We start from the raw sequence: 56,573 nt of genomic DNA, 5'->3' as shown, positions 1-56,573 counted from the left end.
CGTCAGGGTCAGATAGCTGATGAAGCCGATCCAGCCATAGTCGAGCGACGCCTTCAGCCAGATATTGTGCGTGTCTTCGCCGAAGATTGGGCCGAACTCGAGCGGACCGATGCCGAGCGGGCGATCGATCGACATCAACAGCCCATACCAATGGCGGGCAAAACGTCCGAACTGGGCCTCATCATAATCCTGGACCAGCTGCGCGCGCGCCGTGAAGAGTTCGGAGACACTTGGTATCTGCAGGGCGATGAGGACGGCCAGCAGAACGAAAACGACCGCAAGGCCGGCAAGGACGATGATCCGCAGGCGAAATTTGGGACTGGGGTTACGAATGAAGAGGACGAAGGCAACGCCCGCGATCATGAACACCGCCATGCCCCAAGCTGCGCGCGAGAAGGAAAGGAACACACCGAGCGTAATGATCAGAATCGGAACGAGCCTGACAGGCAGGGCGCGCAGATCACCGACCAGAACGCCGTGAACCAGCCAGGCAAGCGGCAGCATCAGGAACGGCCCGAAGACGTTGGGGTCCTGAAATGCGCCCATGGCGCGGCCGTAGCGGGTGAAAATATCCGCATCGGGAAATGCGTCGAAATAACCGAGAATGCCGAGCAGCGACGTGCATACCGCTGAAAGAATGTAGGCCTTGAACATCACCGACAGGATTCGTTCATTGGCATTGATGATGGCGGCGTAGAAAACGGCGGTGAGGCAAAGAAACAGCGACACGGCAATATACATTGGCGCTGTTTTCAGCTCGGGCATCTGGCCCATGGAAATCACGCCGCCGACATTGAATACGACAAGGATCGCCAGCAGCACGGCAACGGTGCGCGACAGCCGCAGGCCGAACAACGCCCAGATGCCGATAAGCCCGGCCATGTAAAGTTCATAGGGCGCCGGCTCGTCGATGACGAAGCCGCTGAAAAACACCCCAAGCCCCACAGCAAACGTCGAAATAAGCCCGATCAGGGCGCGATTCTTTAGCGCGTGCTTCGCCTTGTCCGCTTCACTCGTGGTTGTGATTGCGCTCAATAGGCGTTGTCCGTGTTGAGGAGGCGGATCGGCGTCAGGAACAGGATCTTGAGGTCGAACCAGAGCGACCAGTTTTCGATGTAGTAGAGGTCGAACTCGGTGCGCATCTTGATCTTTTCATCAGAATCGACCTCGCCGCGCCAGCCATTTATCTGGGCCCAGCCGGTGACGCCGGGCTTCACCCGGTGGCGGGCGAAGTAACCGTCGACGACTTCATGATAAAGAAGATTGCGGGTGTGGGCGTAAACGGCGTGGGGACGGGGGCCGACGAGCGAGAGCGTACCCATCAGCGAGTTGAAGAACTGCGGCAGTTCATCGATCGAGCTCTTGCGGATGAAACGGCCAACGCGGGTCACGCGCGGATCGTCCTTCACCACGGCGTTGCGGGCGGTCGGATCGCACATGTCGGTGAACATCGAACGGAATTTCCACACCTCTATCAACTCGTTGTTGAAGCCGTGGCGCTGCTGCTTGAAAATCACCGGGCCCTTGCTCTCGAGTTTGATGGCGATTGCCGTGCCAATGATGACCGGGCTGAAGATGATAAGTCCCAACAGGCTGAAGAAGATGTCGAAAGCACGTTTTGCCACCGAATCCCAATCATTGATCGGCTTGTCGAAAAGGTCGATCATCGCGACCGAGCCGATGTAGGAATAGGCGCGGGGCCGGAACTGCAGGTGATTATTGTGCGCGGAAAGCCGGATATCGACCGGGAGCACCCATAATTGCTTCAACAGGGAAAGCACGCGCGCCTCGGCCGTGATCGGCAGCGAAACAATGAGCATGTCGATATGGGCGATACGGGCGAACTCGATGAGCTCGGCAATATTGCCGAGCTTGGGATAGCCGGCGACGACGGCAGGCGAGCGCTTGGCGTCGCGATCGTCGAAGACCCCGCAGATGCGAATGTCATTGTACGGCTGCTGTTCGATCGACCGGATAAGCTCCTCGGCAGGCTTGCCGCCGCCGACGATCACCGCGCGGCGTTCCATCTTGCCGTTGCGGGCCCAGCGGCGGATCAACCTCGACATCACGAGGCGAAAACCGACAAAGGCGACGAGCGCGGTCACGTACCAGGCCCCGAACCAGAGGCGCGAGAAATCCTCGGAGACCTTGAGGAAGAAACCAGCCAGCGAGATCAGGGCAAAAGCACCGGAAATGCTCAAGACAAGGCGGCCGATCGTATGAAACGGATCGCGCATGACCGCAAGCTGATAGCTGTCCGCAAACTCGAGAAAGAGGATGCTTAGCGTTGCCGTTGCGAATATCGCCGCTGTGTAGTGCATCAAAGAATTCGCGGGCGAGCCGACATAGATGATGAAGACGGCAAAACCGACAAACGCAATGATTGCGAATTCGATCATGCGCATGACACCGCTGATCATGACGGGAGAATTGGTGTTGCGCGCATATTGGGAGGCAATGGCGTGAGCGATTGGGCTCAGTTTAGCCTTCTCCTCGACCGGCTTGGCGGGCCGCGAAGCAACGCTGCGCACAGCATCGCGCGAAAACCCGTGGTCGGCTTTTCTGTCTTTCATGATTGACCCTGAAGTTGTAGCGGCCCTCATTAGCACGGATCGCCCTGAAATACAGAAAAGAAACTAAGCTTGTGTTGCAAGCGCTGAGAAGTACTCGGCCTCCAGGCCTGCGGCCATGTTTGCTACGCCGAACTTCTCGCGAAGGGCGTGTATATCGGGAAGCAGCGCATTGAACGCAGCAAGATCGCCGATGGCGCGCGTCATGGTTTTCGCCAGCGCCTCGGCGTTCGGCTCGACGAGCGCGAGCGACGTTTCGCCAAGAATTTCAGGAATTCCGCCAACCCGGCTGGCGATGACAGGACGTCCGGCGGCAAGTGCTTCAAGCACAATATAAGGCAGCGCTTCGGCACGCGAGGGAATGACAACCACCTTGGCGAGCCTGAAAGCTTCGCGCGCCTTCATGGGCATGAGAAAGCGAATGTGCGGTGCCAAACCGTCCCTTTGCGCCTGCTCGATGATGGCGGCGCGATCTTTGCCGTCCCCGATCATCACGGCTTTCAACGTGTTCCCGGATGCGGCGCTCGCCTGCGCCAGCGCGCTTACAAAAATATCCGGTCCTTTTAGTTCGCGAATCTCGCCAATGAAGACGAAGTCCGCCGCATCGCCGTCCAAAGGGACTGGTTCGAACTCGCTGTCCTTGAGGCCATTATAGATCAGTGCATGTCGGCAGCGCGGGACACCGATCTTCTTGGAATAGACGCCTTGCTCATAGGCCGAAACGAATATGATCCGGTCAGTCATCCGTTCCAGCAGCCGCTCAACGCTAAAAATGACGCGCCCCTGCATGCTTGCGGGATCGAAATGAAGGCTGCCGCCGTGAGGCGAATAGAAGCGCGCGACCTTCGAGCCGGTGAACCGCAGCATCGATCCGAAAAGGCGCGCATAGGTGCCGCCTTTTGCGCCGTGGCCATGCAGGACGTCGGGGGCCATCCTGGCGATGATCTTGTAGGTGCGGAACGCCGCAATGGCATCGCCGGGACCGATCTGGCGTTGCATGGCGATCCGCTCGAGGCCAAGTTCGAGCTTGCCGTGCATCTCGTTGAGCAGCGTTTCCTCGAAGGCGCCGCCGGTGGACGCGTCACAGATCACGCCAACCTTGTGCCCCGCCGCCACCTGCGCATCGATGAGATCGCGCACATGACGGAATATTCCGCCGACGGGGGCGCGAAAGCAGTGGACAATCCGCAGCGATTTCTCGTTCGTCATGACAGGATCAGAAGAACCGTTCGCGCACGTAGAGCGTGTCGCCGGGCAGCACCTGTTCGGAAATGATGATGCGGCCGGTCAGGCTCTCGCCATTGATCTGACGGGTAATGTCGACATCGGCCTGGTTGGCGCGCGGCGTAAACCCGCCGGCAGCGGCAATCGCCTTTTGTGCGGTCATGCCGGGAACGTAGGAATATTGGCCCGCTGCGCCGACTTCGCCCATGATGAAGACAGGACGATATCGGTCGATTTCCACTGCCACGTCAGGATCGCGCAGGAAGCCTTTGCGAAGTTTGGCGGCAACCGCCGCCTCTATCTGTTGTATTGTCTTGCCGCGGGCAGGAACGCTGCCGACAAGCGGAACCGAAATATAGCCGGCCTGGTCTACGCTATAGGTATTGGTGATACCCTCCTGATCGAAGACGGTCAGACGTATGCGGTCGCCAGCATCCAAGAGGTACGGCTTGTTGATCGCTGCGTTGAAGGCAGGGGGAGCCGGCCGGTAACTGGCGCATCCACCGAGCGTCATCGATAGCACGCCAATGGCGACCATTAAGATCTGTTTGCTGGACACGGCCTGAACCCTAACGACAGTTGCAACGAGAATTCTCGATTCTTGCTGGGATTATCAATTCATTAGGGTTAATGGCTGGTAAAATATCGGCAAAAGCCGGCGCTTCATGTGCATATGAATAGCATGCCTCAATTTGATCATGCATTCGCAGCAGATATTCTTAACGCGCTGGTTACCATAGGCATTTACCATGTCGCCGATCGAAGTGGAGTTGCATGAATGGCCGGGGCGAGCACTGTCGGTAACGATGTAGACATTGATATAGGTGCCTTGTTCGCCAGCCTCTGGCGAAGCAAGTGGCGCATCCTGCTCGGCTCAATTCTGCTGACGGGGTTGGCATTTGCTGCCTTGTCGTCCGTTTCGCCAAAATATCGGGCGGAAACGCGGATACTCATCGAGACGCGCGAGTCCATATTCACCCGGCCGACGACGCAGCAGGCGGACGATCGGGCGGTCATCGATCAGGAGGGCATCAAGAGCCAGGTCGAGGTGATCAATTCCTCCGATCTCCTGAAGCGCGTCATCGTCAAGCTCGACCTCGGCAAGAATCCCGAACTTTCGGCTGGAGCCGAGCCATCGGCGATCGGACGCTTCTTCGGCGAGGTGGGTATCGGCAAGAACCCGGACGTAGAAACGCGGGACGACTATATTCTTCAGGGCGTGCGCGATCGGCTTGTCGTCTATGCCGTACAGAACTCACGTGTCATCGTCGTACAGTTTTCGTCGAAGGATCCGGCTCTCGCTGCCGCGGTCGCCAACGCCATTGCCGACGAATATATTGCCACGCAGCAGGCGTCGAAGTCGCAATCGAACGAAGACGCCACGGGCTGGCTGCAGCCCGAAATCGACGATCTCAGCAAGCGCGTTAAGGAAGCCGAGGCCAAAGTCGCAGCTTTCCGCAGTTCTTCCGATCTCCTCATCGGCCAGAACAATGCCGTGCTTGCAACCCAGCAATTATCCGAGCTTTCCTCCGAATTGTCGCGCGTCCGCGCTAACCGCGCCGCTACCGAAGCAAAGGCCGAAAGCGTGCGTACGGCGCTTGCCAATGGCGCAGCTGTCGAAACGCTGCCAGACGTGATGGCATCGCCGCTAATCCAGCGGCTGCGCGAGCGGCAGGTGCAACTCAACAATGACATCGCCGACCAGTCATCCACGCTTTTGAGCGGACATCCACGCATCAAGGCGTTGCGCTCGCAGCTTGCCGATCTCAATCAGCAGATCAGGCTCGAAGCCCGCAAGGTTCAAGGCTCGCTCGAAAGCGAGGCTGAGACGTCGCGCCTGCGCGAAGCCCAGCTGATCCGCTCGCTCGATGAATTGAAGGCGCAATCGTCGAGGGCCGGCGAAGAAGAGGTGGAGTTGCGCGCGCTTGAGCGCGAGGCCACAGCCCAGCGGCAATTGCTCGAATCCTATTTGACCCGCTACCGCGAGGCCTCGTCGCGGATCGACCGCAGCTCGATGCCCGCGGATGCCCGCATTTTTTCGCGGGCCGACCGGCCAATTGAGCCCTATTTTCCGAAGATTTTGCCGATGACCATTGCGGCATTCGTCGCCTCGCTGCTGTTGCTGAGCATTTTCACCCTGCTGCGTGCGCTGTTTACCGGAGCGGCCCTGCGCCCGGCGTACAATACACGGGAGGTCCTCGCGGAACCCGTGCCTCCCGCACTCCCGCTCAGTCCGGCGACGCTCGCGATTTCGGGCCCGGAAGAAACCCCGCGGCCAGCAATCGAAACTCCGGCGGAGGAGGCACTCACTATTCGGGTTCAACCGGACCATTCCGGAGTTGCCAATGTGGCCGACCGGCTGATGGCAAGTGGGGCGGCGCGAGCGGTCGTTGTTTCCCCGGAGGGTGATGAAGCTTCGGCCCTTACCATATTGCTGGTCCGCGAGCTTGCCGACCGCGGCGTGCGTGTCATCCTCATCGACATGACCGGTTCTGGCGAGATCGGCCGTTCCATGCTCGACGAAAAGAACCTTCCGGGCATCACCAATCTGCTCGTATCCGACAAGCATTTCAGCGATGTGATCCACCCTGATCACTATTCGCAGGCCGAGATCATTCCGCTCGGCAATCACGACCCGGCCAAGGCGATGCAATCGGTTGGCCGTCTGCCCATGATCCTCAATGCCTTGCAATCGGCTTATGACCTTGTCGTGATCGATGGTGGTGCGGCCACCGTCAAGGAGTTGAAACATATCATCGCCGATGGCACCGAGCTTATCCTCGGCGTCGTCGACCCCGATGATCCCGATGTAGTGGCGACAGCCAAGGCGGTGTTCGATGCCAAGCTCCTGCAGCCGGAACTTCTGACGGCATTCAACAAGGAACAGTTGCGTCTTGACGGCGGAAGGATTGTTCGCTCTGCCTAGCGCTCGGCCCTGCTAGGATTGGCCGCGGAGCTTCGCGCGTGCCGTCTTGACCATGGCCCAGACTTTTTCGTTCTGCTTGATCCGGCGCACCACTGAGCCGCGTGCGCCGAGATAGAGCGAGAACAAGCGTCCCTTGGCAGTCAGGCTGATGTCGTTGTCGTAGGTTGGCGTCTCGATTTCGCTCCAGCTGCGCTTGTACGGCTCGTCCCCGATGCCGAAACTGTAGATGGCGAGATCAGAGCCGCAGCTTTCCTCGATATCCTTGTAAAACAGAAATTCACCCGGGCTCGTATTGACGAGTTCGTCGTCGGCGATCCCGACGAAGTCGATGAAGGTCATGCCCTTGGCGTGGGATTTACCGAGAACCGCCCGATATTTGCCTTTGACTTCCAGAGCCCGCAACTGAAAACGCGGCGCGGCGGCATTTGTTTCGTCGGCAAACAAACGGTGGAAAAACTCCTTTACGCCCTTCGGCTCATAGGTGTTCGTGATGCCTGCCCGCGCCAGGCGATCAGACTTCCAGGCAAAATAATCGTCGAGCATGTTCCTGCTTTCGGCGGCGCTGGCAGCCGTGACGATCTTGAAACCGCCTGCGTCGTCATAGCGCCGGACCACGTGCCGATGCTTCTTCATCTTTCGCTTTGAATTGTGGCGGTTGAGAATGGTCTCGAAACTGCCATCAAGCCGGATGGCGAGGCTGACATTGGGGTTAGTGCGATGTGGCAACTGCATTAGTGGATTGGTAAGGCCGGCAAGCTCGGGGAGCTGGCGTGAGAGCGTAACGACGTCGATGTCGGGCCTTGACCTGTGCAATGCCTGAAAGAGACCAGTCAGATCGTCTTGCGCGATAGCGAGGGTCTGCAAAAGTGCGGGAAAATTGCAGTTGGCGTGGGGTCCGCCGACATAGCACGCAATGCGGAGGCTTCCTCTTCGCTCGACCTCCAGCGGCAAGAGGAGGACAGGGGCGCCGTCCATGAAAAGTGCCGCAACGAGACAATCGGAATTGGCGGATGATTGCCAGCAGGCGAACCAGTGTGCAGTCTGCGCAGCGCCCGCGAGAAACTCACCTGCAAAGGCATTCCATAAAGTCGTTGCTTCGCTGGCATCGACAACGATTCGAGGCACAAGCCGGGAAGGAGCCATATTGTTTTCCGTCGGGGAGAAAGTTAAAGAGGACTCATTGATCAGTATTTTTTAAACATTTAGGTTGCATGAATTCCTGAAAACAACCCTCCGATTATTCTTGATTAGCGTAAATTGGTGAAAGAATGGTCCACACGGCTGATTTATTACGCAAAGCCGTGATGCGACTGGCTTGGCATAGTGGTTTCGCGCAAGGCGCGCGCAATCGCTTTGGCGGGCTCGGTTCGATAATCATGCTGCACCGCGTCCGTCCCGACTGCATAAGTCCGCTCGGTGTTACGCGCTCGCTGTCCATCACCCCGAAATTTCTCGACGAGATTATTGTCTCGCTGAAAGCGGAGGGAACCGAGTTCGTGTCGATGGACCAGATGGCCGATCGCGTTGAGAACGGCGTTCGCAGCTATCGGCGTTTTGTCGCGGTAACGCTCGACGATGGCTACAACGACAATCTCAACCATGCATATCCCGTGTTCCAGAAGCATCACGTCCCATTCACGGTCTATGTGGCGCCGGGCTTTATCGAAGGCGCAGCGGTGCTCTGGTGGGAAGTCGTCGAAAAGCTGGTCGCGCAGACGCCATATATCAAGGTGCCGGGCGGGCCGGAGTGGCGCTGCTCGACTGTCCTCCAGAAACGCGCGGCTTTTCATGGCCTTATGCGGTATTTCTCATATACATTGACGGAACTGGAGCAATTGCCGGTCCTGCGCGAAATGTGCACCGAGGCCGGAATATTGTGCGGCGTTGCGGCAGATCAGGACGTCATGACTTGGAAGGAATTGCAGCAAATTTCGGCCGATCCCTTGTGTACGATCGGCGGCCACACGGTCCACCACTACAACCTCAAACGTCTGACCGCCGGCATGGTAGCCCAGGAAATGCGCCAATCGGCGGATATGATCGGTGATCATCTCGGCAAACGCCCCGTCCACTTTGCATTTCCCTACGGGTCCGCCAAGGCGGCCGGCAGGCGTGAAGCCGAGATAGCGAAAGATGAGGGCTTCGTTTCGGCGGTGACGACGCGCCATGGCACGATCCATGTCGAACACCGAACCAATCTGCATGCATTGCCACGCATATCGATCAACGGTCGCTTCCAGAAACTCGTCTATGCCCAGACGATGATGAGCGGGGTGACGACACCCATTGCCAATGCCGGCCGCAGAGTCGTGCAGGGCGATTAAGGACGTGCCAGGCTCAGGCCTTCTTCTTCGGCGCCTTTTCCATCCAGCTGATGATGAACATTGCCGGGACGACCCACAATATCCCTGTGCCGAAGAAATAGAGGAGATGGATCCAGGGGCTGGCATTGGCGAGGAGGGCAACCGCGAAGACCGTCGCGATGATGGCGTAGACACATACCAGCGCCACGAGCAGAAATGTACCAATGAGTTTCTTCAGCCGGACCGGCATCGCATTCTCCAAGTTCAGCGCTTCCTGTAGCGCCTAAAAACCCGATCGGAAAGCCAAAAAGCCCGCCATGCTGGAAAAACGCGACGGCGTGTCGCGCGAGCCCAGGTTGTCTTCGCCACCTTTATGCGGCACCTATCCGCAACCGACAGGAGTATACGATGACCGATCAGACAATCAGCGCCGGCGCGATCAGCCTTATTCAGGATCGCGAAGCTCGCAACCGCCAGTACGTGCGGATCTGGCTTTATCTGGTCCTTATTGTCCTTGCCACGATCGTCATCGTCGGTGGAGCCACGCGTATGACCGGCTCCGGTCTTTCGATTACCGAATGGAAGCCGATCCACGGCATCATTCCGCCCATCGGTCACGACCAGTGGATCGAGGAATTCGACAAGTATCGCCAGATTCCCCAGTACGAACGACTGAACAAGGGCATGAGCCTTGCCGAGTTTCAGCAGATCTTCTGGTGGGAATGGGCGCACCGCTTTCTTGCACGCAGCGTCGGCTTTCTCGTCGCCTTGCCGCTCGTCTTCTTCTGGCTCACCGGCCGTCTTGAGCGCCGCCTGAAGCCGCGCATGGTCGGCATCCTCGCGCTCGGCGCGCTGCAGGGTGCGGTTGGCTGGTGGATGGTGGCGTCCGGGCTCGTAGACCGCGTCGACGTTAGCCAATACCGTTTGGCCACCCACCTGACGCTCGCCTGCATCATCTTCGCGGCGGTAATGTACGTGGCGCGCGGTCTTGCCGTTTATTCCGAAGCCCCGGCCAGGCGCTCGATCCAGCGCTTTGCCGGCTGGTTTGTCGTATTGGTATTCATCCAGATCTACCTTGGTGCGCTCGTCGCGGGTCTCGACGCGGGACTATCCTACAACACTTGGCCGCTCATGGATGGCTCGGTGGTTCCGGGCGATCTTTTCCCGATCCAGCCGATCTGGCACAACTTCTTCGAGAATCCGAAGACGGTGCAGTTCGTGCATCGTTCCTTTGCTTATTTCGTCTTCGTCGTGGCGATCTGGCAGGCCGTCTCAGTCAGCCGCAATGCACCCGGCACGACCCATGCACGCCGCGCCGTGCTTCTCGCGGTGATTGTCGCGCTGCAGGCGGCGATCGGCATCACGACGCTCTTGATGATGGTGCCGATCGGCCTTGGCCTTCTTCATCAAGGCTTTGCAATCGTTCTGCTCGGATTTTCGGTTGCGCACTGGCGCGCCACAAAGGGCAGCTATCCACATGAGACTGAGGTGATCGCCGGAAGATAACTGATCATCGCGCCCAGAGTTGCGCGACTTCGCGGAATTCGTGGATGACGGCGTCGACGTGCAGCAGGATGAGTCCATCGGATTGGGCTTGTGCGACGAGCATGCGGTCAAACGGATCGGCATGGGCCCAATCAAGCCGGCCCCTCAATTCTGCGTGTGCCGTCGACATGGACAGGGGCAAAAAGCCGTTAGCTTCGATGGCGGCGTCGGCTGAGCCATTGAAGCGCAATTTACCCTTGGCGCTCTTGATTGCGATTTCCCAAACGGATGCTGCGCTTACATAGACTGTATTATCAGGGTTTGCGATGACCGCTCGCGCCGTTGCGCCCATCTCTGAGGCCCCGGCATCCCACCAGAGAAGCACGTGGGTATCGAGCAGAAGGTTCATGCGTTGCCGCCACTGAAGAGCTCGACAGTCTGATCATCCACAGCATCGAAATCCTCCGCGATATAGGATATTCCGAGCGCCTTTGCCGGGTGCCGTGACTGTTTCTGTTTCGGCAATGGTCCTAGTCTGGCCAAGGGCACGCCATTCTTGACGATCACCACTTCTTCACCGGCCGCCGCACGGTCGACAAGGTTGGAAAGATTGATTTTTGCGTCATACAGATTGACTTTGTTCATTGACGGCGTCCTGACCAACTTGACCAATGTAAGGCCCCCATAGGGCGCTCGGTCAAGTTGGTCAGGCACGAGATTTTGTACGGAACCGTTTTCCGCGAAGGGGACTCAGTGTAGTTCTTGGCTGCCGCTCGCAAGAAGCGGGACAACATGTGGAAACGAACAGAATGACCCTAAGTGCGAGACGCTCACTGGCCGCTGTCAGCGCTCTCGGCGTTTCGCAAATCATCAGCTACGGCACGCTCTATTACAGTTTCAGCATTCTGGCGCCGGCGATGGGCCAGGAGTTTGCGCGCTCGCGCGAATGGCTGTTCGCTGCATTTTCCGGGACGCTGCTCATCGGCGGCATCATTTCACCTTGGTCGGGGCGATGGGCAGATCGTTTCGGCGCGGGGCGGGTCATGACGCTTGGTTCGCTTGCTGCCGCAGTGTCGTTGCTGGTCTGCGCCTGGGCGCCGAACTGGAGCATCTTTGCTCCGGCGTTGGTGACGACGGGCATCGCCACGCCGTTCATCCTCTACAACACGGCCTTTGCGGTTCTGGTGCAGATCGATCCGCAAGCCGCACCTCGGCGAATTACCCTGCTGACGCTCATTGCCGGTTTTTCCTCGACGCTGTTCTGGCCCTTGGCGACAGGGCTCTTGAAATGGTTCACCTGGCGCGAAATCTTCCTGTTTTACGCCGGTCTCCAGCTCTGCATCTGTTTTCCGATCCATTTCTGGCTATCGCAGATGACCAGACGATCGCCGATGCTAAGACCGGACGTGTCATCTGATCCTGCAACCTTCGATGCCGGCTCCTTGCCCCTGGCAAGCCGCCGTTCTGCCCTCATTCTCATTGCCTGCGGCTTCTCGTTCGGAAGCTTTGCCCTTTCCGCGATGCTTGTGCACCTCGTTCCGGTTCTGGCGGCGGTGGGGCTCGGCACGTCAGCGGTGCTGGTCGGCACGATCTTCGGGCCGTCTCAATTTGCGAGCCGTCTCGTCAACATGGTACTCGGTCATCGGTTCTCGGCGCTCGCCGTTGCTATCCTCTCCACGGCCCTGATCCCGCTCGCATTCCTCATGCTGCTCCTGCCGCCGCCGGTGCCGCTGATTGCCGGCGCAATACTGTTCGCCATGCTGTTCGGCATGGGCTCGGGACTGAACAGCATTGTCCAGGGAACGCTCCCTCTCGCCCTGTTCGGGCATCGAGGTTACGGCGAAATTCTCGGCAAGATCACCGCTGCGCGCCTGACTGTGTCGTCAACGGCGCCCTTTATTTTCGCATTTATCCTTGAGCAGTTTGGTCCGCATGCGGCGCTCGCCATTGCCGCCTTTGTTGGCTGTTGCGGTGTCGTCACCTTCCTGATGGTCGCGCGCCTTGTACGCCGTTCATACCAGTGAAGCGAGCACGCTCCGTACCGCCCGCGCGACCGCCAGACTGCGCTCGGCCTCTGCGAAGTTTTGATCTTCCGTGTGCCAGGAGGCGGAGAGCGCCGCGTGGGCCATGGCATAACCGAGAATGGTGCGAATGTCGCGATCGAAGGCGCGCGAAAACGTCCGCGCCATGGTCGCGACGCGCGTCTCGCTCGCTCTCAGATCCTGACGATCCAGCGGGTTGTAGAACATGTTGGCCGCGTCATACATCGGATCGCCGAGAAGGCCTTTGGGATCGATGATCAGCCAGCCCCTGTCGCCGAAGAGAATGTTCTCGTGGTGGACATCGCCGTGCAGCGGCTGCACGTTCATTGGTTTGTTCATCAGTTCGTCTGCGATCCGTGCCGCCTCCACGAACAGGCTGTCGACGCCATTCCTGTAGTCGCTTTCCGCCTTTGCAAAGAGGCTCGCAAACTGCTGTTGGATCGGGATGAGGTCGGGCGCGAAAGCTCGGTCGTCGTGCTGCGTGTCCAGAAGTTTGCGCAACACCTCGACGGCGATCGCGGTTGCCGCTTCATCGCCAAATTCGTTGAGATGGTCGAGAAGGGTGCGCCGGCCGGCATATTCGAGCAGCAGCAGGTTGTCCTTGATCGCAAGGACCCGGATCGCGCCGCTGCCGTCATGCCAGTCGAGGTAATGAACGCCAGGCAGTTCGTCCTTCATGCCGATCGGCGTCAAAGCCTTGACGATGGCTGGCGTTCCATCGGGTAGCCGCACCTTGGTAATGCGGCTTGTGGGCGTTTCGGCGAGAAGTTCAGGGGAGGAGACGTTCCACTCGGCGGGAAACGTCTCATTCACCGTATCACCCATGGCCGATCATGAGATCGAGGTTCTGCACGGCCGCGCCGGACGCGCCCTTGCCGAGATTGTCGAGGAGCGCAACCAGATTGACCTGTCCCTGATCCTCCGAGCCGAAGACGAACAATTTCATGATGTCCGTGTCGCGCAGTTCTTCGGCGTCGAGCCGTGCAAGTTGCACGCTGTCGGCAAGCGGAACGACCTGGACGATATCCTGGCCTTCATAGTGGGCACTCAGCGCCGCGTGGATGTCGCCCAGCGAAGGTTGGCCATCGAGATCAGCCGTGAACAGCGGCACCTGCACAATCATGCCTTGTGGAAAGCGTCCGACGCTCGGTGAAAACAAAGGGCGGCGCTCGAGGCGGCCATGCATCTGCAGCTCCGGCACGTGCTTGTGCTTGAGCGGCATTGCGTAAAGGAAATTGTTGGCCGTGATATGGTCCGGGTTGGCTGCGTCCTCCATCTGCGCAATCATTTGCTTGCCGCCACCCGTGTAGCCGGAAACAGCGTTGACGGTGACCGGATAGTCGGCGGGTAGAATGCCGGCATCACGCAGCGGGCGCACCAGCGAGATCGCTCCGGTCGGATAGCAACCGGGATTGGCGACGAGCCGGGCGTCGACGATCTTCTGCCGCTGCGCGCGGTCGAGCTCGGCAAAACCGTAAGCCCAGTCGGGATGCACGCGATGTGCCGTCGAGGTATCGATGATCTTGGTCGAATTGTGCCCCTCGAGGATTGAGACGGCTTCCTTCGAGGCGTCGTCCGGCAGGCACAATATGGCGACGTCGGCTTCCTTCAAGAAATCGGCCCGCATATCGCGGTTACGACGCTCGGCTTCTGGAATCGAAAGCACGTCGAGATCGTCGCGGCCCGCAAGGCGCGTCCTGATTTGCAAACCTGTTGTGCCGTGTTCGCCGTCGATGAAGATCTTGGGTTTCATGTCGTTGCCCTTGGAAGCTTTGAATTCAGATAGTTGGGGAGAAAAGCGGATTCAATGTCTAAGCTGATCGCAATCAGCCTCGTCGCGCTTTTTTCTCCGCCAGCATACCAAGGTAATACATCGCGATTGTGGCACCTGCGATGGCCGTTACATCCGCATGGTCATAGGCAGGCGCGACTTCGACCACGTCGGCGCCGACGATATTGAGTTCCGTCAGATGCCGCAACACCGAGAGGATCTTTGCTGAAGATGGCCCGCCTGCAACGGGGGTTCCGGTGCCCGGTGCAAAGGCCGGGTCAAGGCAATCGATGTCGAAAGTGAGGTAGACCGGCTTGCCGGCGGTGCGCGCGATAATCGATTTGGCGATCTCCGCGGCCGAGAGTTCCTCGACCTCGTAGCCATAGACGATCTTCAGGCCGCAATCGTCCGGCGCATGGGTGCGAATGCCGACCTGGATCGAATGGGCGGCGTCGATCACGCCGTCGCGCGCGGCGCGGCCGACGAAAGAACCGTGATCGATGCGCTTGCCATCATCGTACCAGGTGTCCTGATGCGCATCGAACTGCACGAGCGCGACCGGCCCGTACTTCGCCGCATGGGCTTTCAGGATCGGCCAGGTGACGAAATGGTCGCCGCCGAGCGAAACGAGAAAGGCGCCAGACTTGATGAGCTTGGCGGCTTCGCGTTCGATGGTAGCGGGCGTCTTCTGGTGGTTGCCGTAGTCAAGCAGACAATCGCCATAGTCGATGACGGCAAGATCAGCGAAGAGATCGCGATGGAACGGATATTGCGGGTCATTGTCGAAAATCGCCGAAGCGCGACGGATCGCCTGCGGACCGAAGCGTGCGCCCGGCCGGTTGGAGACCGCCGAATCGAAGGGGATGCCCCACACCACCGCTTCCGCGCCCTTGAGGTTTTTCGTATAGCGCCGACGCATGAAGGAGAGGGCGCCGGCATGGGTCGGATCGCTCGCCGCGCCCGTCAATGCGCGCGCTGTGAAGGCGTGGTCGATGGATTTCGATGGCATTGAATTCTCCAGGCAGGGCAGAGGGGCTAAGCAAAGCTTTTACTCGATAACCGTCATATGCCTGCGACCGCAACAAAAAAGCGGACCCGAAGGCCCGCTTTCTGTTCTTGTCCAATTGAAGTGCTGAGATCAGCGCTTCGAGAACTGGAACGAACGACGGGCCTTGGCCTTGCCGTACTTCTTGCGTTCGACAACGCGGCTGTCGCGGGTCAGGAAGCCGCCCTTCTTCAGAACGCCGCGCAGAGCGGGCTCGAAGTAGGTGAGGGCCTTGGAAATGCCATGACGAACGGCACCGGCCTGACCGGAAAGACCGCCGCCGGCAACGGTGGCGATGATGTCGTACTGGCCGGCACGGTTGGCAGCAACGATCGGCTGCTGCAGGATCATCTGCAGAACCGGACGTGCGAAATACTTGCCGTATTCCTTGTCGTTGATGACGATCTTGCCGGAACCCGGCTTGATCCAGACGCGGGCAACCGCATCCTTGCGCTTGCCGGTCGCATAGGCGCGACCCTTTGCGTCAAGCTTCTGGACATGGACCGGCGCTGCGGCAGGCGTGCTGGCGGCAATGGTGCCGAGAGCTTCGAGCGAATTGAGCTCAGCCATTCTTATGCGCTCCTTTTGTTCTTGCTGTTCAGCGCGCCGACGTCGAGGACTTCGGGAGACTGAGCTTCGTGCGGGTGGTTGGAACCAGCGTAAACGCGCAGGTTCTTCATCTGGCGACGGCCGAGCGGTCCGCGGGGAACCATGCGCTCAACAGCCTTTTCAACGACGCGTTCCGGGAAACGGCCTTCGAGCAGCTGACGGGCAGTGCGTTCCTTGATGCCGCCGGGATGGCCCGTGTGCCAGTAGTAAACCTTGTCGGTCAACTTCTTGCCGGTGAAGACAACCTTGTCGGCATTGATGATGATGACATTGTCGCCATCGTCAACGTGCGGGGTGAAGGTTGCTTTATGCTTGCCGCGCAGGCGGTTGGCGACGAGAGTGGCGAGACGGCCGACGACGAGACCTTCGGCGTCAATCAGGATCCACTTTTTCGTCACTTCTGCCGGCTTCTGAGAGAAGGTAGCCATTGTGTTCGTCCTTGAGATCATCCTTCACGAAGGAAGGCTTTTCTTGTTGCTTGCGTTGCACGAAATTCGAAAATTCCGGCAACAATGAAAAGCGGCGGCAAAAGACCCACCGCAGTCGAGAGGTTCAATATAGGTCCGGGGCAAACACGTCAAGCACTAGATTTCGTCAAATCTAGCAAAACAGTGTTAAAAAACAATGTGTTAGAAAAAAGGTATTATATTACCGCATTATTTTTGCTCTCGCCGTGCCCGCCCCAAGCTGAAATGTAGCAACTAGCAAAAGCCTGACTCATTTGCCGGGAGAGTCTGACTCGTTCCGGCGAGAAGCCTGACTCAAGCGTCACTGTTTCGCCGCCAATTAACCGTTGCGTACTTCCCAAACCACCCATCGTACATGGTAAAACGCAATTTGTTGTTGCCAGCATAGCGAGACGCCTTGTCGGCGTCATAACGTGCACCGTTGGAGATATCTCATGCGAGTTCGGTTCCCTGCACTCGGCATTCTGCCACTCATGGTGTCTTCCGCTGCTGCGGTGGATTTCACACCCGACCAATTGCACCAGCGGACAGTCGAACGGCGGGCAATCGAGGCCGTGAACTGGGGGATACCCGTCGTCAATTTCGACCGGATGCTCCAGGCATTCACGGACAAGGGTGGCAACTTCAACCAGGTCGTCTATTGGTCGGGTCTTCCAGACTGGAAGAACCAGATGCTGACGCCGAACCCCGATACGATCTATCTGCTGCCGTTCTACGACACCAAGGCGGTTGGGCCAGTTGTCATCGAGATACCACCTGCCGGGACTGGGGGTTCTATTACCGGAACGCTGATGGATGTCTGGCAGGCGGCGCTGGAGGATGTAGGACCTGCAGGGGCCGACAAAGGCAAGGGTGGCAAGTTTTTGATCCTGCCACCGGGTTATAAAAAAGCCACGCCCAAGGGATACATTGTCCTGCCGTCCTCGACATACGAAGGCTACGGGCTGCTGCGCTCGATCGTGAAGGGGAGTGGTCCAGAAGCCATCAAAAAGGCTGTAGACTACGGTCGCAGGGTAAAACTCTATCCGCTGTCCAAGGCGGCCCGTCCAGACAAGACGGCGTTCGTCGACGTGCTGGGCGTCGAGTTCGACTCGACAATCAGGTACGACCTGAGCTTCTATCGGTCGCTCGATCGGGTGGTCCAATACGAGCCGTGGCTACCACGCGACAAGGTCATGGTCGACATGCTTCGCTCCATCGGCATTGAAAAAGGCAAGATGTTCAATCCGGATGAGAAGACTACTGCCATTCTCGAAGCAGCGGTAGCCGAGGCGCATGCCTGGATCGACAGCAGCTACGAAACGGCGTTCAAACCTTATTTCGATAATGCATATTGGGCGGTTCCTGCACCGTCGGACCTGGTAAAAACGGCGGCGACATTTTACGAAACGGCAGACACCTATCCAATCGATTCCAGGGGGTTGACCTACTTTTGGGGATTTTCCAGCGTGAAGCACCTTGGAACCGGTCAGTTCTATTTGATGTCGACGAAGGACAAGACGGGGCAGGCACTCGATGGCGGCAAGAGTTATAAACTGACTGTACCCGCTCATGTTCCCGTGAGCCAATATTGGTCGGCGGTCGTCTATGATAGGGCAACTCAGGCACTCGTCAGAGACGTCCTGTCTCCAAGCAAATCGTCCATGAGCAAGGGGCTAACCGTCAATGCGGACGGCACGGTCGATCTCTTCTTTGGTCCTATATCTCCCGCAGGCAAGGAAACGAACTGGACCCCGACCAAGCCCGGAGGTCGCTTCGAAGTGCTGTTCCGGCTTTATGGGCCGCAAAAGCCACTGTTTGAGAAGAGCTGGAGTCTTCCAGATATCGAGCCTGCTGACTAAGAGATGTGGTCTATTGAAAAATGCGCCAGGGTGGGTTCGTGTCTGCCAGCCCTTGCAGCAGGCACGCAACCCGCCAGTCAATGCTCGTTCGCGTGCGCGCCTTGCGCCTGGATTATCGCATCCGCTTCCTTGCCGTACATTTCCTCGAAATGGTCGAATGTCTTGGCGAATGTGCCTATGCCCTGCGTTGCCGAGCGTAGTGTGCGCGCAAGTTCATCGAGGGCGCTGCCCGGAATGAGGGCCCGGAATATATCCCAGCCCTTTGCCTTGTCGTCGCGGTCGAACCCGAGCACCTGTCCCTTGAACGACGATATGATCGGCACCAGACTTCCGGAATAGATCGAGGGGATCTTGATCTCGACGCGATAGATCGGCTGCATCAGCACGGACGAAGCCTGGGCGAGCGCATCGCGAACACCCATCTTCCCGGCCGCGCGAAAGGCGAATTCGGAACTGTCGACCGAATGGTGCTGGCCGTCAGTGAGCGTTACACCGACATCGATGACCCGCAGCCCCAGGGGGCCCTTGTCCATGGCTTCCCGCGCACCTGCCTCGACCGCCGGTATGAAGTTGCGTGGCACTGCGCCGCCCTTGACCGTTTCGGCGAAGCTGAAGCCTTCACCGCGCCCATTGGGCCTGACGCTCAACTTCACGTCGGCAAACTGTCCGGCGCCGCCCGTCTGCTTACGGTGCCGATAGTGGACATCCGATGATTTCGAGATCGTCTCGCGGTAGACCGGGCTCGGTGGCTTCTCGCTGACATCCACGTGGAAGACTTCGGCCAACGTCCGGCAAATGTCACGCAGATGTACGGGCCCTTGGGAACTGATCAATTGCGCACCGGTTCCTTCTTCCTGGGCAACCTTGATGCCGCGATCGGTTTCGGCCAATTTTGCCAGTGTTTCGGAAAGCTTGGTTTCATCGCGTTCGCTGCTTGGAACTAGTATGCGCTCCATCATCGGCGTGGGTGCATTGGTCCAGTTCGGGGCATCGACGGCTGCATCCGTGCCCAGCAGCGAGGGGACGGGCAGGTGATCCGACTTGACCGTCGCAAAGACATCACCCGCCGACGCGGCACCCGAGGCAATCGGCTTTCCGGTGCCCGGATCCTGCACCGGGCCGAGCCGTGCGCCCGCAAGCATGGTGCCCTGTTTCAAACCGTCCGTGAAAGCACGCACGAGAATGGTCTTGCCGACATTCTGGCGGTGGTAGGCGTGAAACCCGACGGCGACCAGAGCGCTTTCGGAAATGCTACCCGCAGCCGACAGCCGCTTGCGCAGCACGTCAGCCTGCGGCGCTTCATGGCGGAGCGCCTTCATCAGTCGCATGATGCCGTTGCTGTGGCTTGCGGCCCCGACGAGCACCGGAATGATCCGGTTTTCGCGCAAGACCCGTGACGAGATCGCATAGACCGCATTCGTTGCCGGTTCACGGTCTTCGATCAATTCCTCAAGCAGCCAGTCGTCAAATTCGGAGAGGTGTTCAAGCAGTTCGGCGCGCGCTTCATGTTCGCGCTCGATAAGGTCTGGAGGGATTTCGATCAACGAGGATGGCTGCCCCTCGCGGTAGCGCCATGCGCGCTCGGAAATCAGGTCGCAACTGCCGACGATCTTGTCGCCCTCGCGAATGGGAATCTGGCGAAGGATGAGTGTGTGATTTGAGTAATCCTGCAGTGCGGCGACAACGTCACGCAGTCGCCCGCGCGGTTCGTCCATCTTGTTGACGAAAAGGATGCAGGGCGTACCCGACGCTTCGATCGCGCGCAGGTATGGCGCAGCAAGGACGGCTTCGTCCGGGTTTGTTGAGACGCACAGGATGCAGGCATCGCTGGCGAGAAGGGCGTGGTGGGCATGAGCAATCGCTTCGCCTGATCCGGGCGTGTCCAGCGCGCACCACGCCTCGCCACCGAACTCGAATTCCGTCAGGCCAAGTCCATAAGGAGAAACAGATTTTCGTGGGGAACCTTCAAGTGAGCCGAGTTTGTCCACGAGCGTGGATTTTCCGGTTTGCGAAGGTCCGAGTACCGTAAAGCAGCGCATGGCGATCCTCCCTCTGCCAGCATCACAAAATCTCCGCTGGAAGGATGATGCCCTACACGGGCCAAAATCGCTAGGGACACGCGCTGATTTAGATCGTTGCCTTACCCGCCGGGAGGGTTCCTTGCTTGGTGGAGTATCCCGCCATCGAGAAACCGAACTGTTTCTATCTAAACAAGAGAAGCGCTCTAATATTTCGCCGGCACATAGAGTTCGGGCGGCAGGACCTTGCGCTCGTAATCCGGATTGAACACGCGCTCGGGAAGGGCGATGTCCTCGTGCGGCACCTCCTCGTACGGGATGCGGCTGAGGAGGTGATCGATGCAGTTGAGCCGTGCGCGCTTCTTGTCATTGCCTTCGACGATGTACCAAGGCGCTTCGGGAATATTGGTGCGAGCGAAAGTTTCTTCCTTGGCCTTGGTGTAGGATTCCCAGCGAACGCGCGACTGCAGGTCCATCGGCGAAAGTTTCCACTGTTTCAGCGGGTCGTGGATGCGCATAAGGAAACGCATCTGCTGTTCCTCATCGGTAATCGAGAACCAGTATTTCACCAGCCTGATCCCGGAGCGAACCAGCATGCGCTCGAACTCCGGCACGTCGTGGAAAAATTCCTGCACCTGATCTTCACCGGCAAATCCCATGACACGTTCGACCCCGGAGCGATTGTACCAGGAACGGTCGAAGAGCACGATCTCGCCGCCTGCCGGCAGGTGCGGCACGTAGCGTTGGAAATACCACTGGGTCTTTTCGCGATCCGACGGAGCAGGCAGCGCAACGACGCGGACGATACGTGGGTTGAGGCGCTGCGTAATGCGTTTGATGACGCCGCCCTTGCCAGCAGAATCGCGACCCTCGAAGATCACGACGACCTTTTCCTTGTGATAGGCAACCCAGTCCTGGAGTTTGATCAGTTCCGACTGCAGGGAGAGCAGGGCACGGAAGTAGTCGATGCGCGGAATTGAGGGCGGATGCGACTTGCGATAAATCTTGCGTATTTCCGCCGAAAGCGCCGGCTCGGAGAGTTCCAGCTCGTAATCCTCGTCAAGCGTGTCGGCAAGCTCGGCTTCGAGCCAGTCCTGTGCATCGGAATGTTCCTTGGAATTGTTCATATCGCCTCTCCGGGATTGGCCAACTGACGGCGGAGCACATTTTGCTACTGTGCCGTCGGTTATGCCACGCCCTCATGAAGGATTTTTGAAACAATTGTGAACCGGCGCGAGGCCCTGTCGCTCCTCTATGCGGGCGACAGCACGGCGGCCTTGTCGCGTTCCTTTAACCCAAAGACGTCGAATGGCCGCTCGAGGCCGCGCAGCCGATGCGAACCAAGACTTTCGAATTCTTCGCCGCAATCGGCCATCTCCACGAACGCCTTCGACAAAAGGACCGGACGCTTGATTTCCTTGGTCAGGCTCTCGAGGCGCGAGGCGATATTCACGGCCGGGCCGATCACCGTGAAGTCAAGCCGGCTGCGCGACCCTATATTGCCGTACATCACGTCGCCGACGTGGACGCCGATGCCATAGCCGAGCGGGTTGCGGCCCTTGCCAACGAGATCCTCGTTGAGCGCCGCAAGGGCGGTCTGGGCTTCGTTGATCGCCTGCAGCAAATTGCGGCAGGCCATGGGATCGCTCAGCGGGAAGATGGCAAGCAGCCCGTCGCCCATGAATTTCAATATTTCGCCGCCATGGCGGGCGATGGGCTCGGACATGGCGTCGAAGTAGCCGTTCAACAATTCGATAACGTCGTCGCGCGGCCAAAGATCGGATATTCCGGTAAAATCGCGCAGATCGCAGATCAATATGGCGGCGCCCACCGTCACGCCGCTGCCGCGCGTTGTCGCGCCAGCTAGGATCTGTTCGCTCGCGTGCGGGCCGACATAAGTTTCAAGCAGCGTCCGGGCGAGGCGATTTTTCAACCGAATTTCGCTGACGAGTGCGAGGGCGGGCAAAAGGTCGGTGAGGTAGGCCACGTGTTCATCGCTGAAACCGCCAGGCGCGTCGGCGGCAAAGGTGACGACATGTTCCTTGCCGAGGGTGTGGTAAAGCGGCCAGGCGATATAGTCGGTGAGGCCTTCTGACCGCAACTCGTTATAGAGCGGATAGGTTTCCCCGCTATTTTCTTCGAGCCGCCACCTGATTTCGCGCACGCCACTCCTGATCTGGTCGATCGGGCTGTTGCGATACCGTTCGGTTTCCTCGATGCCGTAGCCGAACGTCTGGATATCAGCCTTGTCCAAGCCCGTCTTCCAGAGAATCCGCGCGCCGAGCCACTGGGGATGATGGGTTCTGAGATGCAGCGTCGAGCGGGCGACCGGCACGCCGTCTTCCATAAGGCGATTGCACAGCTCGACGAAAATATTGTCGATGAAGCGTTCTTCACGGGTTGCATGCACGAGCCAGTCGAGCACCTTGCGCCGTTTGGCGGGCCAGGCCAGGTCACCAACGAGCGGAGGAACAGTGGATAGGGCTTGCATTGTGAATTTCTCCGTCATCGTTAGTCCAGGCTACACCCTTAAATAGAGCGCGGACCGATGGATTAAAGCAGAGCTGGTAAATATTAGCACTCGGCCTTGTTCCTGGCAGGCCGGCTTCGCGCTCACCCATTTGAGCGTAATGGCCTCTGCCTCCTACCTGCGATAAGATGCGAGAAGGAGTGACATTGTGCTCCGGGGAAAAACGGTGAAATGGAACGTCACCTAGCTGCCGTGCTCATCGCCGACGTTGCCGGCTATGGCCACTTGAGCCAGATCGATGAGGAAGGAACCCGCGCAAGGTTCCAGAGCGATCTGTACGAAGTCTTTGAACCCAAGATTGCCAAGCACCACGGCCGTCTGGTCAAGACCATGGGCGACGGGGTGCTGGTCGAATTCCACAGCGTCGTCGATGCCTTGCGCTGTGCGGTGGAGATCCAGCAGGAGAAAGCAAAGAGAAACGCAGGAGAACCCGCCGGTCATCGCCTCGATTTTCGCATCGGCGTCAATCTTGGCGATATTATCGTCGAGGGTGACGATATTCACGGCGACGGCGTCAACATCGCCGATCGCATTCAGGCACTTGCCGAGCCTGGCGGCATCGCCATCTCCGGAACCACTTACGATCACGTCAAATCGCGACTGCCCGTCGGCTATGTGTCTCTTGGCGAACAGAAGGTAAAGAGCATTGCCGAACCGGTACGCGTTTATCGCGTCGTGCTCGATCCATCCGCTGCGGGCAAGACGCTTGGAGCGCCTAAAAAGAAGCTCAACTGGCGGGTGCCTGCCGCGGCCGCGCTCCTCGTGCTCGTCCTTGCCGGGGGAGCGCTATGGTTCAAGCCCTGGACCCTGATATGGCCGGCGACGCCGGTGCAGCGTTTTGCCTATCCCTTGCCCGACAAACCGTCGGTGGCCGTGCTGCCGTTCATCAATGTCAGCGGAGACACTGAACATGATCATCTTGCCGAAGGCCTGACGGATGATCTCATCACCGAACTTTCGAAAGTATCCGGCCTCTTCGTCATCGCGCGCCATTCCGTATTCGCCGTCAGCACCTCGGCAAACAAGATACAGGACGTCGCTTCGGAACTCGGCGTGCACTATATTCTTGAAGGCACCCTGCAACGGGCGGACACCCGCCTGCGCATCAACGTCAAGCTCATCGATGCGGTAACGGGACTTTCCCTTTGGGCCGAGCGCTACGACCGGCAATATGCCGATCTCTTCGCCGTACAGGACGATGTGATCGGCAAGATCATATCCGCGCTCGAAGTGAAGCTCAGCGAGGGCGAGCGGGACCAACTCGCGCGCATCCCCACCGACAATCTCGAAGCGTACGACTATTACATGCGGGCCGAGCAGGAGGGATTTTTCTATGCGGATGTCGAGACTTATCGGCGAACCCTGTCATATTATCAAAAGGCGATCGATCTCGATCCACGCTTTGCCAATGCCCATGCGGGCATAGCGCGCGTCGCCGTCGACGTATGGCGCAACGACTACAATTTCCTCTGGTCGGCTGCGGTTGCCCGCAAGATTGCCTATGATGCGGCAGGCGAGGCACTGAAGATCGATCCCAATAATGCCCGGGCCCATACCGTGCTTGCGCTGCTGCAACTCGTCGATGGCCGTGAAGTGGAGGCGCGGGAATCCGCCAACCGGGCCGTCGCAACCCAGCCCAATGACCCCGAAGCTGTGGCAAACCTTGCTCTCATTCTTGCGCAAACCGGCAGCCGCGGGCAGGCGGTGACGGAAATGGACCGCGCGCTGCGGCTCGACCCGTCGCCGGAACCCAGCTTCAAACTGCTTGCAGGGATTGTCTACTACACCTCGCGCGAGAACGAGCGCGCGATCCCCTTGCTTGAGGCGGCGCGCGATTCTCTTCCCCGGGCGGAGCCGGCGCGCGAGTATCTCGCCGCCGCCTACGTCGATGAGGGGAAGCTGACGCCGGCGGCCGAAGAAAAGGCGAAGTTGATGGCGCTCTTCCCGGACGCCAACCTGACCTATTACAGCTATCTCTATGATTACTGGCAGAAGGAGGATCTGGACTACCATCTTGCCGGCTTGAAGGCCGCGCGGGTGCCGCAATGGCCCTTCGATTTCCAGGGAAATCAGGCCGACCAATTGAGCGAATCCCAGTTGAACGACCTGGTCAACAACAAGAAATGGGCAGGCAAGCACCGGAACGGTACGCAGTTCGTCCAGTTTTTCGACAGTGCAGGCAATACCGCCTATCGGAGCGCCAATACCAACATCACGGGCGCAGTTGAAATCCAGGGCAACCGGCTTTGCGAAAAATACCCGGGGTATTTTCGCGACCGCACTGTCTGCGGTTATGTCTACCGCAATACGACAACGGACGAGCGCGACTTGGATTATATCCAGGTCACGCCGCAATCCTTGAAGTATTTTTCCGTGGCGCCCTTATAGCCAAGGCTCTAGTTGGCTGGAGCTTCCCAATTCTTGTCCTGCTTTTCAGAGACAAGTGTCTGCTCGACCTCCGACCAGTGCTTTTGCGAGTCGGTAAGCTTGGTCGGGCTTTTCTCGAAACCCTCTGCCGTACCGGGGTCGTAGCTGATGTAAAGCTTGCCCTCGATTATGCGCCATGCCTTCGGATCGATGTTGGTCGTTACCGTGCCGAAGGAAACGCCGTCAGCGCAATAGCCGCCATACTGCGGGGCGTATTTGCCGGGATCCGCCTTGAACAGATCGCGGTTTTCGGCGTTGGCAAATTGCCAGGTCGCGCCCAGCCAATGGTATGAATATTGCGGGTTGCCTTGCACGGCGTCATGCTGGGTGAAATAGGCGACCGGGTCGTACCCTTTTATCGCCACGTCTCCGAAATATCCGGTATTGACGAATTCCTCGGCCACAACGGGCTGTGCGAACGAAAGCATGCCAATGGCCGCTGCCAACGCGATCGCGTATCTCCGCCTGTGATGTGACATTCCAATCCTCCAATTCATGAATCTGGACGGCCCGCAACGTCGCCGCGCTATTTGCGCTTGGTGCATTCGTCGTAAAGCCGCTCGCCGACAAGGTCGGCCTTCTGGCAGACAGCACCCGCCTTGATCAAAAGGTCGGCTGCATCCCAATGCTCACGCCAGCCCGCCTGGCTTAGAGGCGTGTAGCCATTCCGTTCCGTTGCCTCGACCTCGGCTTTGTTCGCCAGGAGAAATGCAACGATATCTGCATGGCCCTCCTCGGAGGCGGCATGCAGGGGCGACATGTGATAAAAGTTCTTCTGGTCGTTGACTGCAGCGCCCTTCGAAACGAGCAATTCCACCACGTCGAGATGGCCGCCATAGGCAGCAGCGTGCAAAGCGGTCAGGCCGCCCTTGTTACGGATCTCGATATCGGAACCACGTTCCAACAATAGCACGACCACATCCTTGCGACCATTCAATGCGGCAATGAGCAATGGCGGTTCGCCCGTTTCATCGGGTTCGCCCACCTTTGCGCCCTGGTCGATCAGTTGTTTCGCGCGAGCGACATCCCCGTCCCTGGCAGCATCATGCAGCGGACCCGCCCATGCGGCCGTGATCCCAAGCAGGATACCTAGAACGGAACCATAAAGAATCTTCATCCCACATCCTCCGCCCTATCTCGAATTCTCTTGAGCGGAATGACGATAAATTATCACGGCGATACCCACCGGACAAGGATTAGGCTTTTGCTTCACCCGAAAGGCGCTGCTCCTATTGTAACAGTAACGTACTTCCAGTTGTGCCGGGCGCGAGCGTTTATGAGTGAAAGTTACCTGTTGCCGGGAGGGGTCGCCGTGGGAAATTTCACAAAATCGGGATGGGTTCGCGTTCCTGGGCTCGCCAGGGTTTGGGCAATTCTTTTCGTCTTTGTGCTCCTCAACGCGGGTTCAGCGCTTGCACAATCCGACCCCCTGCCGTCGTGGAACGATGGGCCGAACCGCACAGCCATCGTCGATTTCGTCAAGCGCGTCACGACCGATGGTTCGGCCGATTTCGTGGCACCCGTCGACCGTATCGCCGTCTTCGACAATGACGGCACGCTATGGGCAGAAAAGCCTGTGCCTTTTGAACTTTTCTTTGCCTTGGACGAAGTCAAGCGTCTTGCGCCGGAGCATCCCGAGTGGAAGGACACGGAGCCCTTTAAGTCCGTGCTTGCCAACGATCTCGCCGGGGTCGAGGCCTCCGGCATGAAAGGCATGCTCGAAATCATGGCGGCGACCCACGCCGGTATGAGTACAGAGGCATTTTCAAAGACGGTCGCCGACTGGTTTGCTACGGCAAAACATCCGGTCCGTCAAAAGCCCTACGGTGAACTCGTCTACCAGCCGCAACTCGAATTGCTCGCCTATCTGCGTGACAATGGTTTCCGCACCTTCATCGTGTCGGGCGGAGGGGTGGAGTTCATGCGCGTCTTTGCCGACAAGATCTACGGCGTGCCGCCTGAGCAGGTGATCGGTTCTTCCGGTGTCGTCAAATATCAGCTTGGGGCCGACGGGAAGCCTGAGCTGATGAAGGAACCAAAGGTCGAATTCATCGATGACGGTCCCGGCAAGCCCGTGGGGATCAATCGCTTCATCGGACGCTGGCCAATCATGGCCATCGGCAACTCCGACGGCGACCGGGAAATGCTTGAATATACGACCGCAGGGAGCGGTGCGAGGCTGGCGGTCTATATCCATCATGACGACGCCGAGCGCGAATATGCCTATGACCGCACCGACAAGTTGGCGAAGTTCGACAAAGGCTGGGATGAAGCAGTCGCAAAGGGCTGGCAGGTCGTGAGCATGAAGAACGACTGGAAGGTTATTTTCCCGCCGTCAAAGTGATGCAAGGCGGCGACGCCCTGCCTGGTACCAGCGAGGGACGAGCGATGTCAGGCCTGAACAGGCGCGAGCGATCTCAGGGTGTTGCAACGACCATTGCTTCAGCGCTCGTGAGGCCGGGCTGCGTTCAAATGAATAGTGCCGGGATCTGTCATCGATCGGTATGCCGAATTCCCTGGCAAGCAGCTCCACATCCTCATCGAGGAAGAGGGGAAGCGATATGAGCGGTTCGGAATTTCTGCAGATGGCGTAGTAGCGCCTGCCGGGGACCTTCGACAGCACCAGATGCGAGCGCAGCGGGGCGCCATAACCAAAGGTGCGGCTCTCGAGCAGTTTGAGGTATGGACCGTCAGCGTGGACGGTACCGGTGAATGTGCGACCGCAAATCTCGATACGATAGAATTCGTGTCTGTCCGGCATGCAGTTCTCCTGACATTCAACCGAGGGTCTGACGCAGGGCACGCATAATGAGTAAGACGAATCATTGGCTTGCGGATGGATACTGATCGAACCGCTGGTTCGCCGCATCACCCGTGAGGGTGAACCACGGTAGTTTTCACAGCGGTTTCCCTGCCATTGCATGCTATGCTGGCGGTTAAAACGTGCATGACTTTCCCTTACCTCTCTTGGAGGCGATGATGGACGTAAAATCTAAACCGACGTGCCGGCTGGTCAAACCGCATCACACCTACGGCGGCAAGCAGGGACTGAATTACTTTGAAGGAATAGCCGCCGAGACGGTCGGATCGACGGGGATTTGCATGCATATATTGACAATCCCTCCTGGCGCGAGGGCCAAGGCGCACATGCACGAGTCCCACGAAACGGCAATCTATATGCTGTCGGGCGAGGCGCATACCTGGTACGGCGAAGGGCTCAAGGAACACATTATCGTCCATGCGGGCGAGCTTTTCTATATTCCTCCAGGCGTGCCGCATCTGCCGGCCAATCTCAGCAACACGCCTTGCACGGCAATTATTGCGCGCACGGATCCAAACGAGCAGGAAAGCGTTGTCCTTTTGCCGGAACTCGATGCGGTAGTGCCCTAGCAGCATACGCGTGAGCTGGCGCTAATGTATTTTTGCCTGTTGGATTAATTGGTTTCGGCAATGCGCTGCGCTATCTTGGCTGCCATGGCGTGACAGAATCGGAGTGCGGTATGAGCGTCTCAAAGGAAGTGGTGATGGAAGTCTCAGCTCCGGTAAAGCGGCAGAGCGCGTTCCTCGCCGCCTGCATGTTGACGGGTTGCACTATATTGCCGCTGGGACCTGCGTTGGCGGCAGATTGCGGTTCCACCGCGGCGCCGGGTTTGGACTGGACCGATTGCACCAAGCGCAACATCATGATTCCCGGCAGCGAACTCGAAGGTGCCAAGCTCTTCAGCACCGATTTTGCCTCTACCGACCTCAGCAACTCCAACCTCAAATCGGCAAACCTGGAAAAGGCGACACTGGTGCGGGCTTCGCTGGCCGGTGCCGCAGCCGAGAAGGCCAACTTCTCCAAGGTCGAGGCCTACCGCAGCAATTTTACCGGCATATCCGCTGAAGGCGCCAACTTCGCCAGTGCGGAACTGCAACGATCCGGGTTTGCAAAGGCCAAGCTGACGGGAGCGAATTTCGAAAAAGCCGAGCTTGGACGCGCCGATTTCGATGACGCCGTCCTGACCGGCGTACGTTTCTCGCTAGCCAATCTGTCCCGGGCAGACCTCAGTCATGCGACATTTGAAGGGCCGATCATCTTCGACCATGCCTTCATGTATCTGACGCGGATCGAGGGGCTCGATCTCTCGGCGGCGCAGGGGCTGGAACAGGGACAGATCGAACTCGCCTGCGGTGACGCCAAAACCACATTGCCTGCCGGCCTCAACCCGCCGTCGGGATGGCCGTGCCCGCCCGACGATCGCGACAACTGAGAAATCGCCTCAACTATGGCGTACTTTCCAGGCGAGCTGCGCCAGCGCCCCGCCGACGCTGATCAACTGGATGCCGAGTAGCAAACCGATGAGCCAGAGCGCTGTAACCGGCAGGCTTATCAGCAGGAACAGCGACAGAAGAATGCCGATGATGCCGCTGACGAGAACCCAACCCCAATGCGGGAACGGCCGGATCGTCAGGGAGAAGACAACCTTCGATATGCCTTCGATCATGAAGAAGACGATAAGCAGCAGCGTCACGGTGACGAGACCTTGCGCCGGATCGCGCAGGAACAGGAAACCGATCAGCACGGCAAGGAAGACGGAAATGAGTTGCAGCCAGAAATTCGGGACATGGCGGGCATAGAACAGCCCTATGCATTGCAGGATGCCGCTGAAAATAAGCAGCCAGCCAAGCAACAGAATAACCGCGACGGATGAGAACACCGGATAGATGATCGCCAGAACGCCCGCAACGACGAGCAATATTCCTTCGATCAGATACCACAGGGAGTACCGCTTGACGGTCGCCCGCATGGCTTCCCGATAGACTTCGGCTGCTTGATCCAATGACATCGACATCGTTGTTCTCCAGATGGAAATTGATCGACTGAAATGTGGCGACTTTCACCAGGTTACGCTGTCGGAACAAGTACGTAACAGTAACGGTGCGTGCGGGGCGCGATCATCGGGATCTAATCTAGAGGAAACTGCCGCCTGACCCATTCGCTTTTCGGCACGAGGCCACCCATCGCATAGCTGAACGCGACCACCTTCGTTCCGTCATTATCGACTTTGCAATGGAAGTCGAACTCGTACCAGTTCGAACCGTTGCGGAACGCACCACCGATGGCATCGAGTGTCGTGGTCGTATAGCTGCTTCCGCTCCCGCCGAACGGAACAAGTATGTCCGATCCGGGCCTCTGCCGGCGGATTTGTTCCATCGCCTCATACATGCACACCTGCTTCATGCGCTGCCGCGGCGGTAACCGTCCGAGCGCTTGCATGACGCGCGGGTTGAACAGCGCCCCGGCGGAGTAGAGTTCGCGCGCCACCACAAGTTTGCCGCGCCGCGATGCGGGCTTGGCCACAGCCGGTTTCTTGCTTTCATCCGGTTTTGAGACGGTAGACGCAGTTGGAGCCGGAGCTGGATTCGGCGCGGCAGCAGCATTCGCCTCGGCTGCCTTGGCATCGGCGGCAGCAAGTCCGTCCGGGCTTGTCCGGTCCGGTGCGCTCGGCGCGGCCTCAGTCGGCTTTCCACCCGCAGCGGCCTTGTTTTCCGGTTCCGCAGGCTTGTCAGTCGGGTCTTCGACAGGATCGCTCGGCGCTGACGGCGCCGGCTGCGGTTCCTTCACGTTCTGGTCCTTCTTTGCGGCAGCAGATTCGAACACCTGGACCAGTTTGGCGGGTTTGGCCATTTCAGGAGGCTTCTCCTGGGGCTTGGGGGGCGGCGGTGCCGGTGGCGGCGGAGGCGGCACAAGTGTCACGTCTACCTCCTGCGGGGGCGTTGTGACCGGCGAAGGCATAGGGAATCCCAGCACCAGCAACAGGATCACACCTATATGCACGATCGCGGAAAGGGGGGCGCCCCATCCCACTCTTCTTGATGATTTTTCCGCGAACTCGTGCATCGACTGTTTCCCGATCATCGGATCCTAAAAGTTCAGCATGAGCGGCGCAACTTCCACGCGCTACGAACGTTTAGCCCCGGATCAGGCCGGACAAACGAGCAAGGCTGCAGGCAGATTGATCCCGCCCTGGACGCAGCACTCTCACGATGGCGTGAGGTGATGACATCGCGTGGCGCAGGCGAAAAAAATCATGTTATGCCTTTAGCTCCACGAAGACACCAACTCAAGCAAGCACAAGCGTTGCAAGCCAGATGCGGAGTTCGACCATGATTACCTTCAAGCTAAATGGACAGGAACGGACTTTCGACGGGGATCCCGATACCCCGCTGCTCTGGGTCCTGCGCGATTTCGAAAAACTGACAGGCACAAAATACGGTTGTGGCATCGCCCAGTGCGGCGCTTGCACAGTCCATCTCGACGGATCGACCCGGCGCAGCTGCATTACGCCGATCTCGACGGTCGATGGATCGGAGGTCATCACCATCGAAGGCATCGAGGGCAAGGAAGCGGAGGCGGTTCGCAAGGCATGGATAGCGATAGACGTTCCCCAATGCGGCTATTGCCAGTCAGGCCAGATCATGTCGGCCGTGTCGCTCTTGCAGTTGACGCCGAAGCCCACTGACGAGGATATCGACGGTGCGATGGCCGGCAACATCTGCCGCTGTGCCACCTATCACCGCATCAGGCAGGCCATCCACAACGCCGCCGACACGATGGAGGGCTGAGCCATGACCTTCAATGCTCTCACAACGACGCGCCGTTCCTTTCTCGCCGGCGCTGGCCTCGTCATCGGATTCACACTCGCGCCGAAAGTCTTCAGCGCCTCCGCGCTAGAGGGCGTACAGGCGGGAGGCGACAAGAGCATTTCCCAGATCAACGCCTTCATAAAGATCGGCACCGACGACACCGTTACCGTGCTCTCCAAACACATCGAGTTCGGTCAGGGACCTTTTACCGGGCTTTCGACCATCGTCGCCGAGGAGCTCGATGCGGCCTGGAGCCAGATGCGCGCGGTTCATTCACCGGCCGACGACAAGATCTACGGCAATCTGGCATTTGGCCTGCAGGGCACAGGCGGCTCGACGTCGATCGCCAATTCCTATGACCAATTGCGCAAGGCGGGCGCAACGGCGCGTGCCATGCTGGTTGCGGCGGCGGCTGCCGAGTGGGGTGTTCCCGCAGTCGAGATCACGGTTGAAAAGGGCCGCATCAAACATGCGGGGTCCGGCAAGGAAAGCGGCTTTGGCGCATTTGCCGACAAGGCTGCCACGCAGACCCCTCCCGCTGAGCCGAAACTGAAGGACCCCAAGGACTTCGTGCTTATCGGCCAGGAATTGCCGAAGCTCGACACGGTAAGCAAAACCAATGGCACGGCTGTGTTCACCCTCGATATTACCGCCGACAACATGCTCTATGCTGTCGTCGCCCATCCGGACCATTTCGGTGCGACCGTCAAGTCGGTGGATGACGCGGCAGCGCGCAAGATCCCTGGCGTCCTTGACGTCAAGACGATCCCGCAGGGCGTCGCGGTCTATGCCGAGAACACATTTTCCGCCCTGAAGGGCCGCGACGCGCTCACGGTCGAGTGGGACCTGTCGAAGGCCGAAACGCGTTCAAGCGACCAGCTCGCCGCCGATTTCGCCAAGCTGTTCGGTACCGATGGGCATGAAGCCGCCAACACCGGTGACGTTGAAAAGTCGTTCAGCGGCAATGGCGTGCAGACGCTTGAAGCCGATATTGTCTTTCCATTCCTCGCGCACGCGCCGATGGAACCGCTCGATGCGGTATTCATCAAGGCGGCAGATGGATCGGTCGATGTCTTTAACGGCGCGCAGTTCCCCACAATGGACAAGAAGGTCACCGCGCAGGTGCTCGGCCTCGATCCTGAGAAGGTGCGGGTCAACACGCAACTCGCCGGCGGAAGCTTCGGTCGCAAGGCGCAATTTGGTTCGCCCTATATCGCCGAAGCGGCGGCGGTCTTCGCGGCGACCGACGGCAAGCGGCCGATGAAACATATGTGGACGCGCGAAGACGATATTCGCGGCGGGTTCTATCGGCCGATGTACATGCACAGGATGCGCGGAGCGATCGACGCGAACGGCAATGTTGTCGGTTGGGATCAGACAATCGTCGGCCAATCCATAATGGCCAAGGCCGACCTCGACGAAACCTCCGTGGAAGGAGCGGCCAACCTGCCCTATGTCATACCGAACCTGCGCGTCATCTCGCACAATGTGTCCCTTGCCGTGCCGCCGCTTTGGTGGCGGTCGGTCGGTCATACGCACACGGGCTTTGCGGTCGAAACCTTCATGGACGAGCTACTGCAGAAGGTGGGCAAGGATCCGGTCGAGGGACGGCTGGCGCTCCTGAGCAAGGAGCCGCGCCATATGGAGACCTTGAAGAAGGTTGCCGAAATGGCCGACTGGGGTTCCGCCGTGCCTGATGGGCGCCAGCGCGGTGTTGCGGTGGTCAAGAGCTTCGGCACCTATGTCGCGCAGATCGTCGAAGTGTCGACCGGCGATGATGGCGCGCCGCGGGTTCACAAGGTCTGGTGCGCCGTCGATTGCGGTGTGGCAATCAATCCCAACGTCATCAAGGCGCAGATGGAGGGCGGCATCGGCTATGGCGTCGGCGCGGTTCTTTTCGACGCCGTCACACTCGGCCAAGGCGGGAAGATCGTGCAGTCCAACTTCCACGATTACCGTTCATTGCGCATCAACGAGATGCCCGCGGTGGAGGTTGCGATCATATCTTCAAGCGAAAAACCGACTGGCGTTGGCGAACCCGGGGTTCCGCCTGTTGGGCCGGCCATCGCCAACGCTTGGCGCCGCCTCGGCCATGGCGCCGTGCGTCGGCTGCCGATCGTCAGTATCGGCTCGGTTTGAGGGGGGCGCCATGAACAGGAACCTCGCTTACGTCTCCGTGGCGGTTGCCATCAATGCCGCCCTTGCCGTCTCGAACATCTCGATGGCGCAGGATAATCCGGTGAACGCCCTGAAACCGGCATCTGCCTTTCAGGCTATTGCTGATGAAAATCAGCGCTCGGTGGCGCTCTTCGAAGAGGCCGGCAAGGTGATCCAGCATCCGCGCTGCGTGAACTGCCATCCGGCGACCGACAGGCCGCTGCAGTCGATGTCGATGCATGTGCACCAGCCGCCGGTCACGCGCGGCGAGGCGGGCATGGGCGTCCCCGGCATGATGTGCAGCACCTGCCATGGCCCGGAAAACGTCAAGGTTGTAGGGCAGGCCGAAACCATCAAGAGCATCCCCGGTAATGGCAACTGGCACCTGGCGCCCATCGAAATGGCCTGGGAGGGCAAGTCGCTCGGTCAAATTTGCAGCCAGATCAAGGATCCGCAGCGCAATGGCGGCAAGACTCTCGATCAGATCGTCGAGCATATGGCCCATGACGATCTTGTCGGATGGGGCTGGCAACCAGGCGAGGGACGCGAGCCTGTGCCGGGGACGCAGGCCGAATTCGGCGAGTTGATCCGCGCCTGGGTCGAGACGGGCGCTGCTTGCCCGTCGTAGGCATGCGCCAATCCGTTATTCAGGTGGAATAGAATAGGTCGATGTGGCGTGGGCGACGAGTTCGCCGCTCACTGCGCTTGTCATGGAGATATCGACGACAGCTAGACGTTTGCCAAGCTTCAGCACGCGTGCCGTGGCGTCGATTGCGCCAAGTTCCGGCTTGCGCAGGAAATTGATGTTGAGATTGATCGTGACAGCGAGCGCTACCGGACCGATCTGCGCGAGGATCGCTACATAGGCCGTAAGATCGGCGAGGGCGAAAAGTGTCGGCCCCGACACCGTTCCGCCGGGCCGCAGATGGCGGTCCTTCGGATCGAGGCGCATCGAGGCGAAGCCCTCACCTGCGTCGGTAACGATGAATGTCATACCGTCGGCATTTACCTGCGGAAATTCACGTTCCAGAAACGATGTCAGCGCTTCGACGTCCATCAACGGTGCCACAATAGCCCTCCCGATTGTTTTCTTTAGCATTTCGCTGCTATTTTCAAACTAAGCAACTGCATCGTCTTGACAAGGATGAGCGCATGAAACCGCCGGGATTAGTTGTTGCATCGTGCATCGCCGCACTCGTCTATGTCGGGGTGATCGCTACTCAAACACCGCCGCCGCCCATGCAGGCGATCGAGCCTTTCAGCCTGCCGGAGCGTCCCGTTGCGCTGACGGAAGACATAATCACGCGCTTTCTTTATGGTTTCGCGCCGGTTGCCGCCCGCGCGAGGGAGGTAAACGGGCAGGGTGAGGCGGCCCAGCGCCAGGCGGCGCTAGATGAAACAGCGGCCGAATTCGGCTTCACCAACTTTACCGACTGGGTAAACACCACCAACACGATCATGGTGACCTATCATTGGGCGACCAATCCCGATCCGCGCCTTGAAGTTGAAAAGGCGATTGACGCCATTCCTGCCATGACCAATCTTAACGATCAGGAAAAGGCTGATATGATCAACGGCTTGAAGGCGGGTCTTGCGCGCGTGGAAAGCGCGATGCCCACGCCGGAGAACCTTGCAATCGTCCAGCGCCATCTGCGAACGCTGAAGCCGTTCTATGATCTTTGGGCACCGCCCGGCCAATAATCCAAGAGGAGTTCGATGGGAGAAATTCACGCTATCCGCAAGGAAGAGCCCATGATCGCGTCGGAACTGTCGGACGGCATTCTGCAGCTGACTTTGCAAAATCCTCCGGCAAACGGGCTTTCGCTTGCCATGATGCAGATGTTGCTGGACCTGTTGCGATCTGCGCGCGAGGACGATCGTGTGCGTGTGATCATCCTCCGGTCCGGCCTCAAGCTTTTTTCCGCCGGGCACGATCTAAAGGAAATGACCGCGCATCGGAGTGACGAAGATCGCGGCCGCGCCTTCTTTGACGCCACGATGCGCCTCTGTGCAGAACTGATGCAGGAAATCGTCCGTCATCCGCGCCCGGTCATCGCGTCTGTCGATGGGCTTGCGACCGCGGCGGGGTGCCAACTCGTCGCATCGTGCGATCTGGCGATCTGTTCCGACAAATCGACATTCTGCACTCCAGGCGTCAATATCGGGCTCTTCTGTTCCACGCCCATGGTCGCCCTCTCACGCAATGTCTCACGCAAGCAGGCGATGGAAATGTTGCTCACAGGTGAAACCATCGATGCGTCGACGGCGCGCGAGTTCGGCGTCGTCAATCGCGTCGTGCCGCAGGAGTACCTCAATCAGATTGTCAGAAAATATGCGCAAAGTATTGCAGCAAAATCGCCTTTGACCGTGAAGATCGGCAAGGAGGCATTTTACCGTCAGCTCGAAATGGGGCTGACCGAAGCCTATGACTATGCGGCAGCTATCATGGTGGAGAATATGCTGGCGCGAGGCGCAGAAGAGGGTATCAATGCTTTTATCGAGAAGCGTTCGCCCGAGTGGAAAGGTGAGTAACCCTCATGGACCACAACCACTATTCCGACAGTTTCATTCGCCGCATCCTGACTTCGGTCAAGACCATAGCCCTTGTTGGCGCGTCTCCAAATGAGTCGCGCCCCAGCAACACCGTGATGCAATTCCTCCTTGCCAAGGGTTACAAGGTGTTTCCGGTCAATCCCGGGCACAAGGGCAAGCAGATTCATGGCCAAACCGTCTACGCCCGCCTTGCCGATATTCCCGAGCCATTCGACATGGTCGATGTGTTCCGCAATTCGGCGGCGCTCCCCGCTCTCGTCGATGAGGTCCTGGCGCTGAAGCAGCGCCCGAGAATCTTCTGGGCGCAGGTTGGGGTGCGCGACGAGGGTGCGGCGCGCAAGGCCGAAACGGCTGGTCTGACTGTGGTAATGGATCGCTGCCCGGCCATAGAGTATGCATTGCTCGGCCTCGATCAGGGGTGAGCCGCCGGTTCGATTTCACCGAAACCATTGTCCAAGGCATTGGAATCTCAAGCTTGGGCTGAAATTGGTCGGTGTTGCTTTGCAAATATGCGCTGTAGGCTCCAGCGTCGTCATTCCATAATTTGCCCGATTATCCCGACAGGAGGAATACCATGGCGCATCGCGCACCCGGAATAGAAACACTTGCCGTTCACGCTGGCGCCAAGCCCGATCCTGCGACGGGCGCACGCGCGACGCCGATCTATCAGACGACCGCGTTCGTCTTCGAGGATGCTGACCATGCAGCGTCGCTGTTCGGGCTGAAGGCTTTCGGAAATATCTACTCGCGCATCACCAACCCGACCAATGCGGTGCTGGAAGAACGGGTCGCAGCGCTTGAGGGTGGCACCGCCGCGCTGAGCGTCGCCTCCGGTCATGCGGCGCAGCTTCTAGTCTTCCATACTCTTCTTCAGCCGGGCGACAATTTCGTTGCCTCGAACAAGCTTTATGGCGGCTCGATCAACCAGTTCGGCCAGTCTTTCAAATCATTTGGCTGGCAGGTGCGCTGGGCGGAGGGCGACGATCCCGCCTCGTTCGAAGCGCAGATCGATGATCGTACACGGGCGGTGTTCATCGAAAGCATCGCCAATCCGGGCGGGATTATTACGGATATTGCGGCCATCGCCGAGATAGCCCATCGCCGCGGCATCCCGCTCATCGTCGACAACACGCTCGCGTCGCCCTATCTCATCCGGCCGATCGAGCATGGCGCCGATATCATTGTTCATTCCGCCACCAAGTTTCTCGGCGGCCATGGCAATTCCATGGGTGGGATCATCGTCGATTGCGGCACCTTCGACTGGTCGAAATCCGGCAATTATCCCCTGCTGTCGGAGCCACGACCTGAATATAACGGCGCCGTCCTCCACGAAACCTTCGGCAATTTTGCCTTCGCCATTGCTTGCCGCGTTCTTGGCCTGCGCGACCTCGGACCGGCTCTTTCGCCGTTCAATGCGTTCCAGATTCTCACCGGCATTGAGACCTTGCCGCTGCGCATGCAGCGCCATGCCGAAAATGCCCTGACGGTCGCCACATGGTTGCAAAGGCAGGAGGGGGTTGCGTGGGTCAGCTATGCGGGCCTGCCCGAGGATGCCTATCACGCATTGCAACAGAAATATGCGCCTAAAGGCGCGGGTTCCGTTTTTACCTTCGGCCTGCGCGGCGGTTACGATGCCGGCGTGAAATTCGTCGAGGCGCTGCAACTCTTCTCGCACCTTGCCAATATTGGCGATACGCGATCGCTGGTCATCCATCCCGCGTCCACCACCCACCGCCAGCTCAGCGACGAACAGAAAGTCGCGGCAGGGGCTGGGCCTGACGTGGTGCGGCTTTCCATCGGCATTGAAAGCGTTGAAGATATCATCACCGATCTCGAACAGGCATTGAGCAAGGCAGGCTGATGGGGCACTTCGTTAAAATAGGCATTGACGGAAGCGAGCCGGAACTTGGCGCCCCTGCGGCGGACCGGGTCGTTTCGGGTAACCCGCAATTCCGCACCTGGAACGCCGAGGAGGCGGATGGCGGCCTCTATGCCGGCATCTGGGAGGCAACGCCGGGCAAATGGCAGATCGTCTATGACGAGTGGGAGTTTTGCCACATCCTTTCAGGCCGCTCCATTGTCACCGAGGAAGGTGGCGACCCGCATCACCTCGGTGCCGGAGATAGCTTCGTGCTGCGCCCAGGATTTCGCGGAACGTGGGAAGTCCTGGAGACGACGCGCAAGGAATATGTGATCAGGCTTTGATTACCAGGAGACGTCGAGCCGTTCGAGGCCGTGAAAATGGTAGGTGTTGCGATAGCGCGGCACGTCGCAAAGCTTCAGATTGGGTAGCCGGTCGAAGAGCACCTTGAGCGCCACCTGCAGTTCAAGCCGCGCCAGCGGCGTGCCGATGCAGAAGTGAATGCCTGCGCCAAACGAGAGATTTTTCTGGTCCGTGCGGTCGGGCCGGAAAATCTCGGGCGATTGAAAGACCAGCGGGTCGCGATTGGCAGCGCCGAGCATCAATCCGATCTGGTCGCCGGGCTCGAGCTTGATGCCATCCCCGAGATCGATCGCCTCATAGGCATAGCGGGTAAACATGTGGAGCGGTGCGTCATACCTGATGCATTCCTCCACGGTTTTGGCCGTGGTATCCGCATCGGCCAGAAGGCTTGCGGGATTTGTACCGCTTTCAAGGATGGTCTTAACCGCATTACCGGTCTGGTGCACTGTTGCCTCATGGCCGGCGTTGAGAAGCAGGATGGCCGTTGTGATGAGTTCGTCTTCCGTCAGCTTTGCGCCGTCTGCCTCCGCGGCAAGCAAGAGGCTCAACAGGTCGTCGGCGGGTTCTGACCGGCGCTTGTCGGCATAGTCGCGCAGAAATTGCGAGAATTCCGCCGCGGCGGCGTTCGCGCTTTCTTCCGACTGACGGGTTCGGCCATGCATGTACATCGCAACGATGCGGTGTGACCAATCCAGAAGTTGCGGCGCGGCTTGCGTCGGCACGCCAAGCATTTCCGCGATAACAGTCACGGGAATAGGCGTGGCAAATTCCGCGATCAGGTCGGCTTGGCCTCTTGGCTCGAACTTGTCGATCAGATCGTTTGCCAGCGCTTCGATGCGCGGGCGCAGCCGCTCGACCTGGCGCGAAACGAAAGCGCGATTGACCAGCGTGCGCAACCGCGTATGGACCGGCGGCTCGAGTTCAAGCATCGAGAACTTCTCGATGTGATCGAAATCAATCAGATGCGAGCGGTCGCCGGCTCTGCCTTGCGAATCGGCATCGCTGTGCCGCTTTTCCCGGCCGAAACGCCGATCACGCAACAGCCGGTTGACGGCGTCGTAGCCGATGAAGCACCAGAATCCGTAGTTTTCCCAGAAGAAACTGGAACCTGTCGCATGGAGGTGTGCATAGGTCGGGTAGGGGTCCTGAAAGAAGCTCGCGTCCAGCGGATCGAGCTGCAGATGGCGGCGTTCGGAATCGTGGCGAAACGATGCGGGGAGGCTCATTGGCATTTTCCATGCGTGATCAGGGGTTGAGCATTCACTACATATCGTTTCATATTTCAGCCCCCAAGACTGATACAGGAATCCCACCATGAAAATCACCATTGTCGGCGCTGGCATCGCCGGATTGTCGACGGCTTGGTCCCTGACCAAGGCCGGCCATCTGGTCACGCTCCTTGAACAGGGCCCGATCCCCAATCCGCTCGCCGCCTCGGGCGATCACCACCGCATCATACGCCGCGCCTATGGCAAGGCCGGCGGATATGCCGACGCCATCTCCGAAGCCTACGAGGCCTGGGACGAGCTTTGGCACGACATTGGAATGAGCCACCTTGATCCGCGCGGTTTCATTTGCGTATCGCGGGAGGCAGGCGACGACACGGATGAATATCGTGAAGGGCTTGAGCATGGAGGCTATCCGCTCGAAATCTATGAGCCCAGGGATGCCGTTGAGCGCTACGCCTATCTTGAGGAAGGCACGTTCCGCTACGCGTTCTTCTCGCCGGAGGGCGGCGCGCTTCATTGCCGAAAAATCGCAAAGGATGTGGCACATTGGCTGCGCGAAAAAGGCGCAAGGGTCGTGGAAAACGCCCGGGTCGTTTCGGTCGACACGGATTTGGCCACAGTCCGCCTCGCCGATGGCACAGTCATCGAAGCGGATCGCGTCATCGTCACCGCAGGCGCCTGGGTCACCAAACTCTTCCCCGAGCTTGCAACAAACCTGACAACCTATCGCACCGCCGTTGTCTATCTCGACCCACCTGCGGACTTGCGAGCTGCATGGGAGAATTCGCCCGTGGTCCTCGACGTCGGCGGGGGTACTGACGGCTACATCATACCCGCCAGCGGCGGTGGTGGTCTCAAATTCGGGACCGGGCTTCACAAGCGCAAGAGTCCCGACGCTGATCTCGACCGCGTGGCGGCTGAGGGCGAGGGCGAGGCCATACGCGCTCATTTCGCGCCGCCGATGAAGCGGCTTTCGGAGTACAGGGTGGTGGATGTGGTTACCTGCGCTTATACATTTACCGCCGATGAGCGCTTCTTCGCTTCGGAAATCGGAAAATGCCTTGTCGTTTCAGCCTGTTCCGGCCATGGCTACAAGTTTGGTGCGGCTGTCGGCAGGCGCGTCGCCCGCTCGCTCGACGATGGCAGCCTGCCCTTGCTGCAACGCTGGCTGCGCGCGGAAGCGGCATGATGGCCGGCGCCCCGCCCGGCATGGTCATGCGAGGATCTTGCGGAAACGGGTTGCGAAGCCCTATGTATCGAAAGTGTCATCCACGAATCTGGGGCATGCCCCATTATTCTCAAAACGCTGAGGCCCACCGATGAGAGATCCAATCGAAACAGCTATGAACCTCGTGCCTATGGTCGTCGAACAGACCAATCGGGGCGAGCGGGCCTATGATATTTTCTCGCGCCTGCTGAAAGAACGCATTATTTTCATTACCGGACCCATCGAGGACGGCATGGCGACGCTGATCTGCGCGCAGCTGCTTTTCCTTGAATCGGAAAATCCGAAAAAAGAAATCAACATGTACATCAACTCCCCGGGCGGCGTCGTCACCTCCGGCATGGCGATCTATGACACGATGCAGTTCATTCGCCCCGCCGTGGCAACGCTCTGTTTCGGTCAGGCCGCGTCGATGGGCTCGCTCCTGCTGACGGCAGGCGCAAAGGACATGCGCTTTGCCTTGCCGAATGCCCGCATCATGTTGCACCAGCCTTCGGGCGGTTTCCAGGGACAGGCCTCCGACATCGAGCGCCATGCCCAGGACATCATCAAGCTGAAGCGCCGCCTCAATGAAATCTACGTGAAGCACACGGGCCGCGATTATGAGACGATCGAGCGCACGCTCGACCGCGACCATTTTATGACGGCTCAGGAATCACTTGAATTCGGCTTGATCGACAAGGTGCTTGAGTCCCGCGAACTTCTGGAAGGCGAGATAAAGTAACCGGCTAAATCCCGCATCGGGGTCTGAAATGAACATTTTTTGACACCGATGCGGACTTTCTGCCACACAACCGGCTTGCATAGAGGCCAACAGACGTTACGTTAAGCCATTGTGAGTTAGGAAGCCCGATCTGCATACGTCTATTCACTTCCGTCGGTTGGAAGTGACGGTCCTGAGAGAGCGGGGCCGATACTGAAAGGAAACTGCAATGAGCAAAGTCAGCAACGGCGGCGGCGATTCCAAGAATACGCTTTATTGCTCGTTTTGCGGAAAGAGCCAGCACGAAGTTCGCAAGCTGATTGCGGGCCCGACTGTATTCATCTGCGATGAATGCGTCGAATTGTGCATGGACATCATCCGCGAGGAAAACAAATCCTCGATGGTGAAATCCCGCGAAGGCGTCCCGACGCCGCAGGAAATCATGGCTGTTCTCGATGATTATGTCATCGGCCAGAGCCATGCCAAGCGTGTTCTCTCTGTCGCTGTGCACAACCATTACAAGCGGTTGGCGCACGCATCGAAAAACAATGAAGTCGAACTGGCGAAGTCCAACATCCTCCTGGTTGGCCCGACCGGTTGCGGCAAGACCTACCTGGCTCAATCGCTTGCACGCATCATCGACGTGCCATTCACCATGGCGGACGCGACGACGCTGACGGAAGCGGGCTATGTCGGCGAGGATGTCGAGAACATCATCCTCAAGCTGCTGCAATCTGCCGACTATAATGTCGAGCGGGCGCAGCGCGGCATCGTCTATATCGACGAGGTCGACAAGATCAGCCGCAAGTCCGACAATCCGTCGATAACCCGCGACGTGTCGGGCGAGGGTGTGCAGCAAGCCTTGCTGAAGATCATGGAAGGTACGGTTGCTTCCGTCCCGCCGCAGGGCGGCCGCAAGCATCCGCAGCAGGAATTCCTGCAGGTCGACACGACGAACATTCTGTTCATCTGCGGCGGCGCCTTTGCTGGTCTCGACAAGATCATTTCGGCTCGCGGCGAAAAGACCTCCATCGGCTTCAGTGCCTCGGTCAAGGCTCCGGACGATCGTCGCGTCGGCGCGATTTTCCGCGAACTCGAGCCGGAGGACCTGTTGAAGTTTGGCCTCATTCCGGAATTCGTGGGCCGCTTGCCGGTCATCGCTACCCTCGAGGACCTTGATGAAGTCGCTCTGGTGCAGATTTTGTCTGAACCGAAGAACGCCCTGGTCAAGCAGTATCAGCGCCTGTTCGACATGGAAAACGTCGAACTGACGTTCCACGAGGACGCGTTGAAGGCGATTGCCAAGAAGGCGATTGCCCGCAAGACCGGCGCACGCGGCCTGCGTTCGATCATGGAGAAGATCCTGCTCGACACGATGTACGAATTGCCGACGCTCGACGGTGTCCAGGAAGTCGTCATCTCCGGCGATGTGGTGGAGGGCAATTCGCGCCCGCTCTACATCTATGCCGAACGCAAGGAAGAGAAAGGCAATGTTTCCGCCTGATCGCGGAGAGATTGGCCTCCAAATGCGAAAGGCTCCGCACACCTGCGGAGCTTTTCTGTTTTATATGTCGGCTGAATTGCGCTAAAGGTTGCATGAGGTTTGGTTGACACCATCGAGCGCTGTTCGAAAGGCAATGAAGAACAGACGGCGTATATGGATGATTTCCACGATAATCACACCGTCGCACCCTAATTGTTGCCTTGCGGAAGATTGCGCTCCGAAATTTGCAGGAGCAGGATAGATTACGATTCTGTGACTGTGCTTGGGGCCGGGATGCTTGAAACAGGCGGGCCGCCACTCCAAGTAATGAGGTAAGCCGCACAACCGGTAGTACGCCGCTCATGCTGATCCCCGAAAGTGGACGCTTTTTGGAATGATCATGCAACCCATGGGTACCCGGGCGTGGCGATCTGGCCAGATGGCCTGAGAAAGGACATGAAATGACGGTTGCAAGCAAGAAGACACCAGCGGGTGGCCAGAGCGGGCTTTATGCCGTTCTGCCGTTGCGCGATATCGTTGTCTTCCCCCACATGATCGTTCCACTCTTCGTCGGCCGCGAAAAATCCATTCGTGCGCTCGAGGAAGTCATGGGCGTCGACAAGCAAATCCTGCTTGCCACACAGAAGAACGCTGCGGATGATGATCCGCAGGCAGACGCGATCTACACGGTTGGCACGATTGCCAACGTGCTGCAGCTTCTGAAACTGCCGGATGGCACGGTCAAGGTGCTCGTCGAGGGTATCGCCCGCGCCGAAATCACCGGTTTCAGCGATCGCGAGGAATATCACGAAGCCACTGCCGTAACGCTCGCCGAACCCGAGGAAGATCCTGTCGAGATCGAAGCGCTCGCGCGCTCGGTCGTCTCGGATTTCGAGAATTACGTCAAGCTCAACAAGAAGATTTCGCCGGAAGTCGTCGGCGCCGCCGGACAGATCGAGGATTACTCGAAGCTTGCCGATACGGTCGCGTCGCATCTGGCGATCAAGATTCCCGAAAAGCAGGACATGCTTTCCATTCTTTCGGTGCGCGCACGGCTTGAGAAAGCCATGTCGTTCATGGAATCGGAAATCTCCGTCCTGCAGGTGGAAAAGCGCATCCGCTCGCGCGTCAAGCGCCAGATGGAGAAGACCCAGCGCGAATACTATCTCAATGAACAGATGAAGGCGATCCAGAAGGAACTCGGCGACGGCGAAGACGGCCGCGACGAGGCAGCCGAACTGGAAGACCGGATCAAGAAGACCAAGCTTTCGAAGGAAGCGCGCGAGAAGGCCAATGCCGAGCTGAAGAAGCTGCGGCAGATGAGCCCGATGTCCGCCGAGGCGACCGTCGTTCGCAACTATCTCGACTGGCTGCTGTCCATTCCGTGGGGCAAGAAGTCGAAGATCAAGAACGATCTCAACCTCGCCGACGAGATCCTCGATGCCGAGCATTATGGGCTCGACAAGGTCAAGGACCGTATCGTGGAGTACCTCGCCGTGCAGGCGCGCTCGACCAAGATCAAAGGTCCGATCCTCTGCCTCGTCGGTCCTCCCGGCGTCGGCAAGACCTCGCTTGCCCGCTCGATCGCCAAGGCGACGGGGCGTGAATATATCCGTATGTCGCTCGGCGGCGTGAGGGACGAGGCCGAGATCCGCGGTCACCGCCGTACCTATATCGGTTCGATGCCCGGCAAGGTCATCCAGTCGATGAAGAAGGCCAAGAAGTCCAATCCGCTCTTCCTGCTCGACGAGATCGACAAGATGGGCCAGGACTTCCGCGGCGATCCGTCCTCTGCGCTGCTCGAGGTGCTCGATCCGGAACAGAACTCGACGTTCATGGATCATTATCTCGAGGTCGAGTACGACCTGTCGAATGTGATGTTCGTGACGACGGCCAATACGCTGAATATTCCAGGCCCCTTGATGGACCGCATGGAGATCATCCGTATTGCCGGCTACACGGAAGATGAGAAGCTGGAAATCGCCAAGCGGCACCTGTTGCCCAAGGCTATCCGCGATCATGCATTGCAGCCGAAGGAGTTCTCGGTTTCGGAGGGTGCGATCCGCGCCATCATCCGCAACTATACGCGGGAAGCCGGTGTGCGCAGTCTCGAACGTGAACTGATGAAGCTCGCCCGCAAGGCCGTCACCGAAATTCTAAAGACCAAGAAGAAGGCGGTGAAGGTTACGGAAAGCAACATCGACGAGTATCTCGGCGTCGAGAAGTTCCGTTTCGGCCAGATCGACGGCGAAGACCAGGTCGGTGTCGTAACAGGTCTTGCCTGGACTGAGGTGGGCGGCGAATTGCTGACCATCGAAGGTGTCATGATGCCCGGCAAGGGCCGCATGACAGTGACGGGCAACCTGCGCGATGTGATGAAGGAATCGATTTCCGCAGCGGCTTCCTATGTCCGCTCGCGTGCAATTGATTTCGGCGTCGAGCCGCCGCTCTTCGATCGCCGCGACATCCACGTGCACGTGCCGGAAGGCGCAACGCCGAAGGATGGACCCTCGGCAGGCATCGCGATGGTTACGGCCATCGTATCGATACTGACGGGCATTCCGGTTCGCAAGGATATCGCCATGACCGGCGAGATCACGCTGCGGGGCAGGGTCCTGCCGATCGGCGGCCTCAAGGAGAAGCTGCTTGCCGCGCTGCGCGGTGGCATAAAGACTGTTCTGATCCCGCAGGATAACGCCAAGGACCTGGTGGAGATACCTGACAATGTGAAGAACGGCCTGGAGATCATCCCGGTCTCGCATGCCAACGAGGTGATCAAGCACGCGCTGATCCGTCAGCCGGAGCGGATCGAGTGGACCGAGCCTGCACATGTGCCGGCCGCGCCTGTCGAGGACGAAACGGCAGCGCAGGTCGCTCACTAAGCGAACGTATAAAACAAAAGGCCGGGCAAGCAATTGCCCGGCCTTTTTGATTCGGCGTTTGAATTCAGATAGCTCCGCTGAGAATGCCGAAGCCCGTCGCTGCGGCTACCGCTCCGGCGATGCGCATCAGATTAGGACCGAAGCGCTCGCCAAGTTTGGCGACCCCGAGACCCATGGTGATGCCTGCAAGGTGAAGAATGGCGGTGGCGGCGATGAACCCGGCGCCGTAGGCGTACCCGGCAACATTCATCGGCATCTCCGCGCCATGCGCATGGCCGTGGAAGGTGGCAAACAGCCCTGCGAAGGCAACGGCAGCGGCGACCGGCGGCTTGACCTCAAACGCAACAGCGGCGCCGAGCACGATTACCGATGCTGCGATGCCGACCTCGACGAACGGCATGCCAACGCCGGCAAAGCCCAGCGCAGCGCCGGCGCTCATCATGCCGATAAAGGCAAGGGGCAGGAGCCACAACGCCCGCCCGCCCATCTGGACGGCGAGGATGCCGACGAGCACCATGGCGAGGATATGGTCGAGCCCGGTTAAAGGATGGGCGAATCCGTGCGTAAATCCGCCTGTACCGCCGAGGCCCACATGGGCATGGGCAAGGGACGGTAACAGGCTGGCGGCGAAGGCAACGGCGATTCTGAAGGTGCGAAGGGCTGGCATGTTCTGTTCCCGTGTTTCAGCGTTCTTGGAAGGAGGTTGAAGCCATTGTTGCCGCAGATGGGCCGCGAGAGAAAGAGGAAATGCTGGCAGCGGCATAAAATCAGCCGCCATCGCTGTCGCGATCGCCTGTCTCTCAGATACGCTTTGGGAGATGGAATGGTGGGCGATGAGAGACTCGAACTCCCGACATCTTCGGTGTAAACGAAGCGCTCTACCAACTGAGCTAATCGCCCTACGCACAGGGTATGGACGGAGCGTTTATGCGTTTAGCGCGATATTGGCAAGAGGGTTGCGACACTTTTATGATTTCCGCGAAGAGTTTTTCACATTCGCATTTTTCCTGTCCGGTTGTGCTTGACACACCCCCGCGAACCCCTTAAACGACCGCTCACGCCGGACGAAATGTTCGGCACGAAAGTGCGCGGGTGTAGCTCAGTTGGTTAGAGTGCCGGCCTGTCACGCCGGAGGTCGCGGGTTCGAGCCCCGTCACTCGCGCCACTTTTCTCAATAAAATCAAGAGCGCTGTTTTCCCTCTAGGGAAATACGAACGGCCCACCGGCCGTTCGGAAAAGTTAAGCTCGGAACGTGAGCAACGAGCCATTATCCCATATTCTATTAGCTGGCGTTGGAGTAGCCGGGCTGACGCACAGGCTTCGAGCTTCTCGATTCACCGAACTGGGAAAGCTTGCCAACAACCGCGTGCAACTCCGCTTCTACCGGCGCAAGCGGTTGTTCATCATCGTTACAAGCGCGCCCATAGCCCCGCAGATAGATGCTTCAAGTGGAAACTTCTTCGTTCTCTGATTCCCTTGTTGAAACGGTGTCTCACACCTCTTACAGAAGAGCAGGATCGCGGAGAGCACGCCGCGAGCATTGAGCTGCCCGAAGCCACACAATCAGTGAAGCTGCGTACAGAATGCGTCGCGGCGTGTGACTGGGGATGGTCTTACTGGTCGCTTATCGATGCCCAATAGAGTATCGATAAGATCGGTCACGGCTTCTCGGCAACTACAAGAAATTGCTTTCCAAAGAAACGCCAGAAGAAAGGCATACGCAGGTATGCTTTTATAAGCAGGTCGTGCGTAGGCTGCTTATTTGCCATAGTGAAGGGCAGAAAGCGATCTGTTACCGAAACGATCTTGTAACCGTTCATCGCGAGGCCTTCCGCTAGGGACACGTCGGAGAGAGGCAGATAGTGATCGTAAAAGTCCCAGTACTCTTTGTAAGCGTAGCGAATATTGGGGCCCATTATGATGAATCGCCCGCCGGGCTTTAGAACCCGCAGAATTTCTTTGAGGACAGCGTCACAAACCTTTTTGTCCGGAAGGTGCTCAAGAAAATTTGACGTAAATGCGCGATCAAGCGAGTCACTTCGCAAGTGGCCAAGATCATCAGCCATTGATGGCGTGAAGGATACCGTGGGAAGAAGGTGCTCCGCCGCGTCCGGGTTAAGATCAACCGCGTATTTTTCCCGAACGTTGATGTTGTTGATGAACTCGCCATATCCGCAAGCGAGATCCAGGATAGAGCCATCCGCAACTACGAGATCGTTGAAATACGAGCTGCAAAGCGTTTTCCATACCCGGTCCCGTTTCGCGAGGCCAGTTTCTATGAAGCGCTTCTTGTAAATCTCTGTGACGTTGGCTGCAGACTCTAAGGCCATTCCATATCCCCTATTTTCATCGACCACAGCCTAATCGATGAGGCATCAGATCACAACCTCAGGTGGCTGGCCAGTCGCATCTGCGCCTTTTCTCGACGGCAAAGGACGTCAAATTGTTCTAGAAGAGGAAGCCAATTTGCATTCGCCGGCTGCTCTCGAAAAACGTTGTTGTCCGTAATATGCTCGGCGCCCAGTGCTGGATGGGATCGATTAGCGCATGCAAGATGAAATCGAATAACGCCGGTGGGAGGAGACAATCTATTACCAAGTCTGAAACTTGCGATTGGGGTCCGGCCTCTACCGCGCTCGTTCCCGCAGACGGCCGCCGCCGTTGTCAACAACGGTCATTGTGGTCTATCGGCATCATCGCCTTGCGAAACGCGCGCGCAAATTCGCGCCGGCACGCCTGAGCCAAAACGGCACTACCGCTCGGTACATGCTTCGGAGATTCTCCAGAAAGTCCGCCGAGGCTGATACGTCGCGTTGCATTTGATCGATCTGCTCGCCTATCAGCGCGGTTCGCGTATCCATCAGGGATGCGCTGGCGTTTTGACGCTCCGATAGCGAGACCATGTGAGCAAGAAGCTCCACCTTCGTATCGTGAAGCATGTCGCTGATGGACTTGTGTTCGGGCATCCATTGCATTTCCGAGGCAATCCGATACCACAACCGCTTTTCCGCGGTGACAGCGAGTTCCTGTGCCCAGCGTCCGTTGGCAAGGCCAAGTCCATTGGCGTCGGCCGGCGCTGCCTTGATGGCCTTTCGATAAATCTTTTCATAGGCCGCAACATAGTAATCTGCCGGCGCCTCCCGCCGCAGATAGTCTGTTACAAGCGCGGCGTCGTTGGCATCATATTGATCGATCGCTTCCATCAACAATGCGACGGTAGTCGGTCGAGCCAGCAGGCGAACACCAAAATTATGCTTCCGCCACGTCCTTACGGTCCGCGAGGTCAGAAGCCCGGCGAACCCGCGCGCGTCGCAAACAACCACCGAGCACCCGACGAACGCTGCTTCGAGAGCCATTCGCGCCGTAGCAAACACGATATCATACCTGGGTAACTCCAGTTCGAGTTGATCGGAGAAAGCGCCTGTTCCGGGTCCGAGTTCATCCAGTTCAATCTCGCTTTCCCGGCAGGCGGTTCGAACAATTTCAGCGTGGAAGCTTTGTTTTGTCAGCAAAAGCGCCTTTGCCGGACTGTCAGGCAGCCTCGATCGTGCAGCAAAGCGGGAAGCATCGACAGCATTCCCGATCACACTCAACATATCGGCCGGAATGCCGCATGCGAGGCACTTGTCCCGGCAAGCTTCGTCGACGGCAACATAATGTCGGATCTGCGGGTGGAGCAATGGAGCCTCGAGCGCGAACACCGAACTGTGGCAGGTGTAGACGACAGGGACGTCCGGAAATCGAGCCATCGCTATGAAACATGGCGAAATGTGGTGGGCGTGTATTACATCGGGGAGATAGGGAATTTGGTCGATTTCACTATAGATGCGATGGCCATTGTGAATCATGACCTGCGCTTCGCCACGCAGAGTCGGCGCAAAGATCATCACGTCATGCCCGGCAATCCGTAACGCATCCGCGAGGAGCTCGACGACACTTTCACTGCCGGAGCGTGTTCCAAAGAGGAAGTTGGTAATTAATACCCGCACTTTTGTTTTGCCCCGGTGCATTTAGTTACAGGGCGTGATTTATTCTGCGCATGGTAAATATACAAACTCAAAATATCCTCATCCTTGCTCACCCCGGTCACGAACTGCGAATACATCACTGGTTGGAGTTGAACAAACCGCGCGTCTATTTCTTGACCGACGGTTCGGGTGGCAGGGACGTATCGCGTACCCATTATTCCCGCACCATCGTCGAGGCAACCGGCAGCACTTGCGGGGCTGTCTTTGGTGAGATTGCCGACAAGACATGGTATTCGGCGTTTCGCGATCAGGACATATCGTTCTTCCGATCCGTCCTGGTTCGTATTGAACGCGATATTCCGCATGCCAGGACCATTCGCATTGTTGCTGACGCCGTCGACGGCTACAATCCCGTCCATGATCTGGCATCGGCAATGGGCGTGGCGCTGCAAAAGAAATTGACCCAGCGCGGGGTAGAGGCAAGTTTGGCCTTTTCGGCGGCAGTGCCGAGCGCGAGGGGCGATCTCGTCGAACAAATCAGACTGGATGAAGCGGCCCGTGCGAGAAAGCTGCAGGCTGTAAAGAAATACACGCCTCTGGCGGAGGAAGTGCAGCGTATCTTGGAGCAAGATGCAACCGCGCTCGACCGGGAGTATATTATTGATCAGAATACCGACTGGCGCGGCTTTGCCACCCCGACATGGGAATCGATCGGGCGCGAACGGGTATTGGCCGGAACTTATGAATCATGCCTGACAATGAAAGAGCATTTCCAGCCGGTGGTGCAATCGCTCCTGCACGATCAAGCACATTCTGAACAGGCGCGCTGATGGGCACGCACCTCGGGCCGGTCGGGCCCGCGGAGTTGCAGGCCGGGGATATAGCCAAATGGCTATTCCTACGCCCAAACGGCTGTAGACGAATTGCAGGCTCTTCTTTTTCGCCGTTCGCCTTCACAATAGCGGACAATAAGAACCATGCGCCCGCATGTTTTGTCGGGACCGTGCGTGTAAGCGGAGTGGAGAGACGTCATGGCGGATAATCGGCCCGTAGCGGAAGAAGCGCTCAACCCGAGCGTCAATCAAAGCATGATCCCGGGTTCCGCTTCGGGGCATCTGGCGCTCGTGCCGACATGGCTTCCGCTTGAAGTTCTTCCGAGCAGTTCCGCCGGCAGCGGCGGCGATGGGATCGCCATCGGGCTCATATCGGCCGATCCGCTCGCGATCTTTACGCCTTCCAATGCTGCCATCGCTGGCCCCCATTCCTCGGCCGACGCCAATCAGGGTAACAATGCGCTGATGAATCAGCACGTTACCGAAATGGCCGGCATGGGCGGAGACGGCGGCAGCGGCAATGTCGTTTTAAATGGCGGGGGCGGCGATACCGTGAACCACGCCGGGACCGGCGGCAACGGTATTTTCTACGGGGGCATGGTCAGCTCTGACGTCGGGGTCTTTGCTCCCGTCAATACGGCCGTATCCTGGGGTTCAGGCTCGCATGCGTCGGCCCATCAGGACAATAATGCCCTCTTCTTGCAGGGCGCGACCCAGATCGGTGGCATCGGCGGTGATGGCGGCGACCACAATGGTGCCATCACCAACTCGCCTGGGGGCGCTGGAACGGCGCTCACCTATAGCGGCGATCTTTATGCCGGGCACGGTGGCAACGGGTACTTCATCGGCAGCATGATCGATGTGAACGTCGCTATCTTTTCGCCAATCAACATCGCCGTTGGCGCAGCTGGCGGATCCGCCGAAGCTCACCAGACCAACAATGTTGTTTTTGATCAGGGCGCCGTGCAAATCGCCGGTATTGGCGGAGACGGTGGCGGCTTCAATTTGAGTTCAGATACAATCTTCACCGGTTCCGGCATGGGCTCGGGAGGCGGCGGCGGCTCCGGTTATTCGAACGGCAGCATCGTCGATGTCAATGTCGGCTATTTCCATCCTGTCAATATTGCCGTTCCGGCGGGCGGCACCGCAGACGCCCAACAGATCGACCACGTGCTCTATGACCAGCATGCGCTGCAGATGGCGGGCATCGGCGGGCATGGCGGCGAGGGTAACCTGACGGTCGATCACGCCTCACTCGTGGACGACATCATGTCGTTCATGCACGCTTAAAGTGCGCTAGCCCACAAAGCAAACAAGGGTTGTTCTGCAGACGGCGGGCGCAATGCCCGCCGTCTGCAGGTCGTTTTGGCTGAACGGCAGGATACATCCATTTGTCCGTTCCCGGACTACATACCACTCTTCGAAGCCACCCCGCCCAAAGGAACATCCCCGAATATCTAGCTAGTTCGCCGGCCCGAACGCGAGCACTGTTATGGGGCGGTTATCTTGCCTGGCGGAGACTGCTGGGTACCGGGCCGTGGGAGAAACACGGACAAAAACTAAAGTAGAGGAGTAAAATTATGCCTATTCCACAATTGTCTGACACCATCCAGCTCAATCATTCCGATGCAGGCGACGCCAATGCCGGCAATGGCGGCGATGGATACAATGAGGGCACGATCAACTTCAGCCCTACAGCCTATTTTGAAGCCTCACAGACTGTCGAAGGCGCACATACCAAATTGTACAACGGCGATGATGTCTGGCAGAAGGCGGATTGGGAAGCTGGTGGCGGCGGGCAGGGCGGTAACGCTTCGGCCCATGATGGCTTCCTGGCAGCGATCACCAATCTCGGTGCTGGCGGTGCAGGCGGCGACGCAACATCGAACGGCAGCCAGTCCAACAATAGCGGCGGCGACGTTGCAGCGGTTTCCGCTGCCACGACCGGCAACCAGCTGAATGAACTTGCTGCTGATCAGCACGCCACGATCCTTGCTGGCGTCGGCGGCAATGGCGGTAACGGCAACAATGCACTCGGCGGCGATATTTCCGCAGCCGTTGTTCACACGGATCCTGAAACCACAACGACGACGGTCAACAATGCGCTTGATCATTTCGTTAACGTGCTCGGCTCGATCGACCTGCACGATCTGGGATCATAAGCAGACCCCAGGAGGATCGCCGGTATATCCGGCGATCCTGCCTCTCCGAATGGTGTGACCACGCGTCTGCCTTGTCAGTACCCTGCGTATTGAGACCCCGATAATGACAACGAATCTCACACAATCCCAGCGCCAACCGACGCATCTGGTCCTCGCGCTCCGCGCCTGCGCCGGAGCCTTCGGGCTCGTCTTCGTCTATAGTTGCGGCTACAACCTTTTCCTGCTGGCCCCCTCGGTATACCTCCTGCAAATCTACGACCGCGTGCTGTCGAGCCGTAGTGCCGACACGCTGGTGATGCTGACGCTGATCATTGCGGCAGCCGTGGTCGTGGGTTCGGCACTCGATATCGTGCGCCGGGCTGCGCTGTCGCGGATCGGCAGCTGGCTCGATCATCGGCTTCGTCCGATGGTACTGACGGCGTCATTCGAATACGCCGCGCGCGCCGATACCGGCACCGCCACCGATTGCTATCGCGATCTTGCGTCGCTGCGCCAATTTCTCGATTCACCCGCAAGCGCTCTGCTCTTCGATGTGCCCTGGGCGCCGGTATTCCTGCTTCTGCTCTTCATGGTGCACCCCTTGCTTGGCGCCATCGGCCTCGTCAGCGCCGTATCGCTGCTGCTGCTTGCGCTGCTGACGGAATTTGCAACACGCGAACCTCTGGCGCATGCGAATTTCGCGCTGGCACGCAGCTATTCCAAATTCGCGACCGCCCTTAAATATATACAGGTTATCCGCTCGATGGGCATGCAAGACGGCGCAGCGCAAATCGTCTATCGCGACGCCGAACTTGCCCGCAAGGCGCAGGACAGCGCGATGCACCGGACTGAAATCATCCTGGCATTCTCGAAATCGATCCGGACGCTGACGCAGATCCTGGTCATGGGCGCTGCTACCTGGCTTGTTCTTGAGGCCAATAGCAGCCCCGGCATCATCTTTGTCGCAAGCCTTCTGCTTGGCCGCGGGCTCGCGCCGGTCGAAGGGGCAATCGGCGCATGGCGGTCATTTGCCTTTGCCCGAAATGCCTTCAACCGGTTGAACCGAATGCTCATCGCCGTCCAGTCCGGCACCGATGCCCGCATCGTGCCGGTACCGGAATCGAGCGGCCTCGTACTCGACAATGTTGGCTACAAGCTGCCGTTCAAGGAAAAGAACCTGCTGGAGGGCGTGAATCTTCGCCTAGCACCCGGCGATTGTGTCGCCTTGATCGGTGCGTCGGGTTCCGGCAAATCCACCCTTGGCCGCATCATGGCCGGCGTCCTGCAGCCGACAAACGGTTGCGCGCTTCTCGGAGGCGTCGATATATCGGCGCTGCGGCTTTGCGGCGGGGCCGGGCATATCGGCTATCTTCCGCAGGATATCGAACTCTTTGGCGGTGCCATCAGGGACGTGATCGGGCGCCTTGACGGTGGCGACGCCAGCAAGGCCATCGAAGCGGCAAAACTTGTCGGGTTGCATGACACGATCATGCGGCTGCCGCAGGGTTACGATACTGATATCGGCGACGGCGGTGCCTTGCTGCTACGCGCGCAGCGCCAGCAACTTGGATTGGCGCGCGCTGCCTACGGCAATCCCTCATTGGTTGTGCTCGACGATCCGAACTCGAGTCTCGATTTTGACGGTGAGCGCGTATTGTTCAACGCCATCGAGCGGATGAAGGCGCGCCGGATGACTGTCGTCATCATCACTCACCGCATGGGGTTGCTGCCCGTGACCAACAAGATTGCGATCATGCGTAATGGGACGGTCGACGCCTTCGGCGACAGCGACCACATCTACGACACCTATCTCCAGCCGCCGTCACCGGCAGGGACACAAGGATAGAGCCATGGCCCTCGTTCAATCCGAGATTCCGTCACGTATGACCGGAGCACTGAGCGTGATGCGCCGGACCGCTCTAGCCGGCACGAGTCTCAAAAGGCTTCTCAGCTATTCGCCACAAGGCACGCAGGTCAATACCCTGTTGGCTGCGCCGTCACCTATGTCACGGCTCCGCAGGGTCGCCCTGGTCGGCAACCTCCTGATCGGGGTCTTCATCATCGGCTTCGGCACATGGTCGATTTTCGCACCGCTTAAAAGCGCGGCGATCGCATCCGGGCTGGTCGAGCCGGAGTCGAGCCGCAAGACCATCCAGCATCTGGAGGGCGGCATCGTACGCCAGATCCTCGTCAAGAACGGCGATGCGGTAAAGGCCGGGCAGGTGCTGTTCCAGCTTGACGACACCAAGTCGCGTTCAGAGCGCGACAGCCTCCAGGGCCAGCTCTGGGATGCCAAGGCGAGTCACGCCCGCCTGCTCGCGGAGCAAAAGAACCTCGACCGTGTCGTGTACCCCATCGATCTTGAAGAGGTTCGCCACAACAACCCATCGGTTGACGGCATCCTCAGCGGTCAACAGCGGATCTTCGAGACGCGCAAACAGGTCCTCCAATCCGAAATTGCGATCACGCAAAAGAAGATGGAGCAGGTGCAGGAGGAAATCACCGGGCTTACGGCGCAAAAGGCCGCGCTGACGGAACGCGTCGAGATCGCCCGCCAGGAACTTGAGACCGTAACGCCCCTCGCGATAAAGGGCCTCGAGCGCAAGAGCCGGCTACTGGTTCTTGGCCGGGAAAAAGCCGATCTCGATGGTCAGTTCGGCGAGGTCACCGCGCAGATTTCCCGCGCCTATCAGGTCATCAGCGAAAGCCAGGCATATCTTGTCAAGCTCGAAAGCGATCGCCTTAACGAGGTTTCGCAAGGCATGCGCGACACCGAAACGCAGATTTTGCAGCTGAGCGAACGCCTGCGTGCCATCGACGATCAATTGACGCGGACCTCGATCCGCGCGCCGGAAGACGGCACGATAATGGATTTGCGTGTCCATACGACGGGTGGCGTCATCGGTGAGGGGCAACCCCTTGTCGATCTCGTCCCGCGGGAAGACAAGCTTGTCGTCTCGGCGCGGGTGCGGCCGGAAGACATCAATGTCGTCCATCCGGGCTTGCAGGCGCAGGTTCACCTGCTTCCCTACAATCAACGCCGCGTCCCGCTACTCAAGGGTATCGTCGAATACGTTTCGGCCGACCGTCTTGTCGACAAGCAGACGAGCCAACCCTATTACGCCGCGACCATCCGGGTGACCGACGAACGGCTGGCTAAGATGCGCGATGTGGAGCTCGTTCCGGGCATGCCTGCCCAGGCCCTGATCGAGACCGGCGAAAACAGCGTTGCATTCTATGCGCTGCGTCCCCTCATCGACAGCTTCCACCGCGCGTTCCGCGAAGAC

At 58.7% G+C, this 56,573-nt stretch carries 52 protein-coding genes and 2 tRNA genes (2 of these 54 cut by a window edge); 27 read left to right on the top strand and 27 right to left on the bottom strand.

Going from position 1 to position 56,573, the window contains the following annotated elements:
- From GF108_RS08850 to GF108_RS08835, 4 genes are all read right to left on the bottom strand, one after another.
- On the bottom strand, nt 1-1,035 hold the 5' portion of the coding sequence (locus tag GF108_RS08850) for an O-antigen ligase (RefSeq protein ID WP_153667666.1). Its footprint begins 219 nt before the window's first position; the window shows 1,035 of its 1,254 coding nt (coding positions 1-1,035); its start codon is at nt 1,033-1,035; its stop codon lies beyond the left edge, outside the window.
- Nucleotides 1,032-2,573, bottom strand: coding sequence for an undecaprenyl-phosphate glucose phosphotransferase (locus GF108_RS08845; protein ID WP_153667665.1), 1,542 nt, complete (start codon nt 2,571-2,573; stop codon nt 1,032-1,034). Before GF108_RS08845 ends, GF108_RS08850 begins: the two co-directional genes overlap by 4 nt.
- 63 nt (nt 2,574-2,636) lie before the next feature.
- Nucleotides 2,637-3,779: a glycosyltransferase family 4 protein gene (locus tag GF108_RS08840; protein ID WP_153667664.1), complete on the bottom strand. Its 1,143-nt coding sequence runs from the start codon at nt 3,777-3,779 to the stop codon at nt 2,637-2,639.
- A gap of 7 nt (nt 3,780-3,786) precedes the next feature.
- Entirely contained in the window at nt 3,787-4,332 is a 546-nt protein-coding gene (locus GF108_RS08835; protein WP_153668227.1) for a polysaccharide biosynthesis/export family protein, read from the bottom strand.
- A 240-nt stretch (nt 4,333-4,572) separates the two neighbouring features.
- Here GF108_RS08835 and GF108_RS08830 point away from each other — a divergent pair, with 240 nt between their 5' ends.
- Nucleotides 4,573-6,720: an exopolysaccharide transport family protein gene (locus GF108_RS08830; RefSeq protein WP_153667663.1), complete on the top strand. Its 2,148-nt coding sequence runs from the start codon at nt 4,573-4,575 to the stop codon at nt 6,718-6,720.
- A gap of 12 nt (nt 6,721-6,732) precedes the next feature.
- On the opposite strand, the gene GF108_RS08825 is transcribed toward GF108_RS08830, so the two are convergent.
- Entirely contained in the window at nt 6,733-7,863 is a 1,131-nt protein-coding gene (locus GF108_RS08825) for a GNAT family N-acetyltransferase (RefSeq protein WP_153667662.1), read from the bottom strand.
- 161 nt (nt 7,864-8,024) lie between these two features.
- On the opposite strand from GF108_RS08825, the gene GF108_RS08820 reads away from it, so the two are divergent.
- Nucleotides 8,025-9,044, top strand: coding sequence for a polysaccharide deacetylase family protein (locus GF108_RS08820; protein ID WP_172982599.1), 1,020 nt, complete (start codon nt 8,025-8,027; stop codon nt 9,042-9,044).
- A gap of 13 nt (nt 9,045-9,057) precedes the next feature.
- Here GF108_RS08820 and GF108_RS08815 read toward each other — a convergent pair whose 3' ends face one another.
- A complete protein-coding gene (locus tag GF108_RS08815; RefSeq protein WP_027232416.1) occupies nt 9,058-9,273 on the bottom strand; it encodes a DUF2842 domain-containing protein in 216 nt (71 codons plus the stop codon).
- Between the two features lie 158 nt (nt 9,274-9,431).
- Between GF108_RS08815 and GF108_RS08810 the strand changes: the two genes are divergently transcribed.
- Nucleotides 9,432-10,529 (top strand): COX15/CtaA family protein, encoded by a 1,098-nt coding sequence (locus GF108_RS08810; RefSeq protein ID WP_153667660.1) that lies wholly within the window; start codon nt 9,432-9,434, stop codon nt 10,527-10,529.
- 4 nt (nt 10,530-10,533) lie between these two features.
- Here the strand turns inward: GF108_RS08810 and GF108_RS08805 are convergent, their stop codons facing one another.
- Both GF108_RS08805 and GF108_RS08800 read right to left on the bottom strand, forming a co-directional pair.
- Nucleotides 10,534-10,917 (bottom strand): type II toxin-antitoxin system VapC family toxin, encoded by a 384-nt coding sequence (locus tag GF108_RS08805; RefSeq protein WP_153667659.1) that lies wholly within the window; start codon nt 10,915-10,917, stop codon nt 10,534-10,536.
- The gene (locus GF108_RS08800; RefSeq protein WP_153667658.1) at nt 10,914-11,153 is read right to left on the bottom strand and encodes a type II toxin-antitoxin system Phd/YefM family antitoxin; all 240 of its coding nucleotides are present in this window, start codon (nt 11,151-11,153) and stop codon (nt 10,914-10,916) included. Before GF108_RS08800 ends, GF108_RS08805 begins: the two co-directional genes overlap by 4 nt.
- A gap of 164 nt (nt 11,154-11,317) precedes the next feature.
- Here GF108_RS08800 and arsK point away from each other — a divergent pair, with 164 nt between their 5' ends.
- Nucleotides 11,318-12,532: an arsenite efflux MFS transporter ArsK gene (gene arsK / locus GF108_RS08795; protein ID WP_153667657.1), complete on the top strand. Its 1,215-nt coding sequence runs from the start codon at nt 11,318-11,320 to the stop codon at nt 12,530-12,532.
- Here the strand turns inward: arsK and GF108_RS08790 are convergent.
- The 5 genes from GF108_RS08790 to rplM form a co-directional block, all read right to left on the bottom strand.
- Nucleotides 12,521-13,375, bottom strand: coding sequence for an aminoglycoside phosphotransferase family protein (locus GF108_RS08790; RefSeq protein ID WP_153667656.1), 855 nt, complete (start codon nt 13,373-13,375; stop codon nt 12,521-12,523). The genes arsK and GF108_RS08790 overlap by 12 nt on opposite strands.
- Nucleotides 13,368-14,303 (bottom strand): N-acetyl-gamma-glutamyl-phosphate reductase, encoded by a 936-nt coding sequence (gene argC, locus GF108_RS08785; RefSeq protein ID WP_153667655.1) that lies wholly within the window; start codon nt 14,301-14,303, stop codon nt 13,368-13,370. Before argC ends, GF108_RS08790 begins: the two co-directional genes overlap by 8 nt.
- Nucleotides 14,304-14,376: 73 nt before the next feature.
- Nucleotides 14,377-15,330 (bottom strand): agmatinase, encoded by a 954-nt coding sequence (gene speB / locus GF108_RS08780; RefSeq protein WP_153667654.1) that lies wholly within the window; start codon nt 15,328-15,330, stop codon nt 14,377-14,379.
- A 129-nt stretch (nt 15,331-15,459) separates the two neighbouring features.
- Complete coding sequence (rpsI, locus tag GF108_RS08775; protein WP_027232424.1) at nt 15,460-15,936, bottom strand: 30S ribosomal protein S9; 477 nt, start codon at nt 15,934-15,936, stop codon at nt 15,460-15,462.
- 2 nt (nt 15,937-15,938) lie between these two features.
- The gene (gene rplM, locus GF108_RS08770; protein WP_153667653.1) at nt 15,939-16,403 is read right to left on the bottom strand and encodes a 50S ribosomal protein L13; all 465 of its coding nucleotides are present in this window, start codon (nt 16,401-16,403) and stop codon (nt 15,939-15,941) included.
- Nucleotides 16,404-16,876: 473 nt separating this feature from the next.
- Here rplM and GF108_RS08765 point away from each other — a divergent pair, with 473 nt between their 5' ends.
- Entirely contained in the window at nt 16,877-18,283 is a 1,407-nt protein-coding gene (locus GF108_RS08765) for a DUF1254 domain-containing protein (RefSeq protein ID WP_153667652.1), read from the top strand.
- 77 nt (nt 18,284-18,360) lie between these two features.
- Here GF108_RS08765 and GF108_RS08760 read toward each other — a convergent pair whose 3' ends face one another.
- The 3 genes from GF108_RS08760 to GF108_RS08750 all read right to left on the bottom strand — a co-directional run bounded on the left by GF108_RS08760 (nt 18,361) and on the right by GF108_RS08750 (nt 22,792).
- Nucleotides 18,361-20,322, bottom strand: a complete 1,962-nt coding sequence (locus tag GF108_RS08760; RefSeq protein WP_153667651.1) for an elongation factor G — start codon at nt 20,320-20,322, stop codon at nt 18,361-18,363.
- 185 nt (nt 20,323-20,507) lie between these two features.
- Nucleotides 20,508-21,428: a polyphosphate kinase 2 gene (gene ppk2 / locus GF108_RS08755; RefSeq protein WP_153667650.1), complete on the bottom strand. Its 921-nt coding sequence runs from the start codon at nt 21,426-21,428 to the stop codon at nt 20,508-20,510.
- Nucleotides 21,429-21,553: 125 nt separating this feature from the next.
- A complete protein-coding gene (locus GF108_RS08750; protein ID WP_246663895.1) occupies nt 21,554-22,792 on the bottom strand; it encodes an adenylate/guanylate cyclase domain-containing protein in 1,239 nt (412 codons plus the stop codon).
- Nucleotides 22,793-23,002: 210 nt separating this feature from the next.
- Between GF108_RS08750 and GF108_RS08745 the strand changes: the two genes are divergently transcribed.
- Nucleotides 23,003-25,219, top strand: a complete 2,217-nt coding sequence (locus GF108_RS08745) for an adenylate/guanylate cyclase domain-containing protein (protein ID WP_153667648.1) — start codon at nt 23,003-23,005, stop codon at nt 25,217-25,219.
- 8 nt (nt 25,220-25,227) lie between these two features.
- Here GF108_RS08745 and GF108_RS08740 read toward each other — a convergent pair whose 3' ends face one another.
- The gene (locus tag GF108_RS08740) at nt 25,228-25,737 is read right to left on the bottom strand and encodes a YHS domain-containing (seleno)protein (RefSeq protein ID WP_153667647.1); all 510 of its coding nucleotides are present in this window, start codon (nt 25,735-25,737) and stop codon (nt 25,228-25,230) included.
- A 47-nt stretch (nt 25,738-25,784) separates the two neighbouring features.
- Entirely contained in the window at nt 25,785-26,375 is a 591-nt protein-coding gene (locus GF108_RS08735) for an ankyrin repeat domain-containing protein (protein WP_153667646.1), read from the bottom strand.
- Between the two features lie 159 nt (nt 26,376-26,534).
- Here GF108_RS08735 and GF108_RS08730 point away from each other — a divergent pair, with 159 nt between their 5' ends.
- A complete protein-coding gene (locus GF108_RS08730; RefSeq protein WP_153667645.1) occupies nt 26,535-27,602 on the top strand; it encodes an HAD family hydrolase in 1,068 nt (355 codons plus the stop codon).
- On the opposite strand, the gene GF108_RS08725 is transcribed toward GF108_RS08730, so the two are convergent.
- Complete coding sequence (locus tag GF108_RS08725) at nt 27,594-28,019, bottom strand: hypothetical protein (RefSeq protein ID WP_027232432.1); 426 nt, start codon at nt 28,017-28,019, stop codon at nt 27,594-27,596. The two genes, GF108_RS08730 and GF108_RS08725, sit on opposite strands and share 9 nt — an antisense overlap.
- 218 nt (nt 28,020-28,237) lie before the next feature.
- Between GF108_RS08725 and GF108_RS08720 the strand changes: the two genes are divergently transcribed.
- Together GF108_RS08720 and GF108_RS08715 are read left to right on the top strand one after the other, a co-directional pair.
- Entirely contained in the window at nt 28,238-28,648 is a 411-nt protein-coding gene (locus tag GF108_RS08720) for a cupin domain-containing protein (protein WP_153667644.1), read from the top strand.
- Nucleotides 28,649-28,833: 185 nt separating this feature from the next.
- On the top strand, nt 28,834-29,511 hold the full coding sequence (locus tag GF108_RS08715; RefSeq protein WP_153668226.1) for a pentapeptide repeat-containing protein: 678 nt from the start codon (nt 28,834-28,836) through the stop codon (nt 29,509-29,511).
- Between the two features lie 9 nt (nt 29,512-29,520).
- On the opposite strand, the gene GF108_RS08710 is transcribed toward GF108_RS08715, so the two are convergent.
- Nucleotides 29,521-30,093, bottom strand: coding sequence for an HdeD family acid-resistance protein (locus GF108_RS08710; RefSeq protein WP_036814795.1), 573 nt, complete (start codon nt 30,091-30,093; stop codon nt 29,521-29,523).
- Between the two features lie 113 nt (nt 30,094-30,206).
- Nucleotides 30,207-30,929 carry a DUF930 domain-containing protein gene (locus tag GF108_RS08705; protein ID WP_172982598.1) on the bottom strand — a complete coding sequence of 241 codons (723 nt, stop codon included), beginning with the start codon at nt 30,927-30,929 and terminating at the stop codon, nt 30,207-30,209.
- A 479-nt stretch (nt 30,930-31,408) separates the two neighbouring features.
- On the opposite strand from GF108_RS08705, the gene GF108_RS08700 reads away from it, so the two are divergent.
- From GF108_RS08700 to GF108_RS08690, 3 genes are read left to right on the top strand one after another with little or no spacing between them, the layout of a single operon-like run.
- A complete protein-coding gene (locus tag GF108_RS08700; protein ID WP_027232437.1) occupies nt 31,409-31,867 on the top strand; it encodes a (2Fe-2S)-binding protein in 459 nt (152 codons plus the stop codon).
- Between the two features lie 3 nt (nt 31,868-31,870).
- The gene (locus tag GF108_RS08695; protein ID WP_153667642.1) at nt 31,871-34,027 is read left to right on the top strand and encodes a xanthine dehydrogenase family protein molybdopterin-binding subunit; all 2,157 of its coding nucleotides are present in this window, start codon (nt 31,871-31,873) and stop codon (nt 34,025-34,027) included.
- 10 nt (nt 34,028-34,037) lie between these two features.
- Entirely contained in the window at nt 34,038-34,673 is a 636-nt protein-coding gene (locus GF108_RS08690) for a hypothetical protein (protein ID WP_027232439.1), read from the top strand.
- Nucleotides 34,674-34,688: 15 nt separating this feature from the next.
- Here the strand turns inward: GF108_RS08690 and GF108_RS08685 are convergent, their stop codons facing one another.
- Nucleotides 34,689-35,144, bottom strand: coding sequence for a PaaI family thioesterase (locus GF108_RS08685; protein ID WP_153667641.1), 456 nt, complete (start codon nt 35,142-35,144; stop codon nt 34,689-34,691).
- 53 nt (nt 35,145-35,197) lie between these two features.
- Between GF108_RS08685 and GF108_RS08680 the strand changes: the two genes are divergently transcribed.
- The 5 genes from GF108_RS08680 (at nt 35,198) to GF108_RS08660 (ending at nt 38,803) form a co-directional block, all read left to right on the top strand.
- The gene (locus tag GF108_RS08680; protein WP_153667640.1) at nt 35,198-35,746 is read left to right on the top strand and encodes a hypothetical protein; all 549 of its coding nucleotides are present in this window, start codon (nt 35,198-35,200) and stop codon (nt 35,744-35,746) included.
- 15 nt (nt 35,747-35,761) lie between these two features.
- A complete protein-coding gene (locus GF108_RS08675) occupies nt 35,762-36,577 on the top strand; it encodes an enoyl-CoA hydratase (protein ID WP_153667639.1) in 816 nt (271 codons plus the stop codon).
- Between the two features lie 5 nt (nt 36,578-36,582).
- Nucleotides 36,583-37,020, top strand: a complete 438-nt coding sequence (locus tag GF108_RS08670; protein WP_153667638.1) for a CoA-binding protein — start codon at nt 36,583-36,585, stop codon at nt 37,018-37,020.
- A gap of 152 nt (nt 37,021-37,172) precedes the next feature.
- The gene (locus GF108_RS08665; protein WP_153667637.1) at nt 37,173-38,459 is read left to right on the top strand and encodes an O-acetylhomoserine aminocarboxypropyltransferase; all 1,287 of its coding nucleotides are present in this window, start codon (nt 37,173-37,175) and stop codon (nt 38,457-38,459) included.
- The gene (locus GF108_RS08660) at nt 38,459-38,803 is read left to right on the top strand and encodes a cupin domain-containing protein (RefSeq protein ID WP_153667636.1); all 345 of its coding nucleotides are present in this window, start codon (nt 38,459-38,461) and stop codon (nt 38,801-38,803) included. The genes GF108_RS08665 and GF108_RS08660 overlap by 1 nt, the downstream gene beginning before the upstream one ends.
- Here GF108_RS08660 and GF108_RS08655 read toward each other — a convergent pair whose 3' ends face one another.
- Nucleotides 38,804-40,048, bottom strand: a complete 1,245-nt coding sequence (locus GF108_RS08655) for a cytochrome P450 (RefSeq protein ID WP_246663894.1) — start codon at nt 40,046-40,048, stop codon at nt 38,804-38,806.
- Between the two features lie 88 nt (nt 40,049-40,136).
- Here GF108_RS08655 and GF108_RS08650 point away from each other — a divergent pair, with 88 nt between their 5' ends.
- The 4 genes from GF108_RS08650 (at nt 40,137) to lon (ending at nt 46,344) form a co-directional block, all read left to right on the top strand.
- Complete coding sequence (locus GF108_RS08650) at nt 40,137-41,240, top strand: FAD-binding oxidoreductase (RefSeq protein WP_153667634.1); 1,104 nt, start codon at nt 40,137-40,139, stop codon at nt 41,238-41,240.
- 130 nt (nt 41,241-41,370) lie between these two features.
- On the top strand, nt 41,371-42,000 hold the full coding sequence (gene clpP, locus GF108_RS08645) for an ATP-dependent Clp endopeptidase proteolytic subunit ClpP (RefSeq protein ID WP_027232448.1): 630 nt from the start codon (nt 41,371-41,373) through the stop codon (nt 41,998-42,000).
- Between the two features lie 208 nt (nt 42,001-42,208).
- Nucleotides 42,209-43,483 (top strand): ATP-dependent Clp protease ATP-binding subunit ClpX, encoded by a 1,275-nt coding sequence (gene clpX / locus GF108_RS08640; protein WP_027232449.1) that lies wholly within the window; start codon nt 42,209-42,211, stop codon nt 43,481-43,483.
- Nucleotides 43,484-43,923: 440 nt separating this feature from the next.
- Nucleotides 43,924-46,344, top strand: coding sequence for an endopeptidase La (lon, locus tag GF108_RS08635; protein ID WP_153667633.1), 2,421 nt, complete (start codon nt 43,924-43,926; stop codon nt 46,342-46,344).
- A 64-nt stretch (nt 46,345-46,408) separates the two neighbouring features.
- Here the strand turns inward: lon and GF108_RS08630 are convergent, their stop codons facing one another.
- Complete coding sequence (locus GF108_RS08630) at nt 46,409-47,011, bottom strand: HupE/UreJ family protein (RefSeq protein ID WP_172982597.1); 603 nt, start codon at nt 47,009-47,011, stop codon at nt 46,409-46,411.
- Nucleotides 47,012-47,168: 157 nt separating this feature from the next.
- Nucleotides 47,169-47,244: transfer RNA gene (locus GF108_RS08625), tRNA-Val, on the bottom strand.
- A 188-nt stretch (nt 47,245-47,432) separates the two neighbouring features.
- Between GF108_RS08625 and GF108_RS08620 the strand changes: the two genes are divergently transcribed.
- A tRNA-Asp gene (locus tag GF108_RS08620) sits at nt 47,433-47,509 on the top strand.
- A 493-nt stretch (nt 47,510-48,002) separates the two neighbouring features.
- On the opposite strand, the gene GF108_RS08615 is transcribed toward GF108_RS08620, so the two are convergent.
- Both GF108_RS08615 and GF108_RS08610 read right to left on the bottom strand, forming a co-directional pair.
- Nucleotides 48,003-48,674 (bottom strand): bifunctional 2-polyprenyl-6-hydroxyphenol methylase/3-demethylubiquinol 3-O-methyltransferase UbiG, encoded by a 672-nt coding sequence (locus tag GF108_RS08615; RefSeq protein ID WP_153667631.1) that lies wholly within the window; start codon nt 48,672-48,674, stop codon nt 48,003-48,005.
- A 363-nt stretch (nt 48,675-49,037) separates the two neighbouring features.
- Complete coding sequence (locus tag GF108_RS08610; protein ID WP_172982596.1) at nt 49,038-50,333, bottom strand: glycosyltransferase family 4 protein; 1,296 nt, start codon at nt 50,331-50,333, stop codon at nt 49,038-49,040.
- A gap of 128 nt (nt 50,334-50,461) precedes the next feature.
- Here GF108_RS08610 and GF108_RS08605 point away from each other — a divergent pair, with 128 nt between their 5' ends.
- The 5 genes from GF108_RS08605 to GF108_RS08585 all read left to right on the top strand — a co-directional run.
- Nucleotides 50,462-51,142: a hypothetical protein gene (locus GF108_RS08605; protein WP_153667629.1), complete on the top strand. Its 681-nt coding sequence runs from the start codon at nt 50,462-50,464 to the stop codon at nt 51,140-51,142.
- Nucleotides 51,143-51,400: 258 nt separating this feature from the next.
- Entirely contained in the window at nt 51,401-52,435 is a 1,035-nt protein-coding gene (locus GF108_RS08600) for a hypothetical protein (protein ID WP_245273564.1), read from the top strand.
- A gap of 290 nt (nt 52,436-52,725) precedes the next feature.
- Nucleotides 52,726-53,307 (top strand): PE-PGRS family protein, encoded by a 582-nt coding sequence (locus GF108_RS08595; RefSeq protein ID WP_091922523.1) that lies wholly within the window; start codon nt 52,726-52,728, stop codon nt 53,305-53,307.
- A gap of 103 nt (nt 53,308-53,410) precedes the next feature.
- Nucleotides 53,411-55,132 carry a type I secretion system permease/ATPase gene (locus tag GF108_RS08590; protein WP_091922524.1) on the top strand — a complete coding sequence of 574 codons (1,722 nt, stop codon included), beginning with the start codon at nt 53,411-53,413 and terminating at the stop codon, nt 55,130-55,132.
- Nucleotides 55,133-55,136: 4 nt separating this feature from the next.
- Nucleotides 55,137-56,573: the 5' portion of an HlyD family type I secretion periplasmic adaptor subunit gene (locus GF108_RS08585; protein ID WP_027232458.1), read on the top strand. Its footprint extends 3 nt past the window's final position; only the first 1,437 of its 1,440 coding nucleotides appear in the window; the start codon lies at nt 55,137-55,139; its stop codon lies off the right edge, out of view.

The organism is Phyllobacterium sp. SYP-B3895 (genome assembly GCF_009647635.1).
In the GTDB taxonomy this organism is placed as follows: Bacteria; Pseudomonadota; Alphaproteobacteria; order Rhizobiales; family Rhizobiaceae; genus Phyllobacterium; species Phyllobacterium pellucidum.
Note: the sequence above shows the minus strand (reverse complement) of the source record. Positions and strands in the feature narration are given on the sequence as shown.

What these genes read in the sequence shown, in the direction of transcription:
- GF108_RS08845 (WP_153667665.1), bottom strand. Translation starts at nt 2,573, where the DNA reads ATGAAAGACAGAAAAGCCGACCACGGGTTTTCGCGCGATGCTGTGCGC.
- GF108_RS08840 (WP_153667664.1), bottom strand. Translation starts at nt 3,779, where the DNA reads ATGACGAACGAGAAATCGCTGCGGATTGTCCACTGCTTTCGCGCCCCC.
- GF108_RS08835 (WP_153668227.1), bottom strand. Translation starts at nt 4,332, where the DNA reads ATGGTCGCCATTGGCGTGCTATCGATGACGCTCGGTGGATGCGCCAGT.
- GF108_RS08830 (WP_153667663.1), top strand. Translation starts at nt 4,573, where the DNA reads ATGGCCGGGGCGAGCACTGTCGGTAACGATGTAGACATTGATATAGGT.
- GF108_RS08825 (WP_153667662.1), bottom strand. Translation starts at nt 7,863, where the DNA reads ATGGCTCCTTCCCGGCTTGTGCCTCGAATCGTTGTCGATGCCAGCGAA.
- GF108_RS08820 (WP_172982599.1), top strand. Translation starts at nt 8,025, where the DNA reads ATGCGACTGGCTTGGCATAGTGGTTTCGCGCAAGGCGCGCGCAATCGC.
- GF108_RS08815 (WP_027232416.1), bottom strand. Translation starts at nt 9,273, where the DNA reads ATGCCGGTCCGGCTGAAGAAACTCATTGGTACATTTCTGCTCGTGGCG.
- GF108_RS08810 (WP_153667660.1), top strand. Translation starts at nt 9,432, where the DNA reads ATGACCGATCAGACAATCAGCGCCGGCGCGATCAGCCTTATTCAGGAT.
- GF108_RS08805 (WP_153667659.1), bottom strand. Translation starts at nt 10,917, where the DNA reads ATGAACCTTCTGCTCGATACCCACGTGCTTCTCTGGTGGGATGCCGGG.
- GF108_RS08800 (WP_153667658.1), bottom strand. Translation starts at nt 11,153, where the DNA reads ATGAACAAAGTCAATCTGTATGACGCAAAAATCAATCTTTCCAACCTT.
- arsK (WP_153667657.1), top strand. Translation starts at nt 11,318, where the DNA reads ATGACCCTAAGTGCGAGACGCTCACTGGCCGCTGTCAGCGCTCTCGGC.
- GF108_RS08790 (WP_153667656.1), bottom strand. Translation starts at nt 13,375, where the DNA reads ATGGGTGATACGGTGAATGAGACGTTTCCCGCCGAGTGGAACGTCTCC.
- argC (WP_153667655.1), bottom strand. Translation starts at nt 14,303, where the DNA reads ATGAAACCCAAGATCTTCATCGACGGCGAACACGGCACAACAGGTTTG.
- speB (WP_153667654.1), bottom strand. Translation starts at nt 15,330, where the DNA reads ATGCCATCGAAATCCATCGACCACGCCTTCACAGCGCGCGCATTGACG.
- rpsI (WP_027232424.1), bottom strand. Translation starts at nt 15,936, where the DNA reads ATGGCTGAGCTCAATTCGCTCGAAGCTCTCGGCACCATTGCCGCCAGC.
- rplM (WP_153667653.1), bottom strand. Translation starts at nt 16,403, where the DNA reads ATGGCTACCTTCTCTCAGAAGCCGGCAGAAGTGACGAAAAAGTGGATC.
- GF108_RS08765 (WP_153667652.1), top strand. Translation starts at nt 16,877, where the DNA reads ATGCGAGTTCGGTTCCCTGCACTCGGCATTCTGCCACTCATGGTGTCT.
- GF108_RS08760 (WP_153667651.1), bottom strand. Translation starts at nt 20,322, where the DNA reads ATGCGCTGCTTTACGGTACTCGGACCTTCGCAAACCGGAAAATCCACG.
- ppk2 (WP_153667650.1), bottom strand. Translation starts at nt 21,428, where the DNA reads ATGAACAATTCCAAGGAACATTCCGATGCACAGGACTGGCTCGAAGCC.
- GF108_RS08750 (WP_246663895.1), bottom strand. Translation starts at nt 22,792, where the DNA reads ATGCAAGCCCTATCCACTGTTCCTCCGCTCGTTGGTGACCTGGCCTGG.
- GF108_RS08745 (WP_153667648.1), top strand. Translation starts at nt 23,003, where the DNA reads ATGGAACGTCACCTAGCTGCCGTGCTCATCGCCGACGTTGCCGGCTAT.
- GF108_RS08740 (WP_153667647.1), bottom strand. Translation starts at nt 25,737, where the DNA reads ATGTCACATCACAGGCGGAGATACGCGATCGCGTTGGCAGCGGCCATT.
- GF108_RS08735 (WP_153667646.1), bottom strand. Translation starts at nt 26,375, where the DNA reads ATGAAGATTCTTTATGGTTCCGTTCTAGGTATCCTGCTTGGGATCACG.
- GF108_RS08730 (WP_153667645.1), top strand. Translation starts at nt 26,535, where the DNA reads ATGAGTGAAAGTTACCTGTTGCCGGGAGGGGTCGCCGTGGGAAATTTC.
- GF108_RS08725 (WP_027232432.1), bottom strand. Translation starts at nt 28,019, where the DNA reads ATGCCGGACAGACACGAATTCTATCGTATCGAGATTTGCGGTCGCACA.
- GF108_RS08720 (WP_153667644.1), top strand. Translation starts at nt 28,238, where the DNA reads ATGGACGTAAAATCTAAACCGACGTGCCGGCTGGTCAAACCGCATCAC.
- GF108_RS08715 (WP_153668226.1), top strand. Translation starts at nt 28,834, where the DNA reads ATGTTGACGGGTTGCACTATATTGCCGCTGGGACCTGCGTTGGCGGCA.
- GF108_RS08710 (WP_036814795.1), bottom strand. Translation starts at nt 30,093, where the DNA reads ATGTCGATGTCATTGGATCAAGCAGCCGAAGTCTATCGGGAAGCCATG.
- GF108_RS08705 (WP_172982598.1), bottom strand. Translation starts at nt 30,929, where the DNA reads ATGGCCAAACCCGCCAAACTGGTCCAGGTGTTCGAATCTGCTGCCGCA.
- GF108_RS08700 (WP_027232437.1), top strand. Translation starts at nt 31,409, where the DNA reads ATGATTACCTTCAAGCTAAATGGACAGGAACGGACTTTCGACGGGGAT.
- GF108_RS08695 (WP_153667642.1), top strand. Translation starts at nt 31,871, where the DNA reads ATGACCTTCAATGCTCTCACAACGACGCGCCGTTCCTTTCTCGCCGGC.
- GF108_RS08690 (WP_027232439.1), top strand. Translation starts at nt 34,038, where the DNA reads ATGAACAGGAACCTCGCTTACGTCTCCGTGGCGGTTGCCATCAATGCC.
- GF108_RS08685 (WP_153667641.1), bottom strand. Translation starts at nt 35,144, where the DNA reads ATGCTAAAGAAAACAATCGGGAGGGCTATTGTGGCACCGTTGATGGAC.
- GF108_RS08680 (WP_153667640.1), top strand. Translation starts at nt 35,198, where the DNA reads ATGAAACCGCCGGGATTAGTTGTTGCATCGTGCATCGCCGCACTCGTC.
- GF108_RS08675 (WP_153667639.1), top strand. Translation starts at nt 35,762, where the DNA reads ATGGGAGAAATTCACGCTATCCGCAAGGAAGAGCCCATGATCGCGTCG.
- GF108_RS08670 (WP_153667638.1), top strand. Translation starts at nt 36,583, where the DNA reads ATGGACCACAACCACTATTCCGACAGTTTCATTCGCCGCATCCTGACT.
- GF108_RS08665 (WP_153667637.1), top strand. Translation starts at nt 37,173, where the DNA reads ATGGCGCATCGCGCACCCGGAATAGAAACACTTGCCGTTCACGCTGGC.
- GF108_RS08660 (WP_153667636.1), top strand. Translation starts at nt 38,459, where the DNA reads ATGGGGCACTTCGTTAAAATAGGCATTGACGGAAGCGAGCCGGAACTT.
- GF108_RS08655 (WP_246663894.1), bottom strand. Translation starts at nt 40,048, where the DNA reads ATGAGCCTCCCCGCATCGTTTCGCCACGATTCCGAACGCCGCCATCTG.
- GF108_RS08650 (WP_153667634.1), top strand. Translation starts at nt 40,137, where the DNA reads ATGAAAATCACCATTGTCGGCGCTGGCATCGCCGGATTGTCGACGGCT.
- clpP (WP_027232448.1), top strand. Translation starts at nt 41,371, where the DNA reads ATGAGAGATCCAATCGAAACAGCTATGAACCTCGTGCCTATGGTCGTC.
- clpX (WP_027232449.1), top strand. Translation starts at nt 42,209, where the DNA reads ATGAGCAAAGTCAGCAACGGCGGCGGCGATTCCAAGAATACGCTTTAT.
- lon (WP_153667633.1), top strand. Translation starts at nt 43,924, where the DNA reads ATGACGGTTGCAAGCAAGAAGACACCAGCGGGTGGCCAGAGCGGGCTT.
- GF108_RS08630 (WP_172982597.1), bottom strand. Translation starts at nt 47,011, where the DNA reads ATGCCAGCCCTTCGCACCTTCAGAATCGCCGTTGCCTTCGCCGCCAGC.
- GF108_RS08615 (WP_153667631.1), bottom strand. Translation starts at nt 48,674, where the DNA reads ATGGCCTTAGAGTCTGCAGCCAACGTCACAGAGATTTACAAGAAGCGC.
- GF108_RS08600 (WP_245273564.1), top strand. Translation starts at nt 51,401, where the DNA reads ATGATCCCGGGTTCCGCTTCGGGGCATCTGGCGCTCGTGCCGACATGG.
- GF108_RS08595 (WP_091922523.1), top strand. Translation starts at nt 52,726, where the DNA reads ATGCCTATTCCACAATTGTCTGACACCATCCAGCTCAATCATTCCGAT.
- GF108_RS08590 (WP_091922524.1), top strand. Translation starts at nt 53,411, where the DNA reads ATGACAACGAATCTCACACAATCCCAGCGCCAACCGACGCATCTGGTC.